Here is a 57,176-nt window from a genome sequence, read left to right on the forward strand (position 1 = left end):
GGACGAAAATCCAGCATCTGGTGACGCCGGGAGGTATCGAGGCCTGGTTCGTTCAGGACGCCACCGTACCTCTGGTGGCAATGGAATATGCGTTCTCTGGCGGCTCGGCGCAGGACCCGCCCGACAAGCCGGGCGTCGGCCACATGGTTGCCAGCCTGCTCGACGAGGGCGCCGGGGATCTCCCCTCCAAGACCTTTCGTGAACAGCTCGATCGCCGCGCCATCGAGCTCAGCTTTACGATCCAGCGCGACGAGCTCCGCGGCTCATTGCGAATGCTCAAGGAACACAGTGGCGAAGCATTTGGCCTGCTGCGGCTCGCTTTAACCTCGCCGCGCTTTGACGCTGATGACGTCGAGCGCATCGGTGCGCAGGTTCTGTCCCACCTGCGCCACAACTCAACCAATCCGAATGCACTTGCCGGCCTCAACTTTTCCAAGCTCGCATTCGGCGGTCATCCCTACGGTCATCCCTCGCACGGTACGCTCGAAAGCATTCCAACGATCAAGACCGACGATCTCAGAAATTACGTGCGGCGGGTGCTGGCGAGAGACAAGCTGAAGATCGCGGTGGTGGGCGACATCGAGCCGGCGACTCTTGCAAAGATGCTGGATCAAACTTTCGGAGGTCTACCGGCGAAGGGCGATCTCACACCCGTTCCTGACATCCTCGCCGCAAAGCCGCCGCAAAGTGCATTCGTTCCGCTCGACGTACCGCAAACCGTGGTCATGTTCGGAGGCCCCGGCGTCAAGCGTGACGACCCCGATTTCATGGCAGCCTACATTGATAACCACATTCTCGGCGGCGGCTCGCTGTCGTCGCGGCTGTATCGCGAGGTGCGCGAAAAGCGCGGCCTCGCCTATTCCATCTCGGAATCTCTTTTGTGGATGGACCATTCAGCGCTGTTCGCGGGCACCACCGGGACCCGCGCGGACCGCGCCGGCGAGAGCATCGAGGCCGTTAATAAGGAAATCCAGCGCTTTGCCGACAACGGACCGACGCCGAAGGAGCTCGACGAAGCCAAATCCTATCTGAAAGGATCGCAGATGCTGGAGCTCGATACCTCTTCGAAGCTCGCTACGGGTCTGTTGCAATATCAGACGGATAAACTGCCGATCGACTACATTGAGAAGCGCAATTCCATCGTCGATGCCGTCACCCTCGACCAGGCGAGAGCAGTCGCGAAGAGGCTGTGGGGACAGGGGCTTCTCACCGTGATCGTGGGACGCTCACCTCAGACGGAAGCGCAACCCGCAGCGGCGCAGCCGACTGCAGCTCAGCCCGCGCCTCAACCTGCCGCGCATTGACGGCGCAGGCAGGCAACAAACGAGGTATGGTGCCGCTGCCTGATTCCTGCCGTCGGACAGGCGAATCCAGGTGAGTGCCATGCTGCGGATCACCCGCAATATCGCCATCGACGAAAACGACGTTGAGATCAGCTTCATTCGCGCTTCTGGCCCTGGCGGCCAAAACGTCAACAAGCTCTCGACTGCGGCGCAGTTGCGCTACGACACTCGCCGCTTGGCGCTCGACCCAGACATCGCCGCGCGGCTCGTCCGGCTCGCCGGGCAGCGTCTGACCAAGGATGGCGTGATCGTGATCCATGCCCAACGCTTTCGGACCCAGGAACGAAACCGCGCGGACGCCACCGACCGCCTGATCGAATTGCTGCGCGAGGCTGCGATTCGGCCGACCCCGCGCCGCGCTACCAAGCCGACTCTCGGCTCGAAGCAACGCCGGCTTGAGAGCAAGAAGCGCCGCGGCGATGTGAAGGCGAGACGTGGACGGACGTCTTCCGAGGACTAATCTCGCGCAGACGTGCCGCCGATCCCATGGGGCGAGAAGCGAAGCATCGCGCGTTGCACGCGACCGCCGCGCTCCGAACGCAGACCCTAAATCAACCCGGGACATCCGGATTTGCCCCCATGCAATCGGCGCGGCGAACGCCTAAACTCGCCCGCAGCCAGAACCGAGCCGCACCATGCCCGTCCGCCAGCTTCCCGAGACTGTCGTCAACCGCATCGCCGCAGGCGAAGTGGTCGAGCGTCCGGCTAGCGTCGTCAAGGAGCTGGTTGAGAACGCGATTGACGCCGGCGCGGCCCGCATCGACGTCTTCACCGACGGCGGCGGGAAGCGACGGATCGGCGTCACCGACGACGGCGCTGGCATGGCGAAGGGCGACCTCGCGCTGGCGGTCAATCGCCATGCCACCTCGAAACTGGAAGACGAGGATTTGCTGCGCATCCATACGCTGGGCTTTCGTGGCGAGGCGCTGCCGTCAATCGGAGCGGTAGCCAGGCTCTGCATCACCACACGCGACGCCCGCGAGCCGCATGCGTGGTCGCTCACCGTCGAAGGTGGACGAAAATCCGCGATCACGCCGGCCGCACTGACGCAAGGCACGCGCGTTGAAGTCGCCGATCTCTTTTATGCCACACCCGCGCGGCTTAAATTCCTCAAGACCGATCGGACGGAAGCCGAGGCGATCCGCGAGGTGGTGCGGCGGCTGGCAATGGCGCGGCCTGATATCGGTTTTACCCTCGCAGGCGAAGGGCGTGCGCCAGCGACCTGGACGGCGGCGCTGCCGGGAGCGGCGGGACGGTTGACGCGACTAGGCGACATTCTCGGCGGAGACTTCCGTTCCGCTGCCATCGCGGTGCGCGCCGAACGCGAGCGCGTAATCGTCGAGGGGTTCGCTGCCGCGCCGTCGCTGACCCGCGCGAATGCGCTCGGCCAGTATCTGTTCGTCAACGGCCGTCCGGTGCGTGACAAGCTGATTCTGGGCGCGGTGCGCGCGGCCTATTCCGATTACCTGCCGCGCGACCGTCATCCGGTGGTGGCGTTGTTTGTCACAACGGACCCGCAAGAGGTCGACGCCAATGTCCATCCCGCGAAGACGGAAGTGCGATTCCGAAATGCCGGACTGGTGCGCGCGCTGATCGTGCATGCGCTGAAGGAAGGTCTGGCGCGCGAAGGACGGCGCACGGCCGCGAACAGCGACGGCGCGGTACTCACGGCTTTTCGTCCCGCGACGTCCCCGCGCCCTGCCGATTGGGATTGGCGGCGATCGCCTGCCTCGCCTGCCGGAGCGCGGCCATGGATGGGCGGACCGCCTGCGACCGCCTTCGCCGAGGCTGGCCAAACCGCGTTTGATGTGGGCGCGCCCAGCGCGGACGTGCGCTTTGACGCTCATCTTCCGATGGATCTGATCGATCGGCCGCTCGGCGCGGCGCGCACCCAGATTCACGAAACTTATATCGTGTCGCAAACCCGCGACGGCCTGATCGTCGTGGACCAGCATGCCGCGCACGAACGCATCGTTTACGAGCGGCTGAAGGCAGCGCTGGAGCGGGACGGCGTGCAGCGACAGATCCTTCTCATTCCCGATATCATCGAACTGGATGAGGCGACCGTCGAAAAGCTTACCGACCGTGCAACTGAGCTGAAAAAATTCGGGCTCGCCATCGAGTCCTTCGGACCCGGCGCGGTTGCCGTGCGCGAGACGCCGTCGCTGCTCGGCAAGACCAAATGCGGCCGCGTTGCTGCGCGATCTCGCCGAACACATGGCGGAATGGGATGAGACGCTTCCACTTGAACGGCGGCTGATGCATGTCGCGGCCACGATGGCCTGTCACGGTTCGGTGCGCGCTGGACGAATCCTCAAGCCGGAAGAAATGAACGCGCTGCTGCGCGAGATGGAGGCCACGCCAAATTCAGGTCAGTGCAACCACGGCCGCCCGACCTATGTGGAGCTGAAGCTCGCCGATATCGAGAAGCTTTTCGGGCGGCGATAAGAATATAGCGATGCGGCGGGCGGACTGCACACTCAACCAAGCCTGCGCTTCGGGCAACAGTCATGTGCTCCGCAGGAACACGAACTCGGTGTCGTCATAGGCGCGCCGCTCGAGTTGCTCAAATCCCTCTGGCGCGGCGAAGCCCGCGGCCTTGGCCTCCTCGACAACGAGCAGCGCCTTGTCGGTCAGCCAGCCTCCATCGCGCAACGAGACGAGCGCCTTGTCGGCAAGCTGCATCCTGTACGGGGGATCGAGAAACACCAGCGAGAACGGTGTGAGGGGATGCGCAGGCCCGAGATTGGTCGCATCGCGGCGATAGACCTTCGTCACGCCACCGAGCCCGAGCGCCTCGACGTTGTTGCGGAGCAGCGCGCGCGCCTCGGCGCCGTTATCGACGAACAGCGTGAACTTCGCTCCTCGCGACGCCGCTTCGATGCCGATCGCACCGGTGCCCGCAAACAGATCAAGCACGCGCGCATCCGCGACCGGATCGTCATAGGCATGAACGAGGATGTTGAACAGCGACTCACGCAGCCGATCGGCCGTTGGCCGGATCTGTTGTGTTGATGGCGATGCGAGATTGCGGCCTTTCAGCCGCCCGCCGACGACGCGCATCGATCAGTCCCGCGGCGTCAGATCGCGCTTGCCGTGATAGCCGCGCTTCGGCCGGCGAGGCGGACCGTAGCCATTGGCCTCAGATTCGTTGCGCGCCCGCGCCTCATCGCTGCCGGTCCGCTGCACCACGACGCTGCGGCCCTTGCGATCCGCGATCACCGCGCGCTTGGTTCTTGCCTTGTTGTCTTTCTTGCTGCGCAACGGTGTACCGTCGCGGCCGAGCTTTGGTTCGGTGTCGGCTTCGGCGGCCGCGCCTGCGAAATTCGCGTTGGCGAGCGCGGCAATCTTCTCACCAAGCTGTTCACGCAGCACGCGGGTCTTGACCTCCTCCACCTCACCTTCCGCGATCTCGGCAAGCTGGAACGGCCCGTAGGAGATGCGGATCAGCCGGTTCACTTCAAGCCCGAGATGCGCCATCACATTGCGCACTTCACGATTCTTGCCCTCGCGGATCGCAAAAGTCAGCCACACGTTGGCGCCCTGATCGCGTTCCAGCGTGGCGTCGATCGAACCATACTTGACGCCATCGACCTCGACGCCGTTTTTCAACTGATCAAGCTGAGCCTGCGTCACCTCACCATGGGCGCGAACACGATAGCGCCGCAGCCAGCCAGTGTCGGGCAGTTCCAACGCGCGTGCCAGGCCGCCGTCGTTTGTCAGCAGTAGCAGTCCTTCGGTGTTGAAATCGAGCCGGCCAACACTGATCAGACGCGGCAAACCTTCGGGCAGGTTGTCGAATACGGTCGGCCGACCTTCGGGATCGGCGTGGGTCGTCATTAGTCCGCGCGGCTTGTGATACAAGAACAGCCGCGTGCGCTCGCGCTCCGGCAACGGCTGGCCATCAACCGTGATGACGTCGCGCGAGGTCACATCAAGCGCTGGCGAATTGATGACGCGGCCGTTGACGGCGACGCGACCTTGCGTGACCCATTCCTCAGCGTCGCGGCGCGAGGCGAGGCCCGCGCGCGAGATCACTTTGGCGATGCGTTCGCCGGCTTTCTTTGGCTTTGGCTCGGGCCGTGTACCGCGCCGGTCGTCGTCAGGCTTGCGTTCACGATAGGCGCCGCGTCCCCCGAACGCCGGACGTTTTGCGAAAACCTTGCTGTCGTCCTCATTGTCACGACGCGGGCGATCGTCGCGATCACTGCGACGGGGACGATCCTCGCCATCGTCGCGGCGTGGCCGCTCCTGCCAGGCATTGCGGGCACCACGAGGACGGTCGCCGTCGGGACGATCCTGTCGCGGGCGATCGAAGCGCGGACGATCATCGGAGTAGCGATCATAACGCGGACGATCGCCTTGAGGACGGTCAAACTTGCGAGGACCGCGATCGGCACCCGCAGCGCGCTCAGGGCGATCCTCGCGTGGTTTCGAAAATCGTGGACGCCCTGCGCCGCCGCGATCATCGCGCGGGCCGGCGTCGCGCTTCTGCCACGGCTTTTCGTCACCCCTGTCGCGGCCCTCACGGTCACCAAACTCTTTGCGCGGTCCACGCGAGCCGCGGTCGGGTGTCCCGCGTGAAAACTTCTTGTCGCCGAAGGGGCGATCTCCGCGCGGCGTATACGGACGTTTCTCGCCGCCACCCTCGCGCGGCGGACGCGCGCTATAAGGCCGATCACCTTGCGGCCGCGCACGCTGCGGACGGTCGCCGTCTTTCCGAAAACCCTCGCCGCGTGGGGTGTAGGGACGCTTCTCGCCAAATTTCTTATCGGCAAAACGGCCTGCAGGACGTGTGTCGCCACTGTCACGCGCGCGATCGTCACGTTTGAAGGCTGAGCGCTCGCCGCGAGGTGAATCCCCGCGCGGCGTGTAGGAACGCTTCGCGCCGCCGTCGTCGCGATTGAACCGAGGCCGCGCGGTCTCACCATCCTCACGCTTGCCCGCGCCCGCATACGGCTTCCTGGCATAGGACTTCTTGCCAGAAGGCTTCGCGCCATCGGATTTGCCGGCATAGGGCCGCTTGTCACCTTCGCCTCTGTCGGACTTGCCAGCCAAGCCGCGCTTGGCGAGCTTCTTTTCCGGACCGCGCGCCACGCCGGATCGGCTCTTGGGCTTGTCCTTGCCGCCGGAGGGCCGATCACGCCGGCCGCGCGGGCGCGCATTGTCTTTATCGTTATCGCGGGGCATGAATGATCTCGCTACGGGCACAAGGTCCGACTGAGTGAGAGCGCCTCTTAACAGGGTTCGCGGCGGGATACGAGGCATGACCGCACCATCTTTCATGGACATGGCGCTCGGAGCCGCCGAAAAGGCGGGCAAAGCAGGGGAAGTGCCGATCGGCTGCGTGATCGTGCGGGGAAATGAAGTCATTGCATCGGCAGGAAACCGCACCCTGATCGATCGCGACCCCACCGCCCATGCCGAAGTTCTGGCCCTCCGGGCCGCCGCGCGCATTCTCGGCAGCGAACGACTGACGGACTGCGATCTCTATGTGACGCTGGAACCCTGCACGATGTGCGCGGCGGCGATCTCGTTCGCGCGGATTCGGCGACTCTATTACGGCGCAGGAGACCCCAAAGGCGGCGCGGTGGAGTCCGGCGTGCGATTCTTTGCCGCGCCGACCTGCCATCATCGGCCGGAGGTGTATCCGTCCGTCGGCGAAAACCAGGCGGCGGCGCTGCTGCGGGATTTCTTCAAGGCGCGGCGGTAAAGATTCGCATCTATCAGCCCCTCTCCCGCGCCACCGCCCGAAGGCCGATGTCACGGCGGCAGAAACCCTCAGGCCATTTGATGCGATCGACCGCCTCATAAGCGTGGGCTTGCGCCTCCGCGACGGTCTTGCCTGACGCGCAGACGTTCAGGACGCGACCGCCACCCGCGAGAATCTGCCCGTCCTCTTCCCTGGTTCCTGCATGAAAAATCTCCACGCCCTCAACCTTGGCGGCATCGTCGAGTCCCTCAATGCGCGTCCCCTTCGCGTAATTGCCGGGATAACCCTTCGCCGCCATCACCACCGTCAATGCCGGATCGGGAAACCAGCGCAGATCGAAATGCTTCAACTGTCCGTCACAGACCGCGAATAGCGCCGGCACGATGTCCGACATCATCCGCAGCATCAGCACCTGGCATTCCGGATCGCCGAAACGGACGTTGTACTCGATCAGTTTCGGTCCCTGTTCCGTGATCATCAGGCCGGCAAACAGCACGCCCTTGAAAGGCGCGCCTTTTTCCCGCATGGCGCGCAATGTTGGAACGATGATCTCATCCATGGTGCGGCGGCACATCTCGGTGGTCATCACGGGCGCCGGCGAATAAGCGCCCATCCCGCCGGTGTTCGGCCCTTGGTCGCCATCGAACGCACGCTTGTGGTCCTGCGCCGTCGCCAGCGCCAGCGCGTGTTCGCCGTCGCACAGCGCGAAGAACGAAGCCTCCTCGCCACGCAGGAACTCCTCGACCACGATCTGAGCGCCGGCGGCGCCGAAGCCGCCCTCGAACATCATGTCGACCGCCGCCAGCGCCTCGTCCAGCGTCGTCGCGACCACGACACCCTTGCCGGCTGCAAGCCCGTCGGCCTTGATGACGACCGGTGCGCCCTGCGCGTGGATATAGCTCTTCGCCGCCGCGGCATCGTCGAAGCGTCCATAGGCCGCTGTCGGAATGCTGTTGGCGTTGCAGATATCCTTGGTGAAGCCCTTCGAGCTTTCGAGCTGCGCGGCGGCTTTGCAGGGGCCGAACCCCTTGATGCCCGCAGTCGCGAGATCGTCGACAATACCTGCGGCGAGTGGCGCTTCCGGACCGACCACCACCAGATCAACCTTGTTGGTCTTGCAGAACGCGATCACCGCGGCATGGTCCGCGATATCGAGCACCACGCATTCGGCCTCGCGCGCGATCCCGGCATTCCCCGGCGCGCACCAGAGTTTCGTCAGCAGCGGCGAACCGGCGATTTTCCAGGCCAGCGCATGTTCGCGGCCGCCGGAACCAAGCAGAAGAATGTTCATGAACGACCGCCGATCCAGCCTTTCGTGTGGTTTCCAAGCGGTTTAGCATGGTAATGCGGACGAGCAACAGAAGTGAGCCTGATGCCCGCAAACCCAGCACAGCTTTTGGCGAACTCGCCGGAATATACCGTCTCCGAGTTGTCCTCGGCGCTGAAACGCACCGTGGAGGACACTTACGGCCATGTGCGGGTTCGCGGTGAGATATCCGGCTTTCGCGGGCCGCACGCTTCGGGCCATTGCTATTTCGCGCTGAAGGACGAAAGCGCCAAGATCGAGGCGGTGATCTGGAAAGGTGTCCACGGCCGAATGCGGTTCAAGCCGCAGGAGGGTCTAGAAGTCATCGCCACCGGCAAGCTGACCACCTATCCGGGCTCGTCGAAATACCAGATCGTGATCGAGGCGATCGAGCCTGCCGGAATCGGCGCGCTGATGGCGCTGATGGAGGAGCGCAAGAAGAAGCTCGCGGCGGAAGGACTATTCGATGAAGCCCGCAAGCAGTTGCTTCCCTGGCTGCCTGAGGTCATTGGGGTGGTGACCTCCCCGACCGGCGCAGTGATCCGCGACATCCTGCATCGACTGGAGGATCGTTTTCCTCGCCGGGTGCTGGTATGGCCGGTGCGGGTGCAGGGCGAAGGCTCGGCGGAACAGATTGCCGCCGCCATCGACGGATTCAATGCGCTGCCGGACGGCGGACACATTCCGCGCCCCGATCTCCTGATCGTCGCGCGCGGCGGCGGCTCGCTCGAAGACCTCTGGTCGTTCAACGAGGAAATCGTGGTCCGCGCCGCAGCCGGCAGCATGATCCCGCTGATCTCGGCGGTGGGTCACGAGACCGACGTGACGCTGATCGACTTCGCCGCCGATCAGCGGGCGCCAACACCGACTGCGGCCGCCGAAATGGCAGTGCCGGTCCGGTCTGATCTGGTGGTCGAAGTCTCTAGCCTCGCGGCCCGCGCCCTCGTCGCGTGGAAACGAGGTCACGACGACCGGCGGACCGAATTGCGCTCCGCCGCCCGCGCGCTACCAGGGGCGAGCGAGCTGCTCGCCATTCCCCGCCAGAAGGTTGACAGCGCCGCGGCAGCGCTACCGCGCGCCTTGCGCGCAAGCACGAACGTGCATCATCGCCGCTTCACGCGGATTTCCGGCGGACTCACGCTGCGCGTGCTGCGCTCTCAGGTGGCCCACGCAAAACAATCCGTCGCCGCAACCAGCGCGAGGCTCTCACACTGCACGCAGGTCGGGCTGCGTCACCGCCGCGACCGCTTCGCGGGACTGGCCGTCCGGCTCAGGACGTCAAGATTCGCCAACGCCCAAGCGCAGCGCGATCGGATCACGCGCGACGACGAGCGCACCCAGCGGCTTTTCGAGCGCGCGCGACGAGCGCTCGTCACCTTGCTACAGCAGCATGAGACGCGCATGACGCATTCGGCCAAGTTGCTGGCGGCGGTCTCCTATCGGGGCGTGCTCGCGCGGGGCTTCGTGCTGGTTCGCGACGACGCCGGACGCGCCCTGCGGTCCGCAGCGGCGGTCGGTTCCGGCGCACGACTCACGCTGGAATTCGCTGACGGACAGGTGAACGCAACCTCCGACGTCAATCGAACCGCAGCGACATCATCCAGCCCAGGGTCGAGCCCCAAGAGCCAGCCCAGACCGGCATCCAGCAGGCGCGCAACCAAGCCTGCCGATCAAGGAAATCTTTTCTAAAAGGATCATTCGCCAAATTGAAGCGTGAGCGCCGGCAGCAGGCTGGTGTATGTTGCCGCATGGTCCAATATGCTACTGATGGGACCGAACTCCGAAAGGCGGCCGGATAGCAATGAAATATTGTGATCCTGGAGAGAAGCAGTGCTGAATAAATTTGGCCAATCCAGTCAGAGCGAAGCGCGTGTGCAGTATCTCGATGGCGATTTCCGGGTGATTTCGCCGGGAACCTACGTCCGTTGCGCTGTCACCGACGCTCGCATTCCACTCGACGAGCTAAAATACTGGAGTGTCGACCTGCAGGAAGCCTACGCTCTCCCGAGCGCAGTCTTGCAGCGCCATTACCCGGGCGCATTCAAGACGTCCTCATAACCATAGAACCCGCTTCTGATGGAATCAGTAGCGGACTCTATGATTTGCGTTCGACGCGTTTTCTTCACGCGAACCGGTATCCGCTTCGCTCGAAAACGCCCTATCGCCGCGCACGGTTGAGCCTGTCGGTCAGAAACGACCGCAACAACGGTTCATCGTCAAAGGCAAGCCTGACTGCGAAGGGTACGACGGTCTGCGCGAACGCGGCCAGACTTTCACTATTGCGCAGCCGCGCCAGATCTTTTTCCGTCGTCACCAACGTTAAACCATCCTGCTCGCCAGCGGCTTGTAGCTCGGCTACGTCGCGTTGCGAAAACGGATAATGATCCGCGAACGCACGCTCTGTCACCACATCGACGCCGCAGGCCCGCAGACTGCGGAAGAACCGCGAGGGATCGCCGATTCCAGCAAAGGCTAGGACACGTCTGCCGCGAAGGGCCGCAATCGAAGCGTCATCCGGAACAACCCGTGCCCGAAATACAGGTCCTCCCCGCACCTTCACACGTGCTGCAACTTCGTCCGCGGCGGCACCAATGCCGACGATCACCAGCGCATCGGTGCGGGCCAGTTGGGGCGGCAGCGGCGCCCGCAGCGGTCCGGCCGGAAAAACCTGGCCGTTACCGAGGCCGCGATCGCCATCGATCACGATCAGCGAGATATCCTTCGCGAGCGCCGGGTTCTGAAAGCCATCGTCCATCAAGATCACGCTGGCCGCCAACGCGCGGGCCGGCGCGACGCCCGCCCTCCGTTGCCGTGACACGATCACAGGGATCGTCCGTGCCATCATCAACGGCTCATCGCCGACATCGGCAGCCGCATGTCGGTGCGGATCGACGTGCACCGGGCCGTGCAGCCGTCCGCCATAGCCGCGGCTGAGCACCACCGGCGTTTCACCGAGCGAGCGGAGAATGCCAGCCAGCGCCATCACGGTCGGCGTCTTGCCCGCGCCGCCGACATGATAGTTTCCGACACAGATCACCGGCACCCCCGCGCGCAGACCCGTCCGTGTCAGCCGCCCCGCGGCGATCGCGCCGTAAAGCGCGCCAACAGGCATGAGCAACCGCGAAAGCAATGATGATTGCCTGTGCCAAAAGGCCGGCTCACGCATCGGCCGCCCGTCGTTCAAATTGCAACTGCAGAAGATATGGCTCGAGCGCGGTCAGCGTGCGATCCAGCGCCCCGCCGAGCCTTTCCACCACCTGAGTCGCGGCCGCCGCCGCGGCATCGCGGGCCGCGGAATCGTTGAGAAGGTAGCCAAACTGCTTCGTCAGCGCATCGCCGTCGTCAACCCGCCATGCGCCACCCGCGCGGTCGAGCGCGTAATAAACATCTGGGAAGTTGAAGACGTGCGGCCCATGCACAATGGATGCATTGAGCTTGACTGCCTCAATCGGATTCTGCCCGCCATGCGGCACCAGCGACCCCCCCATGAAAACGATTGGCGCCAGCCGGTAGAACAATCCCAGTTCGCCGATGGTATCGGCGATATAGATGTCCGTTCTCGCCGTCGGCAATTGTTCCAGCGAGCGCCGCGTCCCTTGCGCGCCGGACGCCACCACCATCCGGGCGATGGCCTCGCCCCGATCCGGGTGGCGTGGAACGATCACCGTCAGCAGCGATGGAAAATGATTGGCCAACGTTCGATGCGCGGTGAGCAGCATCTCTTCCTCGCCCGGATGGGTCGAGGCCGCCACCACCACCGGACGGCCGCGGGTGACGAACAGCAGTCGTTCCAGCTTGGCGTCGTCGGCCGGAGGCGCCTGTACGTCGAGCTTGAGATTGCCGGTGATGACGACGTTGCGCGCCCCGAGTGTTGTGAAACGCTCCGCGTCGATTTCGGACTGGACCAAGCAGATATCGAACCGGCTCAACAGCGCAGCGATTGTTCGGGACGCCCGCCGCCAGCGCGGGAACGAGCGGCGCGACATCCGCCCGTTGATCAGCACAATCGGTATATGGCGCCTAGCACCAGCCAGAATCAGATTGGGCCACAAGTCTGATTCGATAAAGAGCGCAAGGCCGGGTTGCCAATGATCGAGAAAACGCTCCACGAAGCGGGGCGAGTCGTAGGGGATATACTGGTGAATGATATCCGGCGGGAACCGCTTCGCGGCGACGGCCGCCGACGTGACCGTGCCCGACGTGACCAAAATGCCCATTCCGAGCGCGCGCAGCCGCTCAATCAACGCCGCTGCCGCCAGCACTTCGCCAACGCTGGCCCCGTGGATCCAGACCAGCGGGCCTCCGGGGCGGGGCTGTCGGGCGATGCCACGACGCTCATTGATGCGCGCCGGGTCTTCCTTGCCCTGTTTCAAACGCCGCTTCAGAAGAATGGGCGTCAGCGGCCCGGCAGCGGCGGACAGTCTGCGATAGAAGCGCAGCGTCGCCGGCAGGCTGGTACCCGCTTTCCGAAGTTCGTGAGACATCACAACACCCCCTTAACGAACCTCGGAAAGCAAAGGGTACCAGCAACTTTATGATTCTAGTACCGCTTTCGATTTGAAATTCCCGAAGATGACCCCGCTGCAAGGGGTGCAGGAATTTCAAATCGGCGGTACTAGATTCTGATTCAACTGTGTTGAACCAGAATCTAACCCTACCCCTTTGATTGAGCATGATCTCATCCGAAAACCGGATTCCACTTTTCGGGATCATGCTCTAGGCATGACCCGCCTCGTATTCGGGACCAGCCTCGAGTTCGGGCCGGCCGACTTTCGTGTAAGCGCGTCGCGTCGCATCGTTCAATGTCGCCTCCAGCCGCACCCTCAGCATCTCCATCATCTGCGCATCGGCGTCGGCAGGAACCGCAATCGGCTCCCCGCCAACCAAGGCGCCGCGTCCGAACGGCAGGTTAATCGTCGTGCGATCCCAGTTATTCAGGCGGATGAAGCGGCTCGTCGCCATTGCAAATGGCATGATGGTCCGCCCCGATTCACGCGCCAGCATGATAATGCCCAGACCGGCGATCCGCGAGCGCTTCGGCACATCGGCGGTCAGGGCCATGTTGTAGCCCTCCTCCAGTGCACGGACCATTTCCTTGAAGGCGCCGACGCCACCCTTGCGATTGAATGCGGAGCCGTGGTCGCCGGAGCCGCGAATGGTCTCAATCCCCAGCTTCTCCGCGGCGAGCGCGTTAAACTCGCCGTCGCGGTGACGCGAAATCAGAACTTTGCCGCGATGCTCCGCCCGCTTGATGAACGGCGTCATAAAATGCTGTCCATGCCAGAACGCGAGGATCACCGGCATCTGCGGCTCGACTATGTCGTAAACATCCTCGGGATCATAGCTGAACCTGTTGGTTCGCCAAACCAGCCATAAAAAGCCCGCGGCCAGAAGGCCTGCGAACTGCTGAAACCCGCGGGAGCGCAGCAAATTGCGAAGCAGTTTTCTCAATGGGCGGGCTTCGTATCTTGACCAGGATCGAGCAGCCGATGGAGGTGCACGATGAAATACCGCATGTGGGCGTTATCAACCGTCTGCTGCGCCTTCGCCTTCCAGACGGCATGGGCCGATGCGTAGTTCGGATAAAGGCCGACGATCTCGACCTCGTCGAGGTCCTTGAAGGTCGTATGCGCGAGATCGGTCAGTTCGCCTCCGATCACGAGATGGAGCAACTGCTGGGGCGGACTGTCTGGCTGCATTGCCCGTTGTCCTACTATGTCGCCGGCCGTCAGGCAAATACCATCAAAGTCAGCAGCCAACCTATGCCAGCGGACGATCCCGAACATGCGCGAGAATGCGCGCGTGGCGAGAATGGCCAGCCGCGACCAACACGCCGTGCGTCACCTCGGCACGATTATAGAGGATCGGCTCGCCCCCGAGCGAGGTCATTTTACCATTCGCCTCATTCACGATCAAATCGGCCGCGGCGAGATCCCAATCGTGGCTCTGGCCGCCGGCAAACGCCGCGTCGATTCTGCCGTTCGCCACGCGGCATAGTCGTAACGCCAGCGAACTGACCCTCGGACAAAGGGCGGCATCGTTCGGCCGCAGGTCCAGTTTTTCCAGAAGCGGCTTCGGCCCTGCGATTCTTGAAAAATCCAGATCGTCGCCGTGGGTCGCCCCGACCGGAAGACCGTTGCAGGTCGTGCCCTGCCCGCGCTCAGCAAGAAAAAACTCGTCCGTAGCCGGCGCGAACACAGCCGCGAGCAGCGGCGAGACATTCTCCACCAGAGCGACGCTGACGCACCATTCGTCATGGCCGGCGAGATAGCCGCGCGTGCCGTCGATCGGATCGACGATCCACACCCTCCTCTTGCCGAGCCGCAAGAGATCGTCGGCGCTTTCCTCGGACAACCAGCCGTAATCCGGAAGCGCGCGCAGCTTGCTGGCAATAAGATCATTAACGGCGATGTCCGCTTCCGAAACCGGGGACGACACTCCCTTGGTCCAGGTTCGCAGCTGGGTGCGGCGCATCGCAAGCGCCAGCAATCCCGCCTCGCGCACCGTTTCGATCAGTAAGGCGCGGTCCCGCGCTAAAATGTCGGCGCGGCCGTCGGCGCTAGTGGAGTGGATTTGACACTCGCTACTCACCTGAACCGCAATCTCCCGATACGAATGTCAAATTCAGAACCCTGCTCGAACCTTATAATTTCTAGCGGTTCTCTGACTCCAACATTCGCAAGAACGCTCACTGAAACGCGATGCGAATGTTTAGAATCGGACCCCTTAGAGCCCACCAACAGTCAACCCTTCGATGCGGACGGTCGGTGCGTTGGTGCCGTAGCGAAACGCGAGATCGTTGGCAGGTGTCAGCGATTTGAACATCTCGATCAGATGCCCGGCAATGGTGATCTCACTGACTGGATAGGTGATCTCGCCGTTCTCGATCCAGAATCCGGAAGCGCCGCGACTATAGTCGCCGGTCACGCCGTTGACGCCGGAGCCGATCAGGTCGGTAACGTAGAAACCCTGTTCGACGTCCGCGATCAATTCGCGCGGCGTCAGTTCTCCCGCCTCAAGATGCAGGTTATACGATCCCGGCGATGGCGACGATGAAACGCCACGGTGGGCGTGACCGGTCGTGGTTAGTCCAAGCTCCCGCGCGGTCGCTGAATCCAATAGCCATGACGTCAAAACGCCGTCGTCGATCACCGCGAGCTTCTTGGTCGCGACCCCTTCGGCGTCGAAGGATTGCGAGCGCAAACCACGCATCCGCAATGGATCGTCGACGATCCGGATTCCTTTCGCGAACAACTGCTGGCCAAGCCGATCTTTCAGGAAACTGGTCTTGCGCGCGATCGCCGCACCATTGGCAGCGCTCACGACATGGCCGACCAGCGAGCCCGCGACGCGAGGATCGAACACCACCGGCACCTTGCAGGTCGCAACCTTGCGCGGATTGGCGCGCGCTACCGCGCGTTCGCCCGCGCTGCGGCCGATGCTGGCCGGAGACATGAGATCAGATCCATGAAGTGCGGAACTGAAATCGTAATCGCGTTCCATGCCGGTGCCGTCGCCGACGATCGCCATCATCGAGATGCCCTGGCTCGAACGCAGATAGCTTCCGTGGAAACCGGTGCTCGTCACCAATACCATGCCGCTGATGCCGGTGGACGCCGACGCGCCGCCGGATTTGGTCACGCCCTTGACCGCAAGACCTGCCGCCTCAGCTTCGACCGCTCGGCGTTCGAGTTCCGCCGTCGACGGCATCACACGATCGAGCAGATCGAGATCGGGGAAATTTTGTGCCAGCAATGACGGGTCGGCGAGTCCGACATAGCGATCCTCGGGCGCGACGCGCGCCATCGCGACAGCGCGTTCGGCGAGCTTCGCAACATTATCGCCGCCGACATCGTTGGTCGAGACGGTGGCCTGCCGCCTGCCAACCAGCACACGCAGTCCAACGTCATCACCCTCCGACCGCTCCGATTCCTCGACGCGGCCGTCGCGAACCTCGACACCTTGTGAGACGCCCCGCACGGCAACCGCATCCGCATCATCAGCGCCTGCGCGCTTCGCCGCCTCGACCAGTCGCCCGGCGAGTTCACTGAGGGCGGATTGATCGAACAGCTCGGATACGACGGATTCCGTCGATGAATTTGGTGAAGATATCACGAATAAAATCCCGGGTCTTCGACAAGACCGGCGCGCAAGCGGGTCCGTCATGAGATGTGCTTATTCTACGCGGACTTCAAGCATTCAATGAAGCGGGTATTAAAGATTATCCGCGCCCCGGCAAGAACCCGTCAAGCATGTCGGCCAACGGTCTGTCAATCATGCGCGCGAATGGTAGGCGGGCTATTTTCGATTAACCAGCCTTTTTAAGCAAATCCGGACCGCGCTCTGGCAAGCTCTCGCCCATCGACCGGAAACATAATTCCGGCGGGGAGAGTGAAGCCGTGAGGCGTCAAACAGCAACAGGCGGGATCAATCCCGCTGGGTCGAGCCGTAGCCTGCGGCTCGACCCTCTTTCACTGCCTGTCAGTTTCGCCGCGCGCGACAGCCGAGCCGACGGCGGCATCCGGCAGATCGAACTTCATCGCGAGTGCGTGACGCTGCACCGCGCGGTGCGCGGCATGAAAATGACAATCAGCGTACGCGTCAGCGAATTCATCGGCGTCACCGTGCGCGAGACTGCCGACGGTCGAGCGCTCGTGCTGCTTCACCGCGATCCGTCGCTTGTCATTCCCCTTCTTGTGACCGAGGACGCCGATGAACGTGCCGTAGCGTGGCAAGCCTGGAGCGAGATCCTCGCGCTTCCTCAGCTTGCCGACGACAGGCGCGATCCTGCGCCACGTCGGCGACGGAGCAATACCATCAGCGGGCGACGCCCGACCTTCCTGATGCGGCGGCGCGGCGGTGATCTGCTCAACCCCGCAGCAATCTATCGGGGCGAACGCGAGATCATCGCGCGACACTAAACGTTCGAGAAAGCATCCTCGGCTGTTCGTTCTATTCGTTCACTGCAGGGCGTTAGAACCGCTTCGGGATCATGTCCCGGCTATAGCCACGCGCTGGCCAGCAACCCTGCAAACAACAACAGTCCTGCATCGCGGTTGGACTTGAAAATCCACAGGCAGAGCCGGGAGTCGCCGATCTCGATCCGGGCGATCTGCCAGGCGAGATGCGCGGCAAAGGCCGTAAGGCCGATCCATGCCGGCCACCGCGCGCCCCCGAGATGCACGGCAACGCCGATCAGGACGACGGCCAGCCCGTAGAAGATCGCCAGCGCTAAGCGCGTGCGCTCACCAAACAGCAGTGCGGTGGACTTGATACCTATGAACGCGTCGTCGTCTGCGTCCTGATGTGCATAGATCGTGTCATAGCCGATCACCCATGCGACCGTCCCCGCATACAGCGCCAGCGCGGCCGCATCGATGCGGCCCAGCACAACTGCGAATCCCATCAGTGCGCCCCAGGAGAACGCGAGGCCGAGTACGACCTGCGGCCAATAGGTAATGCGCTTCATGAAAGGATAGGCCGCAACAATGAGGAGCGAGGCAATTCCCGTTGCAATGGCAAAGTGGTTGAACTGCAGCAGCACCACCAGCCCGACCAGCGCCTGCACAACGAGAAACACGAGCGCCTGTGTCACCGTAACCTGTCCCGCCGGAATAGGGCGCGACTGCGTACGCTCCACGCGCGCATCGAGATCGCGGTCAGTAATATCGTTCCAGGTGCAGCCAGCGCCGCGCATCGCAAACGCGCCGATGAGAAACAGCGCGATCGTGAGAGGAAGCTGGCTCACATCACGGGCGAGGTGCGAAGCCAGCGCCGTCGACCATAGGCACGGTATCAACAGCAGCCACGACCCGATCGGACGGTCCAGCCGCGACAGCCTGAGATAGGGGCGCGCCCACAGCGGCGCGCGGCTATCGACCCAATTGCCGACCGAGTCCGCGACGCGCGCAGCCGCATCGCTCATCAAAATCCCGTCATCGTGTGAGAGCGTTGCCGCTCAAGGTATCGAACGTGCTGCCGCCCTTCTTCGGCGTGGTTGCCTCAGGCAATCCGCCGGATGCCGACCCCAGAGCCTCGCTGAGGCTCGGGCCGGCCGGGCCGCGCATCTGCGCCTGCTTCGCCACGTCGCAAACCTTCTGCTCCATCGTCTCGGTCGCCTTGTGGTTGTTGCGCATCTGCGTCCCGACATTATCGGGAATTCCACATCTCCGGGAATTCGTATCGATGAATTTGATCATCTTGGCTTCCGCCTGCGAATACTGCCCGATCAATTTGCAGGCTTCGTCGGGCGGCGCCTTACGGGCGCTGGCGGTCTGGATCAACTTGCCCCGTTTCTCAGCCGCCTCACGCAGCGGCATAAATTCCTTCATGCAATCTTCGCCACCGGGCGGGCCCGCCTGCTGGCGCGCAGGCGCTCCGAAACTACCCACCGGCGCTGCGCCTCCGGACGGAAATGAAGCGGGCGCGCCTGCCGTCGCAGAGGTTCCGTTGACGGGGGGAAACGGCGAGTCCTGAGGCGCAGCAGCGTTCTGCGTGGGCGCCCCGTTAACCGGCGGAAACGCCGGATCGTTGACCGTTCCGGTTGAGCTATTAGGCAATGGCGCCGGAAACGGTGTTTGACCGAGCGCGCCCGTGGTGCCGATAGCGAAAACCGCGAGCGTCAGCGGAACGATCATGCGCAGAATGATCACAGCATTCCTCCGGCAGGGTCAAACGCCCAAGCCAACCTTTACCAACAAACGACCTGCCTTGATGTCCGATTTGTACGATCGCGGCCGATTCCTAACAACCCGACGAATTGGGCGAGAGCGCGACGCTTGGTCGCGCCGCAATCAGCAACGTCCCCAATATCCCACATTTTCCATCGGAATGATGCCGCAGCCCGCATTGTTCAAGGCAAATTGTTCATCGGGTTTGATGGGAACGGAAATCGCTACGCAATTTTCCTCGCCCTGCTCTAGTAAAGTGCTCGCGCAGGATTCATTCATGCCTCATACCGACTTTCGCAGTCCCCGGCTCTATGTCGATGCACCGCTTGCGGCGGGCAACAGAATCCCGCTCAACCGCAATCAGGGTAACTATCTTGGTAACGTCCTGCGCCTTGGGACCGGGACAAACGTTCTGGTCTTCAACGGCCACGACGGCGAGTGGCGCGCAGAAATTTCAGGCCGCAAGCGTCCGGAAAATCTTGAAATCGTCGCCGTGACGAGGAAACAGGACCACCTGCCAGACGTGCGCTACGCGTTCGCGCCGCTGAAACATGCCCGGCTCGACTACATGGTTCAGAAAGCTGTGGAGATGGGGGTCTGCGCACTGCAGCCCCTCCTGACCCGCTTCACGCAGGTCGGGCGCGTCAACGGCGATCGGATGCGCGCCAATGTCATCGAAGCCGCCGAGCAATGCGGCATCCTCAGCCTGGCTGCGGTGGAGGAGCCGGTGTCCCTGGATGGTTGGCTCAGCCGGCGCGCGCCCGAACGCCTGCTGGTATTCTGCGACGAGGCCGCTCTGACGGCAAATCCGGCGCAGACACTGGAGCCGATGCGCGGCGGCGCGCAAGGCATCGACGTTCTGGTCGGTCCCGAAGGCGGCTTCGCTGAAGACGAGCGGGAAAGCCTGCTCAACCAACCCCATACCCTGCGGCTGTCGCTCGGACCGCGCATCCTGCGGGCGGATACCGCCGCGGTTGCCGTCCTCGCCCTTGTCCAGACCGTGCTGGGGGACTGGCAGCCGGAATAAAGGAAAGGGAGCACCGGGTCAGACTCGCGCGACAGATCATCTCAAAAGACAAAGTCAGATTGTTTCGGCCGCCGCCCGTAATGGTCGGCCTATTTCGGCTTTTCCGACTCGACAGTCCCGCCGATGGTCGGAGCAAGCCCCTGCCATGACGTATTCCTGCCTCTCTCGGCTTCCGACCATTTTTTCCACTTGCAAGTGAATTGCATCTGCATCTTATATGCAATTGCAAATTAATCGCAGGAAAAAGTAAAAGTATGCGTGGGGTAGTTTTGGGTGTGGTCGCGGGGATGGTGTGCCTGATCGGCTCCCCAACCATGGAGGCGCGGGCACAAGGGCAGCTGCTGCCCGGAATCACCGTCGACGCGCCGAAGCGCGCCAAACGCCGCGTCCGCGTCGCCGTTCGGCGCGTCACTCGAACGCGGACGCCAGTGCAGGCGCCGACGCCGCTCCCCGCCGTGCCGGAACAACCTCGCGCCGACGTGCCCCTCGCCTCAGCAAGCCTGCTCACGGCGAAGCAGGTGCTGGGGCGCGGCGCCGCTTCGCTCGGCGACACGCTCGGGACCACGCCCGGCGTCTCGGCAACGTCGTTCTCGCCGGTGGCGAGCCGCCCGGTGATCCGAGGCCTCGGCGGTTTCCGGGTGCGAACCCAGGAAAACGGCATCGGCTCCGGCGACATGGCCAATCTCGGGGAAGACCACGCCGTGACGATTGATCCGCTATCGGCACAGAACGTCGAGGTCATTCGCGGTCCCGGCACGTTGCGCTTTGGCTCGCAGGCGACAGGCGGCGTGGTCAGCGCCAGCAACAACCGCATCCCAACGACAATTCCGAAGAACGGCATCGCATTCGAGGCACGCGGCGGCCTCAACAGTGTCAGCACCGGCCGCGACGGCGCGGTACAACTCGATGCCGGCGGCAGCAACGTCGCGATCCATGCCGACGCATACGCCCGGCAGGCCAACGACTATCGTATCCCCGGCGGCATTCAGACCAATTCCAGCTATCGCTCCGATGGCCACGCGGTCGGCGGCTCCTACATTTTCGATCGCGGTTTTGTCGGCATGTCGTTTCAGGATACGGCGATGACCTACTTCATCCCCGGCATCGATTCCGCCAGGGTGAAAAACCACATCGACCTGCGCCAGCAGAAATGGGCGAGTCGCGGCGAGTGGCGCGTGGGAGAAAGCGGCATCGATACGGTGCGCTATTGGCTCGGCTACTCCGACTACAAGCACAACGAGATCAACGGCGTCGGCGCCGCCGCGCTGATCGGTTCGCGATTTAAGAACCAGGAGTTGGAATCCCGCGTCGAGGTCACGCAACTGCCGTTCGCCACCATGCTGGGCGAATTGCGTGGCTCCGGCGGCGTGCAATGGAGCCGGCGCAACTTATCGGTCGCCGGCGCGACCGATCCCCTGCTCGCTCCGGCGCAGAATGCCAATCTCGCCGCCTTCCTGTTCGAGGAATTGCAGGTCACGCGAAGTCTGCGAACGCAGGCAGCGTTGCGCATCGAGCAGACCGAGACCGACGGCACCGGCGCGCGGTTTCCTGCGACATTCCTGCCGCCGCCGAATCAACCCACGGTGTTTCCGGTTGATCGCCGCTTCGTGCCAATGAGCGCCAGCGCGGGGCTGCTCTATGATCTATCGCACGACATCGTCGCGCGCGCCACGTTGCAGCATGTCGAGCGCGCGCCCGATCCCATCGAGCTGTTCTACAAGGGACCGCACGATACGCCGCGCACGTTCGAGATCGGCGATCCGACCATGACGCTGGAAAAGGCGAACACCGTCGAACTCGGTTTCAAGCGCGCACGTGGCGACACCCGTTTCGAACTGTCGATCTATCACACCCGCTATCAGAACTTCATCTTCAAGAACTTCACCGGCGTCCGCTGTAGCGAGAGTTTCGCATCCTGCGGCACGCCGGGCGCGACCTACGACCAGATCATCTATTCGCAGCGCGACGCCCGCTTCACCGGCGGCGAAATCCAGATCGAGCATGACGTGGCGCGGGTGTGGAACGGCGTGTTCGGGGTCGAGGCGCAATACGACATCGTCCACGCGATATTCCTCGACGGCAGTTTCGTGCCGAAGATTCCGCCGCAGCGGCTCGGTGGCGGAGTCTATTATCGCGACGCAAGCTGGACGGCACGCGTCAACTTGCTGCACGCTTTCGCCCAAAAAAACCTCGGCGCGTTTGAAACGCCGACGCCGGGCTATAACCTTCTGAACGCCGAAATCAATCACACGACGACGTTGCCGAACGGCGACTGGCCGGTGACGCTCACCGTCGGCCTAAAGGGCGAGAACCTGCTCAACGACGATATCCGCTTCCACCAGTCCTACAAAAAGGACGAGGTGTTGCAGCCCGGCCGCAACGTACGCCTATTCGCGTCGATGAAATTCTGACGCAAGGCGCCGTCCGTCGCCGTCAACCTTCTCGGCAAATAGCCGGCGGAACGAGGTCGAAACTCACCGCCCGCCGTGCTATGGGCTGCCGCAATGATGTTGACCGGCGGCGCGGCGCCCTTCGCCATGCCATCGATATACGTCGAATTTCAATATGTTAGGCAGGAGGCGCGACACCCGTGGGCGGCGCGCAAGCTTGGACGATGCCGATGACCGACACGCACGCCTTTGGGGCGACCCGAACCGCCTCCCGGGCAGCGGCCCTGCTGTCGTCGTTCATGCAGGCCGGCTATATCAAGGCGGAACCAGCCATCCTTCAACCGGCCGAGCCGTTTTTGGACCTCTCGGGCGAGGATATCCGCAAGAGCCTTTACCTCACGTCCGACTCGGGAGGCGAGGAATTGTGCCTGCGTCCCGACCTCACCATCCCGGTCGCGCGCGACTATCTCGCGTCCAGCAAGGCCGGCAAGCCGGCCGGCTTCTGCTATCTCGGACCCGTGTTTCGCTATCGTGGCGGCCGCTCAAGCGAATTCCCGCAGGCCGGCATCGAATCATTCGGCCGCCAAGACCGCGCCGCCGCCGACGCCGAAATGCTCGCGCTCGGTCTGGAAGCCGTTGCCGCTTTCGGCATCGCCGACGTCGACATCCGTACAGGCGACGTTGCGCTGTTCACCGCGTTAATCGATTCGCTCGACCTTTATCCGGTATGGCGGCGTCGGCTGATGAAGGATTTCAACCGCAAGGTCAGCCTCGCGCTGGATATTGAACGACTGACGCTGGCGTCCGGACCGGGGCACAAGGAATACGAAGGCGTGCTGGCGGCTCTCGCAGGCTCCGATCGCAAGGCGGCCTTAGCGCTGGTGACCGACATGATGTCGATCGCAGGCGCGACCATTGTCGGCGGCCGTTCTTTGGATGAGATCGCCGACCGCTTCCTCGAACAATCCACCCTGAAGAGCGGCGCGCTGCCGCACGAGGCGTTGACGATCATCAAGCGGTTTCTTGCGATATCGGGCGATCCGGATGACGCGCTCGGCCAATTGCGCGCACTCGCCTCAGACGCCGGGCTCGATATTCACCGTGCGATCGATCAAGTCGAAAGCCGTACGGGCTTCATGGCCGCGCGAGGCGTAGAAACTGATAGTATCAGCTTCGCTACCGCCTTCGGCCGCGGCGTCGACTACTACACCGGTTTTGAATTCGAACTGCAGCGCAAGGACCAGGACGACGAGCCACTGGTTGCGGGCGGGCGCTACGACGACCTTATGACGCGACTTGGGGCAGCCGCACCGATCCCGGCGGTCGGCTTCGCGGTCTGGATCGAGGCGTTGACGCGGTCCGCAGACGTATCTTCCGCGAGCCGGATCGGCGGGAGCGCGCAATGACCACGCCACTCGTTCTAGCCGTGCCTTCGAAAGGCCGTTTGCAGGAAAATGCCGAAGCGTTTTTCGCCCGCGCCGGGCTGACGCTCTCGAAACCGCGGGGCGTACGTGACTATCGCGGCACTATCGCCGAGCTCGATAACGTCGAGATCGCCTATCTCTCTGCGAGCGAAATCGCGTCACAACTCGCGCGCGGCCTGGTGCATCTCGGCGTCACCGGCGAAGATCTGATCCGCGAAAGCATCGTCGACGCCGACAAACGCGTGGCGCTGATCAACGGCCTCGGGTTCGGCAGCGCCAACGTGGTTGTCGCCGTGCCGCAGTCCTGGATCGATGTGCGTACCATGGCCGACCTCGACGACGTGACGACCGGGTTTCGCGCCCAGCACAACCGAAGGATGCGGATCGCAACCAAATATATCAACCTGACCCGCGCCTTCTTCGCTTCGCACGGCGTGGTCGATTACCGCATCGTCGAGAGCGCGGGCGCCACCGAAGGCGCGCCCGCGGTCGGCACCGCCGAGATGATCGTCGATATCACGACGACCGGGGCAACGCTCACCGCCAACGGCCTCAGGGTGCTGGACGACGGCGTGATCCTGCGCAGCCAGGCCAATCTGGTCGCGTCACGCGACGCGGACTGGTCCAGCGGTGCACGCGAAACGACGCGGATCATTCTCGACCACATCGCCGCCCGCGCCCGCGCGAGCCAATACCGCGAGGTGCGAACCCGCTTCACCGGCTGCGATACTGCACTCTTCACAGAGGCACATGATCGCTTCGGCGTAGTCTCCCCGTTCGGAGGACCAACATCCTCCGGGATGGTTACGCTGCATTGCCCGCCGGACCGGCTTTACGCGCTCGCCGGTTTTCTAAGGCAACATGGTGCTGAAACGGTGTCGATCGCCTCGCTTGACTATGTGTTCGATCGCGAGAACCCGCTTTTCGCGAAGCTGGAAGCGTTCCTGCGGACGTAGAATCGTGCATTCCGCCCGTTGAAGCGCACGCTGTCACTTACTACCCTACAAACTGGAATGAATTGACCCCGTCGGAACCGACCGATGACTCCAGCTACCAGCCTTCCAGGTCTGCCTGCAGATAAGGCCACCGCATCTGCGCAAGGTCTGTCGATCGTCGTCCCCGTTTACAACGAAGCCGCCGGGCTCCAGCAATTGCACGAACGTCTCAGCGCGCTTGCGGTAAAGCTAAGGCGGCGCTTCGGCCTCGCCTGCGAAGTCGTTTATGTCGATGACGGCAGCGCCGATGACACGCTCGACCTCGCCCGCGCGCTTCCTGCCACCGCGCTGGACGTGCAGGTGGTTTCGCTGTCGCGCAATTTCGGCAAGGAAGCCGCCTTGATGGCGGGCCTGGATCACGCGCAGCGCGGCGCGCTGCTGTTCATGGACGGCGACGGCCAGCATTCGCCCGATCTCGTGGAACGGCTGGTGGATCACTGGATCAACGACGGCTACGACGTCATCTACACCGCGAAGGCGCACCGGACGAACGAGTCGTTGCTGCGGCGGATCGGCGTGCACAGCTTTTATGCGATCATCAACTGGGGCGCGCGCCAGCGGATTCCCGAAGACGCCGGCGATTTTCGCCTGTTGTCGCCTCGTGCCGCTTCGGCGCTGCGCCGGATGCCGGAGCGAAACCGCTTCTTCAAGGGCCTCGCGAGCTGGATCGGTTTCCGTCAGTTCCGCGTCGACTACGAGCCCGACATTCGGACTCACGGCATGACCACCTTCAATGCCGCGCGGCTGCTCGGTCTGTCGATCGAGGGGCTAACATCATTTTCGGTGGCGCCGCTGCGGCTGGCCAGCCTGCTCGGCCTGCTGCTGGCGCTCGCAGCCTTCCTGTTCGGTTTGTCTATCCTCTGGGAAACCTGGGTCGACGGCGAGTCGGTTCCCGGCTATCCGTCATTGTTTGTCGGCATGATGACGATCGGCGGCGTGCAGCTCCTGATGATCGGCATCGTCGGCGAATACATCGGCAAGATTCTCTCGGAACTGAAGGCACGGCCGATCTACGTCGTCGCCGAGCAAAGCATGAAGCAGGCCGAACCCGAGCCGGCCGACGGCGGCCCGCACCGGACCGTCGCCGAATGAGCGGCGATGAACCGCAACGCCGGATTCGGCTGTGCGCAGACGATTACGGAATCAGTCCGGGCGTCAACCGCGCGATCCGCGATCTCATCGAACGGGAGCGTATCAACGCGACGTCGGTGATGGTGGTCGGCACCGCCGCGGGACGCGATGAGGTGGAGGCGCTGAAGGTGGCGTGCGCGCGCCATCCGCATTGCGCGATCGGCCTGCACCTCACTTTAACCGCGCCGTTTCATCCGCTCACCCTGCATTACCGGCCTCTGGATGGCGGGTTGTTTCTCCCGCTCTCGAAGATGCTGCGCGCCAGCCTGTCGCGCCGGCTCGAGCCCGAGATGATTTTCGACGAGGTGACAGCGCAGATCGCGGCGTTTGTGGAACGATTCGGCCGCGCGCCCGAGTATGTCGACGGCCATCAGCATGTGCAGATTTTTCCTCAGGTGCGGGGCGCCTTCCTGACCGCCGTCAAGACCGCCGCACCCGACGCATGGGTGCGGCAGTGTGGCCGCAGCCGACACCCGCTGACGCAACAATTCGCCACGCCGAAGGCGTTGCTCCTGGATCTTTTAAGCGCCGGATTTCGTCGCCATGCCGCGCGTGCCGGCATCCGCTTCAATCCGGCCTTCGCCGGCGCCTATGACTTCGCGCAGTCTGACTTCGCCGCGCTGATGCAGGGATTTCTGAACGGTTTGCCGGATGGTGGTCTGATCATGTGCCACCCCGGCTTCGTCGATGAAATCTTGCTCGCGCTCGATCCCCTCACCGACCAGCGCGAGCGGGAATACGAATTCCTGGCCGGAGATAGCTTCGGGGACATGCTGGTTGCCAACCGGGTGACATTGGGCTGATCTGTCCGCCACGAAAATATTCTCCGGCGGCACTACTTGCGACACAGAATACCACTACATCCCAACAGCCATCTTTTTGGGAGAGCGCCATGACGCCGGAAGAACGACAGTTGGTTGACGACCTCTTCACCCGCCTCGCCAGCGTCGAAAACACGCCGCGCGATCCCGCCGCCGCGGCAGCTATCGCCGAGGGCCTGCGGCGCGCGCCTAACGCGCTTTACACGCTGGTGCAAACGGTTTTGGTGCAGGACGAAGCCCTGAAGCGCGCCGACGAGCGCATTCAGCAGCTTGAGGCCAGCGGAGCCGGCAATCAGGCTGTCTCGGGGGGCGGATTTCTCGACCAGATGCGCGAGACTTTATTCGGCGGCCCCGCGCCGCGCGGCTCGGTCCCGAATGTCCCCCCAGCGCCTTCTGGCCGCCCGGCCTGGAATACCGGTGAGGCGTTGCAGCAAACCGGACAAGCCGGACGCTTTGATCAGGGAGCCGGCCATTCGCCCTATGGCACGCCGCCTCCGCAAGCGGGCGGCGGCTCGTTTCTCGGAACGGCGGCGGCCGCCGCCGCGGGAGCCGTGGGCGGCGGTCTGCTTCTCAATAGCATCCGCTCCATGATGGGCGGCGGCGAAGCCCGTGCCAGCAGCTTCGGCGATTCCGGCAGCCTCGGCAGGTCGTCCAACCCGTCGGGCGGCGCCGGCGATCAATCAGGAAGCAATCTGGCACGCGATGCCGGTGTGAACGACCTCGGATCGCAACGGCACGGCAACCCATCGCAGACTGGCTCACTCGACCAAGACCATGACCATGATCATGATCAGGACGATATCGATGCCGAAGACTTCGACGATTTCGATGACTTCGACGAAGGAGAGGACACCTGACGTCTCCGGTCCTCAACAGCACAACGGCTGGAGCGTTTTCGAGCGAAGTGGATACCGGTTCGTGTGAAGAAAACGCGTCAGATCAAATCTGAGAGCCCCGCTTCTGATTCCGTCAGAAACGGGGCTCTAGGCGGCCGTTGTCATCTGGGAAGATGATCGGGCGTCAGATCACAACCACTCTGACGCCAATGCGAACCCGATCATAGAGATCGATGACGTCCTGGTTGCGCATCCGGATGCAGCCGGACGATACGTTGGTGCCGATTGTCCACGGCTCGTTGGAACCGTGGATGCGGTAGAGCGATGAGCCGAGATACATCGCGCGAGCGCCAAGCGGGTTCTGGGGGCCGCCCTCCATGTGGCGAGGAAGATCGGGGCGGCGCTTCAGCATCTCTGCAGGCGGGGTCCAGGCGGGCCATTCCTTCTTCGCTGATACCGTCTTGACGCCCGCCCACAGAAAACCGGGCTTGCCGACGCCAACTCCGTAGCGAAGCGCCGTGCCGCCGCCTTGCACGAGGTAAAGGAACTTGCTCGACGTATCGATGATGATGGTGCCGGCGGCTTCCTTGCCGTGATATTCGACGAGCTGCCTCTCGAATTTCGGATCGAATGCGGGATGAGCGGCCTCGCTCGCGTCCTGCTGCAGCATGATCTGCTGCGGTTGCGGCGCATAGAGCGGGCGCGAATCATAGCGCTGTTGCGGATAATGCGATCCCTGTTGCTGGACATCTCCAAACAGCGACTCGATGAAGCCGCCGCCCATGTTGGGCCGCTCGGCATATGCAAGGCGCTGCTCGGACGGCTGCGGCGTGGATTGATCGGCGTAGACGGCGGTCGGCTGGGTGAAGAACCTGGCCTGTGGGTCTCTTGCAAAAGCCTGCTGGATCCCGAGGCCGGCAAGCGACACGCCCGCAAGGAGCGCGAAGGATATGTGTCTGAACATCGACGTACTCTGCACTGTTTTGCCGTGGATGGTCGCTGGGAGTCACGTCAATGGCGCATCCCTCCCGCACAGCGATTAAGAATTAAAACCGCGTCGGTTTGGTAAACGGAACGGCGGCTTGATTCACCACGCCGTCGATATGACGGGGTTCTTTCCCGTAGCGTTTATTTTCCATGAACGAAAACGCTCTGCGCGCTGCGGATTCGTGCGGATTCGTCGCGAACAGTTCCCGCATGAACCGGGCGTTAAAACACGCCGGTGTAAAAGGCAATCGAGTCCAAAAGCCGGGGAATATGATGGCTGTTCAACGCAAGCGCTTCCGCGTCGAGGAAATCCTGAACGGCGGCACGCCGGTTATTACAGCCGTCGTCGACGATGCGCCAATGCCGGTGCATCGTGAAATCATGGCGGAGTTGCGGGCGATCCGCCAACAGATGGGAGCTCCGAGCCTCGACGGCCCGGACGAAGCGGCCGGAGCGGCCAATGACGGGACCACCAGCCGCGAGGTCGCCGAAGCACAAATGCTGCTGCAAACCTATCGCGCACAAATCGAGCAATGCGAAAAGCTCAAGACCGAACTTGATCTGATCTACGACGCCATCAGCCGCACCAAGCAGGAAATCGCGGTTCTACATGGCAAGAGTTTCAGCGGCGACGAGATGGCGAAGGTGACCGACGAGCTTGGCGCCGTGGTAGGAGGTACCGAGCAAGCGACCCAACACATCCTGGAGGCGGCTGAAGCGATCGATCAGTCGGCCAGCGCGCTGTCGAAGGCGGCGTCGCCGGAGCAGGCTCGGTTGCTGAGCGAGGAAATCCAGGAGCGCGTGATCTCGATTTTCGAGGCATGCAATTTCCAGGATCTCACCGGCCAGCGCATTGCCAAGGTGATGAGCACGATGAAGTTCATCGAGCATCATATCAATGTCATGATGGATATCTGGGGCGGTGTGGACGCCATCCGTGCCCATGCTCCACCGATCGTCGACGATCGCGTCGGCGATGCGAAGCTGCTGAACGGTCCGAAGCTCGAAGGCGACGAGGGACACGCTTCCCAGGACGACATCGACGCGCTGTTCGGTTAGCCTCAGGAAGCGTCACATCCCTCATTGAGAATGCCCGGCCGTCGCGCCGGGCATTTGGTTTGAATCGATCGCGCGTAGCCCGGCTAATGGGCCTGTGGCTTTGCCGCCGTGTGGCGGGGGGCCGACGCGGCCGCAGGCGTACAGCGGATATAAACCATGTTGCCGTAGCGGGTCGCCGCATCCGGGTCGATGAAGCGCGTGATGAGCACGTGGCCGTCGAAGGAGACGATCTCGCGATCTTTTGGACCGCCGGGGGGGCCTTCCGGCCCGATGTAGTTCTTGCCACTCTGGCTACCCTTAAGCCGCAACTCCTGCGGCGTCGCCTCGTCGGCAAGATGCATGATGACGCCGCCATTGCCGCCTGCGCTGATCACGTAAGGATTTTTGCACTGCGCCCTGGCCGCGGCCTCGGTCCGAGACCGGTCGTTCGGATTTTGATAGGACGCAAGACCCCACCGTCCGACCAGTTCCTCGGCACGGACCGTGGCCGGGATCTCGGGCTCGACGGGCGGCGGGGGCGCCGGCTGCGGCGACAGTCCGATCGAGCCGAACGACCCGCATCCGCCGAGAAACACCGCCAGGGCCGCGGCCGCCCCAAGGTTCAAAGCCGCGCGTCCGCCGTCTGATTTGACCATTGTAAATACCCCGACCGAATTTCCGACCGCTGTGCCCCCAGCAGCCGGACCTAAAAAATGAGATCGCAGCACCCGCACTCGCCAAGGCGGAGAAGCTACGACATGCTTGCGTCTATCCTACACGCCCTCACCAACGGCTTAAGAGGCTTGCTTGACAGCATGGCTGCCAAGCCATATCCCCGCCCACGAATAGCACTCTCGGAATATGATTGCCAAAAAGATACGAATCGCTCGGCCGTCGTGAATCAGAGCGCATGCATCCATCGATGGCAATTCAGAGTCCTGCGAACCCCCCGGAGGAGCGTTATGGCTAAGACCAAATTTCGTCCGCTGCATGACCGTGTTGTGGTCAAACGGATTGATGCCGAGGAAAAGACTAAAGGCGGCATCATCATTCCCGACACGGCAAAGGAAAAGCCCTCCCAGGGCGAGGTCGTGGCCGTTGGTCCCGGCGGACGCGACGAAACCGGAAAGCTCACGCCGATCGATGTCAAGGTCGGCGACAAGGTGCTGTTCGGCAAGTGGTCGGGCACCGAGATCAAGCTCGACGGCCAGGACCTCCTCGTCATGAAGGAATCCGACCTCATGGGCATCGTCGGCTAGCGTCCCTCCGCAATCAACCGCTTCGATTGAAGCGTCATGTCCGGACATGATCCGGGCATCCATCTTTCAAAACGATGGATGCCGGCATAGGTGCGAAGCGACGCCGTTCTTCGAACGGCTATGCTCGGCAAAGACGCCCAAGGGAAGCGGCACACAACAAACCAGGAGTAACATTCAATGGCCGCCAAAGACGTCAAGTTTTCCGGCGACGCGCGCCAACGCATGCTGCGCGGCGTCGATATCCTCGCCGACGCTGTGAAGGTGACCCTCGGCCCGAAAGGCCGCAATGTCGTGATCGAAAAGAGCTTCGGCGCGCCCCGCATTACCAAAGACGGCGTCACCGTTGCCAAGGAGATCGAACTCGAGGACAAGTTCGAGAACATGGGCGCCCAGATGGTGCGCGAGGTCGCCTCCAAGACCAACGATCTCGCCGGCGACGGCACCACGACCGCCACGGTGCTGGCACAGGCCATCGTCCGCGAGGGCGCGAAGGCAGTTGCCGCCGGCATGAATCCCATGGATCTCAAGCGCGGCATCGACATCGCCGTCGCCGCCGTGGTGAAGGACATCGGGAAGCGCGCGAAGGCGGTGGCGTCCTCGGCCGAAGTCGCTCAGGTCGGCACCATCTCGTCCAATGGCGACGCCTCGATCGGCAAGATGATCGCGCAGGCGATGCAGAAGGTCGGCAATGATGGCGTCATCACCGTCGAGGAGAACAAGTCGCTCGAAACCGACGTCGATATCGTGGAGGGCATGAAGTTCGACCGCGGCTATCTTAGCCCTTACTTCATCACCAATGCGGAGAAAATGGCGGCCGAGCTCAACGACGCCTACATCCTGCTACACGAGAAAAAGCTGACCGGCCTCCAAACTTTGCTGCCGGTGCTCGAGGCGGTTGTGAAATCCGGCAAGCCGCTGCTGATCGTCGCGGAAGATGTCGAAGGCGAAGCGCTGGCCGCGCTGGTGGTCAATCGGCTTCGTGGCGGCCTGAAAGTGGCCGCAGTGAAGGCACCCGGCTTCGGTGATCGCCGCAAGGCCATGCTGGAGGACATCGCCATCCTGACCAACAGCCAGCTCATTTCCGACGAGCTCGGCATGAAACTCGAGAACGTCACCGTTAATATGCTGGGCCGCGCCAAGAAAGTGCTGATCGACAAAGAGAACACCACCATCGTCAACGGCGCCGGCAAGAAAAAGGACATCGAGGCACGGGTCGGACAAATCAAGGCGCAGATAGAGGAGACCACCTCCGACTATGACCGCGAGAAGCTGCAAGAACGTCTGGCCAAGCTCGCCGGCGGCGTTGCGGTAATCCGTGTCGGAGGCGCGACCGAGGTCGAGGTCAAGGAAAAGAAGGATCGCGTCGAGGATGCGCTCAACGCCACGCGCGCCGCTGTGGAGGAAGGCATCGTGCCCGGCGGGGGCACGGCGCTGCTGCGGGCCAAGAAGGCGGTCGGCCGCATCAACAACGACAACCCGGACGTGCAGGCCGGCATCAACATCGTACTGAAGGCGCTGGAAGCGCCGATCCGTCAGATCGCGGAAAATGCCGGCGTCGAGGGCTCCATCGTGGTGGGCAAGGTTCTCGAAAACAAGACCGAGACCTTCGGCTTCGACGCCCAAAAGGAAGAATATGTCGACATGATCGCCAAGGGCATCGTCGATCCCGCCAAGGTCGTGCGCACCGCCTTGCAGGATGCCTCGTCGATCGCAGGGCTGCTCGTGACCACCGAAGCCATGGTCGCCGAACTGCCCAAGGAAGAGCCTCCGGCTATGCCGCCGGGCGGCGGCGGAATGGGTGGTATGGGCGGCATGGGCTTTTGAACTCCTTCAACGGCACGACTTCGTCAGAAGGCCGCCTCCGGGCGGCCTTCTTTTTTCGCGAAGTGGGTTTTAGGGTAAGGGCCGATTCGACAAGCGGGGATTCTCCATGCGCGCGCTGCGGCTGTGCCTGATCAGTCTAACGATGGCTTTACCGGGACCTCTGCGGGCGCAAGACCGGCCGCTTCCCAAAGCTACGCCCGGCGCGGAGGTGAGATACTTCACCTCCATCGACGGACTGATGGAGGGCAATGCGGACGTTATCCTTAAAGAGACCCGCCAGGGCAAGACGGTCACGGGCGCCGTTCTCGATGTGTGTTACCCTGCGGAGAAAGGCTCGAGCCGCAAGGACCGCTTCGTCGCCAACCTCGCGGTGAACGGTTCGACCCTGACCGGCAGCACACAAAGCATCGCCGACAAGCTGCCGGTCACGGTGAAGCTCACACGCAAGCCCACAGGCGATACCTTCGAGTTCGGGGGCAGGATCAGCGTCGGCCAAAAAGTTACCGACGTGACCTCGACAGACAATTCCGACCTCAGCGAGGCTGAGTTCAACGATGCCCGGATGACCGATGACGGCATCAGCGCATCGCCGAAGGATTTCACCGAGGTATCTCCCGAAGCAATCGCCGTGAAAGTGAAGATCGACGCAGCGATCGACCTGCTCAAAAGTTTGAGAGAACAAAATGTCGAGGTGCTGCTGAACAGCCTCGAGGTGACTTGCGAGGCGCTGCGGGCGGGAGCGCAGGTCATCGACATCAACGTCGATCCTGAGCGCTCCCCCTCCCTTCTCGCTCGGTTGAAAGCAACGCCCGGCGTGGTCGCCGCGGGCTGGAGCGCCGGGATGTTCGATATGGAGCGCACCATCCGGTTTCCGGCCGCAGAATGGCGTGACAAGGGCAAACTCAATCGCGACAAGCTTGCGACCGCTATCTCCGGTGTGCTGGAAAAAGCTTTGAATGCAAAGCCGGCGTCAGCAAAATGGAGTGACAACACCGGCAAACTGACGTTGACGTTCAAACGCCCCAGCGTGCTGGTTCCGGCGCTCGGGTTGACCGACACCATCAAAGTGACAGCATTGCCAGGCCCTGACAGGCCCGATGAATCCGATCACATCATGCTTTGGTTCGGCGCTCCCTCGACTAGCACTGCGGACGAAACCGATGGGCCGAGGCTCGGTCTTACCGACGATCTGTCAGCGGACGACGGCGAGAGTAACGAGACCAATGACAGCGGCACGCTGGATGCGCTGGCGAAACAGTTCAAAGCCCAGCGCTGGGACGTCGACAAATCGGCCTGGAAATAGCGGGTATCCGGTCTTCGCGGCAAAGGAATCGCGATCCGTACACGCACGGCATAACTCACAATCTAGAGTGCTCCACCGCTTCACGGAAACGGTGCAAGGACTCTACCTTTGTGACGCGTTTTCTTCACGCGAACCGGATCCGCTTCGCTTGAAACGCTCTAATTTGTATTAAGATGAAAGCGCAGCGTGGTCGGTCCGACAAACGAGATCTCATCGTCCTGTCGCTCCCAGGTCACGGCAGCGGAAAGCGCCGCAGCCAGATCGTCATCGGCCTGAGCTTTCTCCGGCGGACAGGAGCGATCCTCCAACGGACCGGCCGCGAAGATGACGGTGTTGCCGGCAACCGAAAACTGGCCTCTTCCGCCTTTGCACCACAATTCGAGTTTGACCCCGCCACTGTCGTCAATGTCCAGCGATGGCACCCGCTTCGAACCGGGCTGCGGCGATGCATCCAGCGTCATCTCGAAACCGAACGGAAATCCATCCTGCGCCGACGCCGGCCACGCGCCGGCGGCTCCCAGCGCGACCAGGACCACACCCAACACGAACCCAAACCTTGCAGCCATCTGCCCTCATTGAACGAGCTGAGACTGAAAGAACCAGTCGCCGTTCTACAAGTTGAACGGACTGGAATCAGCCTCTCGTCATCTTTGGGATCGAGCGCGATCTTCTCGAAACCGATTTCCACTTTGCTCGGCTCTTCGGGTTGGGATCATGCTAAGAGCTTTTTGACGCGTTTTCTTCACACGAGCCGGCATCCACTTCGCTCGAAAATGCTATAGTGCGTTGATCAACGTCATTGCGAGCCGGCCGATGGCGACGTGTGGCGGCATCCCAACGCCAACGAAGCAACCCAGCTTTTTCTTCAACCTCTGGATTGTCTCGTTTCACGCGCAAACCGGCGCAAACCAATTAATCGGTCCCCGGCTCGCAATGACGAGGCGGTCGGTTCAACCAACCTCATCTGCTTTAAGTGCCGTCCTCTCCCGACCCGGGGGTTTGATCCGTATGGCCATAGGACGGAGCCGCAGGCTCAGCCATCGCCCAACTCGTGTCCGGCACAGGGGTGGGCTTTGGCGCGGCGCGCTTGGCCACTGCCTTTTTCGTCGAGGCCCTGCGCTTCGCCGCCGGCTTCCTTGCGGATTTACCGGTGGATCTCTTGGCTGACTTCTTGGCGGATTTTTTGGTGGATTTCCCTGGAGATTTTCTGGCGGATTTTTTCGCTGATTTCTTTGCCGACTTCTTCTTCACGGCCTTCTTTTTTGAAGCCGTCTTCGCCGCCTTCTTGCCAGACTTCTTTGCGGACTTCTTCGTGGATTTCTTGTTCGCCGCTACGGCCTTCTTCTTGCTCTTCTTGGCCTTAACGCCCTTCGCCTTGCTGGATTTCTTAGCTTTCTTAGCCATCGTGATCCTCCTGTTGCCGCCGATCAATTCAGTCCTGGCCGAGGGCCGCCCGTCGCCCAATCGAGAAGTTCAATCGTGTGAACAACAGGGACCGACGTTCCGCCGGCAATCTGAATCATGCACCCGATGTTTCCGGCGGCAATCATGTCCGGCTTGACGCTTGCGATGTTGGCGACCTTTCGGTCGCGCAGTCGGCCCGCAATGTCAGGCTGGAGAATGTTGTATGTCCCCGCCGAACCGCAACACAAATGACCCTCGGGTATATCTTTCACTACGAATCCATTCTTGAAAAGCAAATCTTTCGGAAGCTGCGTGATTTTCTGGCCATGCTGAAGCGAACAGGCGGAGTGATAGGCGATGACAAGCTCGCTGCGGCTCGGCGGCGGCGGCAGGTCGAGGCTGGCGACATACTCCGTGATATCCTTGGCCAAGCCTGAGACCTTCGCGGCAGGTCCGGCGAAGTCGCGGTCCTCCCGCAGCAGGTAACCGTAATCCTTGATGACGGTGCCGCAGCCAGAGGTCGTGACCAGGATGGCATCGAGACCATCCCGTTCCGCTTCGCGGGTCCAGGCTCTGATGTTGGCCCGCGCACGCGCCAGGGCGTCCCGATCGTCGCCCATGTGATGTGTCAGCGCGCCACAACACTGCTCGTCCGCCACCAGCACCACTTCGACGCCGTGACGGGTTAACAGGCGGATCGCGGCCTCGTTGATACGCGGCGCCAGCACCTGCTGGGCGCAGCCTTGCAGCAGAGCGACGCGGCCACGCCTCATACCCGTCGCTGGAAACACACTTCCCGCAGCCGCTCCGGGAGAGGGCAGCGACGCGGGCGCGAGCGCCAACATCGCCTTGATCCTGTGCAGCAACGTCGGCGTCACGCCCCCCTTCGAGCCCGGCAGCAGGGCTGCGAATGGCCGCCCGAAGCGCGCAAGGGTCATGCTGACCCGAAAGATTCTCGGCCGCGGCAGCACGAAAGCGAGAACGGCTCGAAGCAGCCGTTCGGAAACCGGGCGCGCATACTCCTTCTCGATTTTGACACGCGCCTGATCCACCAGGTGCATGTAATTGACCCCGGAGGGGCAGGTCGTCATGCAGGCAAGACACGACAGACAGCGATCGATGTGTTTGACGACCTCAGCCGTTGGTGGCTCGTTCTTTTCGAGCATCTGCTTGATCAGGTAAATCCGGCCGCGCGGGCTATCGAGTTCGTCGCCGAGCAACACATAGGTCGGGCACGTCGCCGTGCAGAATCCGCAATGGACGCACTTACGGAGGATCTTGTCCGCCTCGGCAATGTCAGAATCGCTCAGTTGAGCGGGCGTGAATTCGGTTTTCATCAGATCGGCATCCGGGTCAGCCTGCCGCGATTAAAAATGCTTTTGGGGTCGAAGCTCTGCCGCACCCGCTCGGCCAGCGCTGCGACGCCTTTTGCCTGCGGATGAAACACATCGACAGTTCGGCGCAATCCCTCGTCGGCCCGCAGCAGGGTCGCGTGCCCGCCGAGCGGAGCGAGCCGACGACGCAGCGATGCGGCATGTGCATCGACCGACGGCGGCAGCGCCGCCCAGAGCAATCCGCCAGCCCAGTCGTAGATCACCTCGCCGCCGGTCTCACGCGTCAGCGTCTGTCCGAAGACTCCCCCGGATGCCGGAGGACAGACGATCCTCCACACCGGCCAAGCGCCCAGTGGGCCATCAGCCGCGAAGGGCGCAACGTCCCGAATCTCGCGCCACAGCGCCGCCGATTCAGCGTTCTCAACAAATTCGGCCGCGCCGAAAGACGCAAGGTCAGCTGCAAGCGCCGCTCCGCGATGAACGACGGAGGCGGCGATACCCTCCAGCCGCAACAGCGTCGCAGTCTGTCCCATGGATGCGAGACCAGCCAGCGCGCCTCGCGCCGCCTTGAGAGCTGAGTGCGGCGTGTGCGCCGCCCCCGAAACGTCGTAGGGAGAACCCAGCGCGGCCGTCATTGCTCGGTTGGCGGCGAGGTCATCGAGCCCGCGCAACACCAACGTGCGCTCGGCCTCCGCCTTCGGCATCACCTTGAGCGTCACCTCGGTCATGATCGCCAGCGTGCCCCACGATCCGGCCAGCAACTTGCAGAGATCATAGCCGGTGACGTTCTTCACCACCCTGCCCCCGGCCTTGAAACTGTCGCCGAAGCCGGAAACCGCGTGAGCGCCGAGCAGATGGTCCCGCACGCCACCGGCCTTGATACGGCGCGGTCCGGCTAACCCGGCGCCAATCATGCCGCCGATGGTCCCTCGTCCAGACCGGGAGTCTAACAACACGGCAGGATTCATCGGCTCAAACGAAAACTCCTGATTCTTGGAATCGAGCAGCGACAGCACCTCATCCAACGGTGCGCCGGCCTGCACCGTGATGATGAGTTCGCTCGGCTCGTAGCAGGTCACCGCGTTCAGCGCCGACACATCGAGCACCGCGTTGGTCATCATCACATGGCCGATCGACCGCTTCGATCCGTGCCCGATGATCTCAAGCGGCTGTTCGCCCGCAATGGCGGTGCGCACCGCGGCCTCAACGTCGGCGGCATCGCGTATGTGCAGGATGTTCACGGCTGCCTCAATGCGGCGGAGCTGTCATGGCCGGCATGCCCGGGCTCCTCCCGGCCATCCCCGTCTTGGTCCGCAGTAAAACGTGGATGCCCGGCGCAATGGGCCTGTACTCGGGCCGGCGAAGCAAAACCCGAGTACCGGGCATGACGGAGCATGCGGATAGGACGTCGCCTTATCATCAAAATCTCGGCAGATCCGGAAACGGCAGCTTGCCGCCGTGCACATGAACGCGGCCGAGTTCGGCGCAGCGGTGCAGCGTCGGAAACACCTTGCCTGGATTGAGAAGACCCCGGGCGTCGAACGCGCATTTCAGCCGCTGCTGCTGGTTGAGATCGACTTCGCTGAACATGTGCGGCATCAGGTCTCGCTTCTCGATGCCGACGCCATGCTCGCCGGTCAGAACGCCGCCGAGTTCGACGCAGCAGCGCAGAATGTCTGCGCCGAACGCCTCCGCCTTGTCCATCTCACCGGGTTTGTTGGCATCGTACAGGATGAGCGGATGAAGATTGCCGTCGCCAGCATGGAAAACGTTGGCGACGCCGAGGCCGTACTTCTCGCCGAGATCGCGAATGAGCGCCAGCGCCCGCGGCAGCGCGCCGCGCGGAATGGTGCCGTCCATGCAGAGATAGTCGGGCGAGATGCGGCCTACTGCCGGAAACGCCGCCTTGCGGCCGGCCCAGAACAGGTCGCGCTCCGCTTCCGAACCGGAAATCCGGCAGGTCGTCGATCCGCAGCCGAGCGCGATGGCCTCAACGCGCCTGATGAGTTCGTCAACCTCGATTGAAGAACCGTCAAGCTCGATGATCAGCAGCGCCTCGACGTCGAGCGGATAGCCGGCGTTGACGAAGGCTTCGGCGGCGTGGATCGCCGGCCTGTCCATCATCTCCATGCCGCCGGGAATGATGCCGGCGCCGATGATCCGCGCCACGCATTCACCCGCCGCTTCCACCTGCGAGAATCCGACCATCAGCGCCCGCGCGGTTTCCGGCTTCCGCAGAATGCGGACGGTGACCTCGGTGACGACGCCGAGCAAACCTTCGGACCCCGTGATGATGCCCATCAGGTCATAACCCGCCTGCTCGGGCGTCTTGCCGCCGATGCGCAGGACTTCGCCGGACATCAGCACAAGCTCGCAGCCGAGCACGTTGTTGGTTGTCATGCCGTACTTCAGACAGTGAACACCGCCGGAATTTTCCGCGATGTTGCCACCGATCGAGCAGGCGATCTGCGACGAAGGATCCGGCGCGTAGTAGAACCCGGCATGGGCTACAGCTTGGCTGATCGCGAGGTTGGTGACGCCGGGCTCGGTGACGACAACGCGGTTGTCGAAATCGATCTCACGGATGCGCTTAAACTTGCTGAGGCCGAGGAGCACCGCGTCGGCCAACGGCAACGCTCCACCCGACAGCGAGGTGCCGGAGCCGCGCGGCACCACCTTGATGCCGTGATCGAAGCAGTATTTCAGAACGCGCGACACCTGCGCGGTGGTTTCCGGCAATACCACCACCATCGGCGGCTGACGATAAGCGGTCAAAGCATCCGATTCATACGGCAACATTTCCGCTGCGCTGGAAATGACCCCCTCGCCCGGCACGATTTCACGGAAATCCCGGACAATGGCGTCGCGGCGATCGAGCACCATCTGATCCGGGGCGGGCATCATGATGGTCATCGGCAGGCGCTCCGCTATCGCGCGACCGGGCTGCGCCGATCGCCACAAGACCTTCTAAATCAACCATATTTTGCCCGTGTTGTGTAGGCTAACTCAAACCCGGACCTGAAGCAGATGGTACCATCGTATTGTAGGCAGGCTGTAGCATGCGAAGCCCGTTTGGAACCAAATCATACTCGAATCGTTCTAAGATCGGTGTTATCGTCCGATTCTGCGGCTCGTAATCATAGATTTAATGATCTGCGAGGCCACGGAGCCACAAGCACCCCTTCCCTTTCGGGGAGGCGGCCAATCCCCATCAGCTTCAGCCTGAAGCCCCCCACAAGGACTCAAGAGGTCTCCATGAAAACCTTCGCCATCTCCGCACTGACTGTTCTCGGCATTACGCTTGCAAGCGTGGGCACCTCGTCCGCTGGAGACGTGGAAGCCGGAAAGGCAGCCTTCAACAAGTGCATGGCATGTCATGCCATTGGCGAAGGTGCAAAGAACAAGGTCGGTCCGGAACTCAACGGCCTGGACGGGCGCCATTCCGGCTCCGTTGAAGGCTATGCCTATTCGGATGCCAACAAGAATTCTGGCATCACTTGGAATGAGGCGCAGTTCAAGGAGTACATCAAGGACCCGAAGGCCAAGGTTCCGGGCACCAAGATGACGTTTGCCGGCATCAAGAAGGAAAGCGAACTCGACAACCTCTGGGCCTACGTGTCGCAGTTCGACAAGGATGGCAAGGTCAAGGCGAAGTAACGCAGACTTCAGTCCGCCTTACTCCCCTGCCGGCATTCTTGCCGGCAGGGCCGCCTGCACCACAAGACCCCGCGCGCGCGCATCCGTCACGCCAACCGCACGCAACGCCAGCAAAGTCGCGGTCTGCACCACATCACGCAGCGTCGCCTGATCATCGAAGTTATCCGGCGCGAGCGGCCCCACCAGGGCTTCATGCAGCGCGCCAAGCAGCGCGGTCGCCGCGAGCGACGTGTCCTGCTGCGGCAGATGTCCGGCACTCACCGCAGCTATGATGCGCGCTTCAATCTCGCCAGCGATTTCGCGGCGGCTAACCAACTGGGTCGCGGATACATCTACATCGACCGGTTCAGCCAGAATGCCCCAGGCGAGCTTCCTGTGTGAGACCATATGCACGGCGACGGTGGCGATGGCAGCCGCAAGCGCCGAGGATGGCCCCGGCGCGGCATCAGCGGCACCGCGTATTGCCGTCAGCTCATCCTGCGCTATCTCCACGATCAGTTCGGAAATCAGATCGGCCTTCGACGGAAAGTAACGATAGACCGTCCCGGCGGCGACATCGGCACGCAGCGCGACCGGCGCGATCTGCACCGCCGCCATTCCCCCAGTGCTGGCTATATCCCGCGCGGCCGTCAGAATAGCGCGGCGGCGCGCCGCGAGACGCTTCATGACCTGCTGAGTCCGCCGATACACCATGCGGGTTCCAAGTCCCCTCGCCCCGCAATCAAGAGCGGCGCGAGATCAGCATCTTCAAACCGCTACGAAGTCCGCGAACATGCTCGCTGAAAAACTGAACACCCATTCAGAAGGCAAGGCAAGCGGCTTTGTACGATAAGCCCTTCGGGAGCGCCGTGATCGCTTTGGGCTCTGTTCGGCGATACAGAGAGCGTGCTGGCTCTGCGGCGCGCCGCATCAATTGGCATCCGTACAGCCTCCCCTCAAAGCCTTTCACCTTCGCAGCCGGCCGACCTCAACGTCGCTGACGTGGCGACGATTGCACCGCAGCGAAGAGCATCAATCGGGTGGGTGTTCGAAGAAGTTAGAAATGCAGCATCTTGAACACGCCGAGGCCGGAAAGGCCGACGAAGATGAGATAGATGGCAACGAGCAGATTGAGAAAACGCGGCATCAGCAGGATCAAGACGCCCGCGACCAACGCCACGATAGGCTGGATATGCGCTGCCGTGATGACCATTAAGAAACCTCCACCGATGCTGTTTGCGAATCGCAGAAACTCTATCCGCCGCTGGCGCTTCTTGACAGCATGGTCTGAGATTCGGGCGAGTTTCACCTCACTTTCATCTTTTGCCGCGCCACAAGCCCGCCCCCGAAATGCCAAACTTGCGCGCGGAACGATCGCTGGCGAACTGAATTGGCATGACGTCGAACGGACGGCGTAAAAAAAGCGCGTCCGACCTCAATGGAGGCTACCATGCGGAATACCGCTCTGGCTTTTGCCACGCTGATAACTGCGCTCGGCGCGGGATACAGCGCTCATGCGCAAAGCACCACGATCGGCGCGGCACCCTCGACTGATGTGGTCGTCACCCAGCCGGTCGAAGTGAGCGCCGACGGGGGAATTACAATCGAGCAACGCCCGGCGTTTCGCGAATACGTCGTAACCGAGCGCGTGCCATCTTATACCGTTTCCCAACGCATCGCAGTCGGCACGGTCCTGGCCGAAGAAGGCGTGACCCTTTACGACGTACCGCAGCGTTTCGGCGCAACGCCTTATCGCTACACCGTGGTGAATGGCGAAACCGTGCTGATCGAGCCGCGCACGCGGCGCATCATGCAGGTGATCGATTAATCCGCTAAGCAGATAACGAAAAGTGCGTCGCGCGGGTATCGGTCCGCGCGACAACGACGATGTCGAGGTCACGCGGTCGAAGGCCCGTCCGGTACCCTGGGACGGGCCTTCGGTTTATCGTGACGGCCGAATGCTGCGCGTCAATCCTGTATCTTCGAGAAATCCGCGACCGTGCGCGTGGCCGCGCGAATCTCGTTGAGCAGCTTGAGGCGGTTCTCACGGATCTTCGCGTCGTCGTCGTTGACCTTCACCTTCTCGAAGAAGGCATCGACCGCGGGCCGCAGTTTCGCCATCGCGGACATGGCGGCGGCAAAGTCTTCGTTCGCAACAGCAGCGCTCGCCTCACGTTTCACATCGTTGATGGCCGCGGCAAGCGCCTTCTCTTCGTCCAACTTGTAGAGCGAGGCATCCGGCGCGCCGTCGAAGCTGCGCTTGTCCTTCTTTTCCTCGATGGAAAGAATGTTCGACGCGCGTTTGGTGCCAGCGAGCAGGTTCTTGCCGTCGTCGGTGTCGAGAAACTTTCCGAGCGCCTCGACGCGGCGGACGACCATCAGAAGATCATCCTGTCCTTCCAGAGCAAACACCGCGTCAACCAGATCGTGCCGCGCACCCTGTTCGCGGAGTTGTACTTTCAGGCGGTCTGCAAAGAAGGAGAGGAGGTTTGGAATATCAGCTGCTGCTTTTGCTCGCAGACGCTCTTTCGCTCCTTCTTCATAGCCAGCCTCGTATGCCTCAGCAATCGGCTTTACGATGGAAATACGCTTCCCGGCCTCTTCTAACGCGGCAGCAAAATTCTGACGCTCCCTTAAAATTAGTCCATAAGACAGGAAGCCGTGGGCGCCGACAAATATCAGTTCGAGACCTAGCCGCAGATTGTTTTCCAACACTAATCTGATCACCCCCAGCGCCGCACGTCGCAACGCATAAGGATCCTTGCTTCCCGTTGGCTTCTCATCAATCGCCCAGAAACCGACCAGCGTGTCGATCTTGTCGGCCAGCGCCACAGCAACACTCACGGGATCGCTCGGCACGCGATCGTTCGGACCCTGCGGCTTGTAGTGCTCCTCACACGCGGCGGCGACCGAAGCATCCTCGCCAGCGGCCTGCGCGTAGTATTTCCCCATCAGGCCCTGCAGCTCGGGAAATTCGCCGACGACCTCGGTGAGCAAATCGGCCTTGCACAATCGCGCGGCGCGCTTCGCCTTCGCAACATCCGCACCGACCAGCGGCGCGATTTTAGAGGCAAGCCACTCGATGCGCGCGATGCGCTCCGCCTGCGTGCCGAGCTTTTCGTGAAACACAATCTGATCGAACTTCGGCAGCCGGTCTTCGAGTTTGGTTTTCAGATCGGTCTCGTAGAAGAACTTTGCATCCGCCAGCCGCGCACGGATCACGCGCTCGTTGCCGGCGACGATGGCCTTGCCGCCGTCCGATGCCTCGATGTTGGCGACGAGAATGAACTTGTTGGCGAGCTTTCCCGTTTTGGGATCGTTGACGACAAAGCACTTCTGGTTGTTGCGGATAGTGGCGCGGATCACTTCGCCCGGTATCGACAGAAATTCCTTATCGAACGAGCCCATCAGCACCACAGGCCATTCGACAAGGCCGGACACCTCATCGAGCAACACCTGATCCTCGACCAGCTCATAGCCTTGCGCGAACGCCAGTTCTTTCGCGTCGGCGAGGATAATGTCCTTGCGGCGCTGCGGATCGAGCACGACCTTCGCATCGTGCAGCTTCGCTTCGTAATCCTCGAAGCGGCGCACGCTGAATTCGTCCGGCGCCATGAATCTGTGACCGCGCGTGGTCTGTCCAGCTTCGATGCCGGCCACGTCGAACCGCACGATGTCGGGCTCTTCGGTCTCCATGCCGAAGGTCGCGATGATGGAATGCAGCGGCCGCACCCAGGTCAGCGCGCCGGGTTTCGCCGAACGCTCGCCCCAGCGCATCTGCTTCGGCCACGGGAAGGTGCGCACGATCACGGGCAGGAATTCCGCCAGCACATCGATCGCAGGCCGTCCCGGCTTTTCGATCAGCGCGACGTAGAAATCGCCCTTCTTCGGATCGCGCTGGATTTTGGCTTCCTCGAGCGATTTCAGCCCAGCGGCTTTCAGAAATCCCTGCACGGCGGCGTCGGGCGCACCGACCTTCGGCCCCTTGCGCTCGTCCTTAAGATCGGGCTGGCGCGCCGGAATGCCGTGCACGGTGAGTGCGAGGCGACGCGGCGTGACGAAGGCTTTCGCGCCCTCATAGACGAGGCCCTCGGCCACGAGCTTGTCGGTGACCATCCTGCGCAGATCGTCCGCCGCCTTCGCCTGCATGCGCGCGGGAATTTCCTCGGAGAAAAGTTCGAGCAGAAGATCAGGCATTGTTCAGACGCCGCCAGCTTCGGTATGCAGCCACGCCTCGCCGCAGGCTTTCGCCAGTTCGCGCACACGCAGGATATAGCTTTGCCGCTCGGTCACCGAGATCACGCCGCGCGCGTCGAGCAGGTTGAAGACGTGGCTCGCCTTGATGCACTGGTCATAGGCGGGCAGCGCCATCAGATGCGCCTCGCGCTTGCCGGGCTGCTTTGGATCATCCCGCCAGCCCGCGTCGAGATATTTCTTGCAAGCCTCTTCCGCCATCGAGAATTGCTTGAACAACATCTCGGCATCGGAATGCTCGAAATTGTGCCGCGAATATTCCTGCTCGGCCTGAAGGAACACATCGCCGTAAGTGACTTTCTCCGCGCCCTCGCGGCCATTGAAATTGAGATCGTAGACGCGGTCGACGCCTTGCACGTACATCGCCAGCCGTTCAAGCCCGTAGGTGAGTTCGCCTGCCACCGGCGCGCATTCGACGCCGGCCACCTGCTGGAAATAGGTGAACTGACTGACTTCCATGCCGTCGCACCAGCACTCCCAACCGAGCCCCCACGCCCCCAGCGTCGGGCTTTCCCAGTCGTCCTCGACAAAGCGGATGTCGTGCAGCGCGCTGTCGACACCGATCGCGGCGAGCGATTTCAGGTAGAGGTCCTGGATGTCAGACGGCGACGGCTTGAGGATGACCTGAAACTGATAATAGTGCTGCAGGCGGTTGGGATTCTCGCCGTAGCGGCCGTCCTTGGGGCGGCGCGATGGCTGCACATAGGCCGCGTTCCAGCGCTTCGGACCCAGCGCGCGAAGCGTGGTCGCCGGATGAAAGGTGCCCGCCCCCACTTCCATGTCGTAGGGCTGCAGGATGACGCAACCGTGGTCCGCCCAATAGCGTTGCAAGGTCAGGATCAGGCCCTGGAACGAGCGTTCCGGGCGCATATGCGGAGGCAAGGAGTCCATCGTCTTTTTGGGAATTCGCGAAATGGGTCGACGCGACGCGACCGTATCGGCGCGCGTTCCTCAAATCAAGGCGACGACGAGCACTTACCGCTGAGGGTTAACGGGATCCACCCGCGACCGGCACGAGTCCGGCGACCTCCAGGCGGGTCGCACAATCCTAATCAGGCCGATAGGCGCCAGTGTGATCGCGCCGCAGCGTCGGGATATCGCGGCGCACGGGCTCGGCCACGCGAGTCATCCGTGCTTCCTCGAGCTCCTGATTGATCCGCTTGGCGGTGTTGTAGAACCAGCGGACCACAACTAGTCCACCCAGAGTAGCTGCAAGTGCAATCAGCGGCGGCATCGGTCGATCCTCTTCCTTCGTTGTCGGCCCCCAATTGCCCATATTCTTGCGCAACCTGATCGTTCCCGCAATCGATGTTTTCAAATTGATGACACCGGAATTCGGCATGCCCTCCGGCGGCCTAAAATCCGAACCTGGCCCAGATTGCCCGGGTCTCGAGGGCGGAAATCAACCCGTCCGGCAGCCCCGCGATGCCATCAAACGAGGTCATCGTTCCAGCTCCCGCCTTGCGGCCAAACAGCCCCGATAGCAGACCGGTCGAAGGCGCTATCAGCGGCGTGCTGACCTTATCGCCGAACCGATCCCGCAGCGTCGAGCGGAGATCGCCGACCGCATCCGCAAGGCCGAGCGCGACCGATCGCTCGCCGGCCCAGTATTCTCCGGTGAACAAAAGGTCGTCCGTTCCCTTCAGCCGCTCCCCGCGGCTTGCCTTCACCAGTTCGATGAAGGTCGCGTGGATCTCGCGCTGGATCGCCTTCAGCCGCCCCACGTCGTCGGGGTTTTCCGGAAGAAAGGGATCGAGCGTCGCCTTGTGTTCGCCTGCCGTATACAGCCTTCGCTCGACCCCGATTTTCCTGATCAGTTCGGTGAAGCCGAAGCTGCTGCCGACCACACCGATCGAACCCAGGATCGAAGAGGGATCGCAAAAAATCTCGTCCCCCGCACAGGCGATCATGTAACCGCCCGAGGCGGCGACGTCCTCGACGAAGACCAGCACCGGAAGCTCTTTCTCCTGCGCGAGCTGCCGGATACGCAGGTAAATCTGGCGCGACTGAACCGGCGAACCGCCCGGCGAATTGACCACCAGCGCCACCGCTTTGGCGTTGTCCACCGCAAACGCCCGCTCCAGCGTTTTGGCGACGCCGGCGAGCGTCATGCCAGGCTTGAGCGGCGTGACCGCGCCGATCACGCCGGACAACCGCACCACCGGCACCACCGCCCCGCGCTGCCATCGCTTGGGAACCAGTTTTATCAGCGCTGCTTTTATCCGTCCGCTCATGGCGTTTCCCTCGGCAATTCGTCATCATCCAATCGCCTGATTAAGATGAAGATAGCATCTATCTACCCGAGGCACTCACCGGTAGCCTTCTTGCGACAATTCGCGTCAAGTCCGCGCGAGGCAGCCAGCGCTCCTCTGCAATGGACGGGCGGAGGGACACCGCGCCTTCGGCACCGCCGTTTCACCGGAGCCCCGTGGGCGCAAGAGCCTGACCGCCTACGAGAACAACCTGAGCCTCTCTGGTGGGACGGCCCATCTCATCGCTGAGCATCAAATCCGGGCAAAGTCTGAGCGGCGCCCGGCTCCCCTTGACCGCGCGAACCAGAACGCGGATCGCGGGCTTGCGGGGGTCCGGATGCACGGGCCGGATCGCGATATCGCCGAAGCCGCGATCAAGCGCGCTAAGCACCTCGGCCAGACCGTCGCTGCGCCAGATCAGGCTGAGCACGCCCCCGGATTTCAGCATACGCCGCGCGGCGTGAGTCCAGATGCCCAGACCCGACGGTTCCGCGACATGTGCCGCGCGACGACCCTGGTCCGGCGACGGCCGGTGCCGTACGGCATCGTTGAAGGGAGGATTCATCAATACCACATCGGCGGTGTCGGGACCAAGACCGACACGTGCGAACGTCTCCGCCTCTGCTGCGATATCGAGGATGCAGACCCGCGCCGCGAGACTGTTGAGAACCGCGTTTCGGCGCGCCAGAACGGCAAGGGTTTCGTCGCGCTCAACCAGCACCAGATCGACGTTGTCGATCCGCGTTGCCACCGCGAGCCCGGCAGCACCCACGCCCGCTCCGAAATCGACGATACGATCGCCGGGCCTGCCCGGCGTGGCGGCGGCGAGCAGCATGGCGTCGTGGCCGGCGCGATGGCCGGACGAAGGCTGATACAACCGCAGCCGTCCGCCGAGAAACGCATCCTCTCCGACGTCAGGTCGATTGTCGGTCATCGGGGCGTAACTCGTGAGCAAGCCCGGCCTCGGTGAGAAGCTGTCGCGCCGCGCGATTGTCATCCTCATTCACCAGAATGCGGCGGGGCAGCACCCCGAGCGACCCCTCGATCACGCTCATGTTCTGATCCAGCACCAGGTGAAAAATCCCGGCACCGTCCAGCAACGCGCCGATCGCCGACACCAACACCAGATCGTTGGTTCGAACCAATTCCCGCAACGTCACGTTCTCCGGCGTAACCAGCTTCACGCCCCTGTGGCCCATGTCAACACCTCCATGTCAACCACTACCTGCGCTTGCCGGGTCGACCGGCACTTTCTATGGTGCAGCGGTTGGAATGAGACGAATTTCGCAAACCGGAGATCCATGCTTGGCGGTCATCGTCCCCTTCGAAAGTCACTCGACAGGCTCCATTGACCAACTCGTCGAACTCGTCGCCGCCGACATGGAGCGCGTCAACGCCACCATCCTGTCGCGGACCGGGTCCGAAGTCACGATGATCCCCGATGTCGCCACCCACCTGATCTCGTCTGGCGGCAAGCGGCTGCGCCCGATGCTAACGCTGGCGATGGCCAATCTCGCCGGTTATTCCGGTGAAGGTCACGTCAAGCTCGCGGCTTCGGTGGAATTCATGCACACCGCGACACTGCTGCACGACGACGTGGTCGACGAAAGCGAGCTGCGCCGCGGCAAGCTCTCGGCCCGCATGGTGTGGGGCAACGAGGCCAGCGTTCTCGTCGGCGATTTCCTGCTTGGGCAGGCGTTCCGAATGATGGTCGAGGTCGGCTCGCTACGCGCGCTCGACATCCTGTCTTCGGCGGCGGCCACCATCGCCGAGGGAGAAGTCATGCAGCTTGCGGCGGCGAAGAATACCGCCACAACGGAGGACGAATACCTCGCGGTCATCCGCGGCAAGACAGCCGAGCTATTCGCCGCCGCCTGCGAGGTCGGTCCGGTGCTCGGCGGCCGTCCAAAGGCTGAGGAAACGGCGGCTGCAAGCTTCGGCATGAACCTCGGGATCGCCTTCCAGCTTGTCGATGACGTGCTTGATTACGGAGGGAAGTCGGCGAAGCTCGGCAAGAATGTCGGCGATGATTTCCGCGAAGGCAAGATCACCTTGCCGGTCGTGCTGGCGTTCCGGCGCGGCAACGATGTCGAGCGCGAATTCTGGGTGCGGGCGCTCGAGGAAGGCAAGATCGGCGACTCCGACCTCAATTACGCCATCGGGCTGATGACCAAGCATCGCGCGCTGGAGGATACCCTCAATCGCGCTCAGCACTACGGCGCGATGGCGGTCGATGCGCTAGCGCTGTTTCCGCCATCGCCGATGAAGAGCGCGCTGGAACAAGTCGTCGCGTTCTGCCTGGCACGGTCGCACTGACGATCCGGAGCGATGATGTCCGCCCGTGCCGCGGAATGAGAACCGTCAAGCTCCGTCACGAGCCGCCGCCCAGCATCCCCACATGAACCCACCATTGCGGGCGATCGAGCCGGATCGTCTGCGCGGCGTGATGTGCATCCGCCTCGTCGCTGAAGATCGCAAAGCACGTCGCGCCCGAGCCCGACATCCGTGACAGCCGCGCGCCGGTTGCCCGCAACCTCGCCAGCACCTCACCGATCACCGGCTGAATGCGGATCGCCGGTGCTTCGAGATCATTGGTACCGTCCGACAGCATAGTGAGCCAATCGTCCATCGGAGCACCGGCCTTTGGCCACACGATAGCCTCGATCACATCGTTGACGCCGACATTCAGTTCACCTTTGCGAAGGCCGAGTGCGGCGAAGATCTCCTTTGTGGCGACGGGAACGCGGGGGTTGACCAGGACAGCGGGCATCGCCGGCAGATCCAGCGGCAACAACGATTCGCCAACGCCCGTCATGACGCAGCTTGCCGAGCGGACACAAACCGGCACGTCGGCGCCGGTCAGTCGCGCCGTCTCCAGCAATCGCGGATCGCCCATCGCAATGCCGTTGACCCTCGCCAGAAGCCGCAACGCCGCAGCCGCATCAGCTGATCCGCCGCCGATGCCGGCTGCGACCGGCAAATGCTTGTCCAGCGCGAAGGCGCCTACCTTCAGATTCGCGACCCGTTCGCTGAATAGCCGCGCCGCCTTAAGAATGAGATTATCGGCTGTCTGGCCGCACTCCTGCGCCCGCGGGCCGCCAGCAACCAGCGATAGATCCGCGCCCTGTGTCAGCGTGAGACGATCGACGCAGTCGGCAAATGCCACCACGCTTTCGAGATCGTGAAAACCGTCGGCGCGCCGGCCTACGACCCGCAGCGTCAGATTGACCTTGGCGCGCGCCGTCTCGCTCAGCGCCGGTGTGGCCGTTTCCAGATCCGTAGCGCCGGTGACGATCATAGCGGATGTCAAATCCAAAAACGGCACATGAATCAAATGATTTTTGCGATTGCGGCGGGCGTAGTTCGCGACGGAGGTGTAACTTTCGCAAGCGACGCCGCCACGACGGCCGGGGTGGCCACCGCCCTCCTTAGCCGCCCTTGCCGTCATCCTTCTTTTTGTCCGCCGAGGCGGCTGACGGAGTTTCGTCCGCCGGCAAGCCTTTTTCGATCTTCGCCTCGATTTTCGGTAACTCTTCGGCTTCCGGCTTCAGGTCGCGCGCGTGCGCCCACTGAAATCTTGCTTCCAGCGTCCGGCCGACGCGCCAGTAAGCGTCGCCAAGGTGATCGTTCACCGTCGGATCCTCGGGCTTGAGGTTGATGGCGCGCTCCAGCGTCTTGACCGCCTCGTCGTAATTGCCGATGCGGTAATAGGCCCAGCCGAGGCTGTCGACGATATAGCCGTCGTCCGGCCGCTGATCGACGGCGTGCTTGATCATCTTCATGGCTTCATCGAGATTGAGGCCGCGGTCGATCCAGGAGTAACCGAGATAATTCAGCACATGTGGCTGCTCGGGCTGAATTTCGAGCGCCTTCTTCATGTCGGCTTCCGCCTTGCCCCAGTTCTTTGACCGTTCTTCGCAGATACCGCGGAAATAGTAGTAGACCCAATTCGGCTTGCCCTTAGTCTCGGCGATGACGTCGATGCCTTTGCCGTAGGTCTTTGCGCAATCGGCAAACTTCTTGCGGCCCCGCTCGACGTTGCCGAGCGCCATGATGGCTTCCAGGTCGCTCGAATCCTGCTCCGTGACACCCCTGAGAATTTTGATCGCCTCGTCGCTGCGATCAACGGCATCGAGATTGGTAGCAAGTTGAATCTGGGCATTGCGCTTCAGCGGGGAATCGACCGGTACACGCTGATAGACGCCGATCGCCATCTCCGGCTTCTTCACTGATTCATAGAGATCGGCGAGTGACAACAGCGCCATTGAATGATCGGGCGAGAGATAAAGTGCGAGCTGCAAATAGACCAGAGCCAGGTCCTCGCCGCCGCGCCGGGTCAAGGATGCGCCGATGCCGTAAAGGGCTTCGGCGGCGCCGGTTTGCGGCGAGCTGACGAGTTGCGGCAGCTTCTTGCCAGCCTTGATCTCTTTGATGCCTTCCTGAATCAACGGATGCCGCGCCAGCTTTTTGTCGAACGCCTCATACACGGCCAACGCCGCAGCGCCGTCCTTGTTGCGCGACAGCCACCGCGCATAGGCATCGGCCACGCGGAGCGCCGAATCGTCGAGTTTGTAAGCGCGCTCGAGACGAGCGCCGGCTTCTTTGTTCCGGCCCGCAAGATCGAGCAACATCCCCGAATGCAGATCCTTGAAGATCGGGTACCATTCCGGACCGGTCAGCGCGTCAATGTTGGCGACGGCCTGTTTAGTGTCGTCCGCGCCATAGTCGGCCCAGCCCGCCAGCAGAGTCGCCACGAGATCGGTGATCGGTCCTCGGATGGACTGTTTGATATTTTTTTGGGCGACCGCGTACTTCTTCAACTTCAGATTATGGACGCCGACAACCAGCCGCGCGACCCGGTTGGATTTATCGATAGCGAGAATGCGGTCGGCCAGCTTCACGGCGATGGCGATATCGCCTTCGGCCAGCGACGAAATGAACGCGCGATCCAGAAGCTCGTTGTTTTTTGGATCGGTACGCAACGCCGAACGATAGAACGTCGCCGCAGACATGGCGTCGCGCTCAACGCTGGCATGGCGCGCAGCGAGATAGCTGCCCGACGTCGTCATGGTGCGCAGATCCTTGGCACTCGGAAATTGCGCGGTTTCGGTCGGATGGTCCGGCGTCTGAGCCGCTACCGGACCGGACGGAGCCAACAATGTCGCAGCAGCGACAATCATCGCCAGGCGATTGAGACGAATGGACAACATCGGGATTCGCGTAGCTCCAGATTTCACGGCACGAACATCAGGGTTTTCAATATGCAACCCGGCCGGCACCATTGCATGATCCGCTTCTAACATTTGCGCCGCGTTTCAGCGAGTGTCTTTGCAAATGCGAATCAAGGAACGCTCGCAAGCCCGGATCGGGGCTGGATTGACATTTGTTGTCTGGTATTCACCACTGACCTCAACCAGCCGCGCGACAATGGCGCGTTTGACCTCCCGCGGCAAGGATCGGCGGCGACCCAACTGCTTGCATCGCCAAGTATGGCGTTATCAGGGCCGCGCTCATAATCGCAGGCATCCGCAGATCACATCGCCTCGTAGTTGGGTCCACCGCCCCCTTCGGGCGGCACCCAGGTGATGTTGCCATTTGGGTCTTTCACATCACAGGTCTTGCAGTGGACGCAGTTCTGCGCGTTGATCTGATAACGCACGGTCGAGCCTTCCTCCACCCATTCATAAACGCCGGCAGGACAATAACGGCTCGACGGACCGGCATACACGTCGTGTTCCGAGGTCTTCTGCAGGGTCATATCGGCGACCTTCAAATGAACCGGCTGATCCTCCTCGTGATTGGTGTTGGAGAGGAACACCGACGAAAGTTTGTCGAAGGTCAGTTTGCCGTCCGGCTTCGGATAGACGATCCGCACATGGGCTCTGGCTGGGTCGAGCGTCTGACCGTCCGGCTTTGCGTGCGGCCAAGTTCCCAACAACGAGAAACCGAACAAAGTGTTGGTCCACATGTCAAGGCCGCCCAACGCCACCCCGGCGAGGGTGCCGAACTTCGACCATAACGGCTTGACGTTACGGACCTTGAATAGATCCCTGCCGACCGCGGAACCGCGCCAGGCATTCTCATATTCGGCGATCTCGTCGTTGGCGCGCCCGCTGCCGAGCGCCGCAGCGACGTGCTCCGCAGCCAGCATTCCGCTGCCCATTGCGTTGTGAACGCCCTTGATGCGCGGAACGTTAACGAATCCCGCCGCGCAGCCGATCAGCGCGCCGCCCGGAAAGGTTAGGCGCGGCACCGACTGGTAGCCGCCCTCGGTGATGGCGCGCGCACCGTAGGCGAGCCGTTTGCCGCCTTCGAACACGCTCCGGATCGCGGGATGGGTCTTGAACTGCTGGAACTCATCGAACGGTGACAGGTACGGATCGTCATAGTTGAGGTGAACCACGAATCCGACGGCGACGCGATCGTCGTCATAGTGATAGAGAAACGAGCCGCCGCCGGTGGAATTGTTCAGCGGCCAACCGAATGAGTGCTGGATCAGCCCGTTGCGATGCCGGGCGGGGTCGACCTGCCAGACCTCCTTGAAGCCGATACCGAATTCTGGCGGTTCACTGGTCTTGTCGAGCGCAAATCTCGCATTCAACTGCTTCGACAAGCTGCCCCGGGCGCCTTCCGCGAACAGCGTATACTTGCCGAGCAGTTCCATGCCGCGTGTGTAGGAACTCTTTCGCGAGCCGTCCCGTGCGACGCCCATGTCGCCGGTCGCAATGCCGCGCACCGCGCCATCGTCGTTGTAGAGCACTTCCGTTGCCGCGAAGCCGGGATAGATTTCGATACCGAGCGCTTCCGCTTTCCGCGCAAGCCAGCGGCAGACGTTGCCGAGCGAGCCGATGTAGCAGTGATGATTGTTCATCAGCGGCGGCATGAGGAAGCCGGGAAGCCGGATCGCGCTACCCCGCGTCATCCAATAGAACCGGTCGTCTTTGACCTGCGTCTTGAGGGGGCAATCGAGATCGTTCCGCCAGTCCGGCACCAGCTTGTCGAGCCCGGCAGGATCGATCACCGCGCCGGACAGGATATGGGCGCCGACCTCCGACCCTTTTTCAACGATGACGATACTAAGATCGGAATCGAGCTGCTTGAGCCGGATCGCCGCCGACAGGCCGGATGGTCCCGCGCCAACGATAACGACATCGAAATCCATCGACTCGCGCGGTGGCAATTCGTCGCTGCTCATGTTCTGCTTCCGCAACCGGCGACCTTCGCGTTTGTAATGCTTCTGCGGCTTGTTGTTTCCGATTTTTTACTCGAGAACAACCAGGGAAAGCACCCGTCCTGCGTTCCACGCAGACCCCCTTGCAGGTTCGTGTCCGGCAAATCGTGGATCCCACATGACATCAGATCAAGCGACCACTGTGCGGGAACTCCTGACCTTCTATCTCGAAGCGGGGGTCGACTGTGCGCTGGGGGATGAACCGATCGACCGCCTCTCCACGCCTGATCTGACACCTCCCGACCGGCCAGCCGCCGCTGAGGCGGGAACCGCTCCCGTCGCGGCACGGCAGCCGCCTCGCCAGACCGCCACGGCAGCACCTCGCGCCGGAATTGCCCCGCCGCCAGACATTGCGATCGAATCCGCGCGCGAGGCCGCCCGCACCGCCCCCTCACTCGACGCTCTGCGCGCCCTGCTCGAGAGCTTCGAGGGCTGCGCGCTGAAATTCACCGCTTCGCGACTGGTCTTCGCCGACGGCAACCCGCAGGCGCGGCTGATGTTCGTCGGCGAGGCGCCGGGGCGCGACGAGGACATCGAGGGCTTGCCGTTCGTCGGCCGTTCAGGGCAACTTCTCAACCGGATGATAGGGGCGATAGGCCTCAAGCGCAGCGACGTCTACATCGCCAACGTCATTCCATGGCGCCCGCCCGGCAACCGGACGCCGACGCCGCAGGAAACTCAGATTTGCCTGCCGTTCATCCGACGCCAGATCGAACTGGTGAACCCTGACGTTCTGGTCACCCTCGGCAATCCCTCAACGCAGACGCTCCTGCAAACCCGTGAGGGAATCATGAGAACCCGCGGCAAATGGTTCGACTACGACACCGGTATGCGAACAATCCGTGCGATGGCGACGTTCCATCCGGCATACCTCCTGCGCTCACCGTCCTACAAGCGGATGGCGTGGCTGGACTTACGCGCCGTCGCCAGGGCACTGGAAGATAAGACGCCGGAGCAATCGGCATCCACCTGAAGGAAGGCGTCACAGCGCTTTCGGCCGGACGATGGCCCAACCGATCCGCAATAAAGGCAGCCGGCCGTTGACGAGACGCCCAAACGTGCGCGGAATCTCCGGCACAATGCCCGGAAACCGCTTGGCAATGGCTTCGGGCGGCGTACCCGCGGTGTCGGACGCTCGCCAGACCACGACCCCGCCGAGTTCGGTGAACTTTGCCGACGTTATCCACGGCGTGCGCTCGGGACTCGCATCGAGCAGGAGATGGGGTCGCGAGGGACCGAGCGCGACGAGGGCCGCAAGCAGCGGATCGCCCGCGACAGCCGGCAGCGGGCGATTGGTGCGACGCTCGAAATTCTCGCCAAAGAAAGTGCCGATGGCAGATGCCGGGATAGATGTCGCAACCTCGGTGTTGGCGAACCACGGCTGAACAATGACAGTCGCAATCACAGCCAGCGCCGGAGCCACGACGGCGGCGAGCCACGCCACGCGAAGTACACGCAGACGGCGTAGATGGATGAGATCGCCGGAAAGCAGGACAACCGCCAGACCAGACATCGACAGCGCAATCGGTGCGCCTCCGATGACGTGATCGACCCCGAACAGGGCCGCCACCAGACTTCCGCCGAGGGCCGGCGCGAGGGCGAAGGCATAGACGAATGTCTGCGCCAACGGATCCACTGGCGGCCGCACGATCACCGGCGCGTCCTCAGGCTTCCGATTGACGAAACTGGAATTGAGGACAACCAGCAGCAAAAGGCCAGCCGTCGCGAACACGAGCGCGAGGAGCAGTTCGCTCCAGCGCAACAGCCGCAAATGCAGTTCGAAAATATCGGGCCAAGGCGGCGCGCCGAGTGCATCCGCGCGCACCAGCCAGATCAGGTAGGGCAACGCGAGCACCGCGATCACCAGCAGCGCAAACAGCGGATCGACCGAACCCAGGGCATTTCGGCCCCGCTCCGTCGCCAAGGCGAACACGGTGAGGGCCAGCAACAATCCGGCGGCAGCCGGCGTGGTCAGCAGCAGCAGACCGGCTTCGATCGATAGCGCGAACCATGCATTGCGGCCCTGCCCGACAATCCGCCACCCATGCAGCAACAACAGCGACCACAGCGGCAGAGCGAGCACCGACGGACCGAACGTCAGGCCGGGCGCCCCGTACGCGGTGACCGTCACAGTCAGCAAAACCGCCAGAACAGCCTGCTGGCTACCGACGATAGTCCGGGCCAGTTCGAACAGAACCCGGAATGCAACGATGAAGCAAAGCTGCGACAACAAGTAGACGCCGAAAATGTGGTTGCCGGCTGCGCGATAGGCGATGTCCGCGAGCCAGAACGCGAGAGGCGGTCCGAGATCCGTTCCGACCAGATATTCCCGGCCAAACGCCAGCGCAGTCGCAAGATCACCTGGCGGAGCCGGATACAGCAGCAAGGGCACCAACAGCCACATCGCTGCCTGAAACAGCACCACGATCCAGAATACCAAAAGCGGTCTGGCGCGGATCAGTTCGACGACCAGCGATGTGAAGCGCATGAAGGACCTGATGGCGGCGGGTCTTGCGGAGTTCTTAGAGCATGATCCCGAAAAGTGGAAACCGGTTTTCGGATAAGATCATGCTCGATCAAAAAGTTAAGGCCAGAGTCCGATTCAACACAGTTGAACCGGGCTCCGAAGTGCGCGGGAGGGAGGCGGCTGCGAGTGATACGGCGCATGAACCGGCGAAGCAACCAGCCTGCCAGGTCAGATCTTACCAGGTCAGATTGCCGCCTCGACCGCTCCTCGGGTCGACGTTTCGCTCGCGGAGACGCTTTCCCCGGTGGGCGAAGCACGGTGACGTTCGCGCGCCGCAGCAACCGGCGCAAAGAAGCTGCGATGATGAGGGCTTGGCCCGAGACGGCCGAGCGCTTCGAGATGCCCGGGGACCGCGTAACCCTTATGTGTCTCGAAGCCGTAGCCGGGGCAGTCCTGCGCCAGCTTGCACATCAGCCGGTCGCGCGTGACCTTGGCAACGATCGAGGCGGCGGCAATCGACAGCACGAGCCC

Annotated in this window: 53 protein-coding genes and 1 pseudogene (2 of these 54 running past the window's edge); 22 read left to right on the forward strand and 32 right to left on the reverse strand. The window is 62.5% G+C overall.

The window, feature by feature from the left end:
- The 3 genes and pseudogenes from AC1RT6_RS11595 to mutL all read left to right on the forward strand — a co-directional run.
- Positions 1–1,304: the 3' portion of a M16 family metallopeptidase gene (locus tag AC1RT6_RS11595; RefSeq protein WP_493029502.1), read on the forward strand. Its footprint begins 58 nt before the window's first position; 1,304 of the gene's 1,362 nt are visible here — the last part of the coding sequence; its start codon lies off the left edge, out of view; the stop codon is at positions 1,302–1,304.
- A 79-nt stretch (positions 1,305–1,383) separates the two neighbouring features.
- Entirely contained in the window at positions 1,384–1,803 is a 420-nt protein-coding gene (gene arfB, locus AC1RT6_RS11600) for an alternative ribosome rescue aminoacyl-tRNA hydrolase ArfB (protein ID WP_079447571.1), read from the forward strand.
- A 175-nt stretch (positions 1,804–1,978) separates the two neighbouring features.
- A pseudogene (gene mutL, locus AC1RT6_RS11605) lies at positions 1,979–3,791 on the forward strand (DNA mismatch repair endonuclease MutL).
- 60 nt (positions 3,792–3,851) lie between these two features.
- Here mutL and rsmD read toward each other — a convergent pair.
- Together rsmD and AC1RT6_RS11615 are read right to left on the reverse strand one after the other, a co-directional pair.
- On the reverse strand, positions 3,852–4,406 hold the full coding sequence (gene rsmD / locus AC1RT6_RS11610; protein WP_079447573.1) for a 16S rRNA (guanine(966)-N(2))-methyltransferase RsmD: 555 nt from the start codon (positions 4,404–4,406) through the stop codon (positions 3,852–3,854).
- Between the two features lie 3 nt (positions 4,407–4,409).
- Positions 4,410–6,533: a pseudouridine synthase gene (locus AC1RT6_RS11615; protein WP_079447574.1), complete on the reverse strand. Its 2,124-nt coding sequence runs from the start codon at positions 6,531–6,533 to the stop codon at positions 4,410–4,412.
- Positions 6,534–6,609: 76 nt separating this feature from the next.
- Here AC1RT6_RS11615 and AC1RT6_RS11620 point away from each other — a divergent pair, with 76 nt between their 5' ends.
- Entirely contained in the window at positions 6,610–7,056 is a 447-nt protein-coding gene (locus tag AC1RT6_RS11620; protein WP_079447575.1) for a nucleoside deaminase, read from the forward strand.
- A 13-nt stretch (positions 7,057–7,069) separates the two neighbouring features.
- Here the strand turns inward: AC1RT6_RS11620 and purD are convergent, their stop codons facing one another.
- Entirely contained in the window at positions 7,070–8,347 is a 1,278-nt protein-coding gene (gene purD / locus AC1RT6_RS11625) for a phosphoribosylamine--glycine ligase (protein WP_079447576.1), read from the reverse strand.
- An 81-nt stretch (positions 8,348–8,428) separates the two neighbouring features.
- Here purD and xseA point away from each other — a divergent pair, with 81 nt between their 5' ends.
- Both xseA and AC1RT6_RS11635 read left to right on the forward strand, forming a co-directional pair.
- Complete coding sequence (xseA, locus tag AC1RT6_RS11630; RefSeq protein WP_079447693.1) at positions 8,429–10,051, forward strand: exodeoxyribonuclease VII large subunit; 1,623 nt, start codon at positions 8,429–8,431, stop codon at positions 10,049–10,051.
- A gap of 141 nt (positions 10,052–10,192) precedes the next feature.
- Complete coding sequence (locus AC1RT6_RS11635; RefSeq protein WP_079447577.1) at positions 10,193–10,420, forward strand: DUF2093 domain-containing protein; 228 nt, start codon at positions 10,193–10,195, stop codon at positions 10,418–10,420.
- A 100-nt stretch (positions 10,421–10,520) separates the two neighbouring features.
- Here the strand turns inward: AC1RT6_RS11635 and lpxK are convergent, their stop codons facing one another.
- The 6 genes from lpxK to AC1RT6_RS11665 form a co-directional block, all read right to left on the reverse strand.
- On the reverse strand, positions 10,521–11,528 hold the full coding sequence (gene lpxK, locus AC1RT6_RS11640) for a tetraacyldisaccharide 4'-kinase (protein WP_079447578.1): 1,008 nt from the start codon (positions 11,526–11,528) through the stop codon (positions 10,521–10,523).
- Entirely contained in the window at positions 11,521–12,846 is a 1,326-nt protein-coding gene (locus AC1RT6_RS11645) for a 3-deoxy-D-manno-octulosonic acid transferase (protein WP_079447579.1), read from the reverse strand. The genes lpxK and AC1RT6_RS11645 overlap by 8 nt, the downstream gene beginning before the upstream one ends.
- 232 nt (positions 12,847–13,078) lie before the next feature.
- Positions 13,079–13,813 (reverse strand): lysophospholipid acyltransferase family protein, encoded by a 735-nt coding sequence (locus AC1RT6_RS11650; protein WP_079447580.1) that lies wholly within the window; start codon positions 13,811–13,813, stop codon positions 13,079–13,081.
- On the reverse strand, positions 13,810–14,061 hold the full coding sequence (locus tag AC1RT6_RS11655; RefSeq protein WP_079447581.1) for a DUF4170 domain-containing protein: 252 nt from the start codon (positions 14,059–14,061) through the stop codon (positions 13,810–13,812). The genes AC1RT6_RS11650 and AC1RT6_RS11655 overlap by 4 nt, the downstream gene beginning before the upstream one ends.
- Before the next feature lie 61 nt (positions 14,062–14,122).
- Positions 14,123–14,953 carry a 3'(2'),5'-bisphosphate nucleotidase CysQ gene (locus tag AC1RT6_RS11660; RefSeq protein WP_244553518.1) on the reverse strand — a complete coding sequence of 277 codons (831 nt, stop codon included), beginning with the start codon at positions 14,951–14,953 and terminating at the stop codon, positions 14,123–14,125.
- A gap of 135 nt (positions 14,954–15,088) precedes the next feature.
- Positions 15,089–16,477, reverse strand: coding sequence for a TldD/PmbA family protein (locus AC1RT6_RS11665; protein WP_079447582.1), 1,389 nt, complete (start codon positions 16,475–16,477; stop codon positions 15,089–15,091).
- Positions 16,478–16,761: 284 nt separating this feature from the next.
- On the opposite strand from AC1RT6_RS11665, the gene AC1RT6_RS11670 reads away from it, so the two are divergent.
- Entirely contained in the window at positions 16,762–17,283 is a 522-nt protein-coding gene (locus AC1RT6_RS11670; protein ID WP_079447583.1) for a DUF6101 family protein, read from the forward strand.
- An 80-nt stretch (positions 17,284–17,363) separates the two neighbouring features.
- Here the strand turns inward: AC1RT6_RS11670 and ubiA are convergent, their stop codons facing one another.
- The 3 genes from ubiA to AC1RT6_RS11685 form a co-directional block, all read right to left on the reverse strand.
- Positions 17,364–18,287 carry a 4-hydroxybenzoate octaprenyltransferase gene (ubiA, locus tag AC1RT6_RS11675; RefSeq protein WP_079447584.1) on the reverse strand — a complete coding sequence of 308 codons (924 nt, stop codon included), beginning with the start codon at positions 18,285–18,287 and terminating at the stop codon, positions 17,364–17,366.
- A 10-nt stretch (positions 18,288–18,297) separates the two neighbouring features.
- Positions 18,298–19,011, reverse strand: coding sequence for a hypothetical protein (locus AC1RT6_RS11680; protein WP_079447695.1), 714 nt, complete (start codon positions 19,009–19,011; stop codon positions 18,298–18,300).
- 144 nt (positions 19,012–19,155) lie between these two features.
- On the reverse strand, positions 19,156–19,311 hold the full coding sequence (locus tag AC1RT6_RS11685; RefSeq protein WP_158081542.1) for a hypothetical protein: 156 nt from the start codon (positions 19,309–19,311) through the stop codon (positions 19,156–19,158).
- On the opposite strand from AC1RT6_RS11685, the gene AC1RT6_RS11690 reads away from it, so the two are divergent.
- From AC1RT6_RS11690 to AC1RT6_RS11720, 7 genes are all read left to right on the forward strand, one after another.
- Positions 19,310–20,059 (forward strand): 16S rRNA (uracil(1498)-N(3))-methyltransferase, encoded by a 750-nt coding sequence (locus AC1RT6_RS11690; RefSeq protein WP_079447696.1) that lies wholly within the window; start codon positions 19,310–19,312, stop codon positions 20,057–20,059. The genes AC1RT6_RS11685 and AC1RT6_RS11690 overlap by 2 nt on opposite strands.
- Before the next feature lie 254 nt (positions 20,060–20,313).
- Entirely contained in the window at positions 20,314–22,470 is a 2,157-nt protein-coding gene (locus AC1RT6_RS11695; RefSeq protein ID WP_079447585.1) for a TonB-dependent receptor, read from the forward strand.
- 209 nt (positions 22,471–22,679) lie between these two features.
- Complete coding sequence (locus AC1RT6_RS11700; protein WP_079447697.1) at positions 22,680–23,855, forward strand: ATP phosphoribosyltransferase regulatory subunit; 1,176 nt, start codon at positions 22,680–22,682, stop codon at positions 23,853–23,855.
- A complete protein-coding gene (gene hisG / locus AC1RT6_RS11705; RefSeq protein WP_079447586.1) occupies positions 23,852–24,829 on the forward strand; it encodes an ATP phosphoribosyltransferase in 978 nt (325 codons plus the stop codon). Before AC1RT6_RS11700 ends, hisG begins: the two co-directional genes overlap by 4 nt.
- 84 nt (positions 24,830–24,913) lie before the next feature.
- Positions 24,914–25,960, forward strand: a complete 1,047-nt coding sequence (locus tag AC1RT6_RS11710) for a glycosyltransferase family 2 protein (RefSeq protein ID WP_079447587.1) — start codon at positions 24,914–24,916, stop codon at positions 25,958–25,960.
- Complete coding sequence (locus AC1RT6_RS11715) at positions 25,957–26,802, forward strand: ChbG/HpnK family deacetylase (protein ID WP_079447588.1); 846 nt, start codon at positions 25,957–25,959, stop codon at positions 26,800–26,802. The genes AC1RT6_RS11710 and AC1RT6_RS11715 overlap by 4 nt, the downstream gene beginning before the upstream one ends.
- Before the next feature lie 89 nt (positions 26,803–26,891).
- Positions 26,892–27,677, forward strand: a complete 786-nt coding sequence (locus AC1RT6_RS11720) for a DUF2076 domain-containing protein (protein WP_079447589.1) — start codon at positions 26,892–26,894, stop codon at positions 27,675–27,677.
- 163 nt (positions 27,678–27,840) lie between these two features.
- Here the strand turns inward: AC1RT6_RS11720 and AC1RT6_RS11725 are convergent, their stop codons facing one another.
- Positions 27,841–28,620: a L,D-transpeptidase gene (locus tag AC1RT6_RS11725; RefSeq protein WP_079447590.1), complete on the reverse strand. Its 780-nt coding sequence runs from the start codon at positions 28,618–28,620 to the stop codon at positions 27,841–27,843.
- 296 nt (positions 28,621–28,916) lie between these two features.
- Between AC1RT6_RS11725 and AC1RT6_RS11730 the strand changes: the two genes are divergently transcribed.
- Positions 28,917–29,702: a protein phosphatase CheZ gene (locus AC1RT6_RS11730; RefSeq protein WP_079447698.1), complete on the forward strand. Its 786-nt coding sequence runs from the start codon at positions 28,917–28,919 to the stop codon at positions 29,700–29,702.
- An 83-nt stretch (positions 29,703–29,785) separates the two neighbouring features.
- Here AC1RT6_RS11730 and AC1RT6_RS11735 read toward each other — a convergent pair whose 3' ends face one another.
- On the reverse strand, positions 29,786–30,337 hold the full coding sequence (locus AC1RT6_RS11735; protein WP_079447591.1) for a hypothetical protein: 552 nt from the start codon (positions 30,335–30,337) through the stop codon (positions 29,786–29,788).
- Between the two features lie 306 nt (positions 30,338–30,643).
- Between AC1RT6_RS11735 and groES the strand changes: the two genes are divergently transcribed.
- From groES to AC1RT6_RS11750, 3 genes are all read left to right on the forward strand, one after another.
- On the forward strand, positions 30,644–30,940 hold the full coding sequence (groES, locus tag AC1RT6_RS11740; protein ID WP_079447592.1) for a co-chaperone GroES: 297 nt from the start codon (positions 30,644–30,646) through the stop codon (positions 30,938–30,940).
- A gap of 177 nt (positions 30,941–31,117) precedes the next feature.
- The gene (gene groL, locus AC1RT6_RS11745) at positions 31,118–32,764 is read left to right on the forward strand and encodes a chaperonin GroEL (protein WP_079447593.1); all 1,647 of its coding nucleotides are present in this window, start codon (positions 31,118–31,120) and stop codon (positions 32,762–32,764) included.
- A gap of 106 nt (positions 32,765–32,870) precedes the next feature.
- Complete coding sequence (locus AC1RT6_RS11750; protein WP_079447594.1) at positions 32,871–34,067, forward strand: hypothetical protein; 1,197 nt, start codon at positions 32,871–32,873, stop codon at positions 34,065–34,067.
- A gap of 158 nt (positions 34,068–34,225) precedes the next feature.
- Here AC1RT6_RS11750 and AC1RT6_RS11755 read toward each other — a convergent pair whose 3' ends face one another.
- From AC1RT6_RS11755 to AC1RT6_RS11775, 5 genes are all read right to left on the reverse strand, one after another.
- Entirely contained in the window at positions 34,226–34,633 is a 408-nt protein-coding gene (locus AC1RT6_RS11755; RefSeq protein ID WP_079447595.1) for an META domain-containing protein, read from the reverse strand.
- 403 nt (positions 34,634–35,036) lie between these two features.
- Entirely contained in the window at positions 35,037–35,471 is a 435-nt protein-coding gene (locus AC1RT6_RS11760) for a hypothetical protein (RefSeq protein WP_079447699.1), read from the reverse strand.
- A gap of 23 nt (positions 35,472–35,494) precedes the next feature.
- Positions 35,495–36,808 carry a glycolate oxidase subunit GlcF gene (gene glcF, locus AC1RT6_RS11765; RefSeq protein WP_079447596.1) on the reverse strand — a complete coding sequence of 438 codons (1,314 nt, stop codon included), beginning with the start codon at positions 36,806–36,808 and terminating at the stop codon, positions 35,495–35,497.
- Positions 36,808–38,046 carry an FAD-binding protein gene (locus tag AC1RT6_RS11770; RefSeq protein ID WP_079447597.1) on the reverse strand — a complete coding sequence of 413 codons (1,239 nt, stop codon included), beginning with the start codon at positions 38,044–38,046 and terminating at the stop codon, positions 36,808–36,810. Before AC1RT6_RS11770 ends, glcF begins: the two co-directional genes overlap by 1 nt.
- 178 nt (positions 38,047–38,224) lie before the next feature.
- Positions 38,225–39,718, reverse strand: coding sequence for an FAD-linked oxidase C-terminal domain-containing protein (locus tag AC1RT6_RS11775; protein ID WP_079447700.1), 1,494 nt, complete (start codon positions 39,716–39,718; stop codon positions 38,225–38,227).
- 342 nt (positions 39,719–40,060) lie between these two features.
- Here AC1RT6_RS11775 and cycA point away from each other — a divergent pair, with 342 nt between their 5' ends.
- The gene (gene cycA / locus AC1RT6_RS11780; protein WP_079447598.1) at positions 40,061–40,462 is read left to right on the forward strand and encodes a cytochrome c-550 CycA; all 402 of its coding nucleotides are present in this window, start codon (positions 40,061–40,063) and stop codon (positions 40,460–40,462) included.
- Positions 40,463–40,480: 18 nt separating this feature from the next.
- On the opposite strand, the gene AC1RT6_RS11785 is transcribed toward cycA, so the two are convergent.
- Complete coding sequence (locus tag AC1RT6_RS11785) at positions 40,481–41,155, reverse strand: TetR/AcrR family transcriptional regulator (protein ID WP_079447599.1); 675 nt, start codon at positions 41,153–41,155, stop codon at positions 40,481–40,483.
- 343 nt (positions 41,156–41,498) lie between these two features.
- Positions 41,499–41,654: a DUF3096 domain-containing protein gene (locus AC1RT6_RS11790; protein ID WP_079447701.1), complete on the reverse strand. Its 156-nt coding sequence runs from the start codon at positions 41,652–41,654 to the stop codon at positions 41,499–41,501.
- Positions 41,655–41,891: 237 nt separating this feature from the next.
- On the opposite strand from AC1RT6_RS11790, the gene AC1RT6_RS11795 reads away from it, so the two are divergent.
- Entirely contained in the window at positions 41,892–42,269 is a 378-nt protein-coding gene (locus tag AC1RT6_RS11795; protein WP_079447702.1) for a DUF1236 domain-containing protein, read from the forward strand.
- 140 nt (positions 42,270–42,409) lie between these two features.
- On the opposite strand, the gene glyS is transcribed toward AC1RT6_RS11795, so the two are convergent.
- The 6 genes from glyS to AC1RT6_RS11825 form a co-directional block, all read right to left on the reverse strand.
- A complete protein-coding gene (gene glyS / locus AC1RT6_RS11800) occupies positions 42,410–44,638 on the reverse strand; it encodes a glycine--tRNA ligase subunit beta (RefSeq protein WP_079447600.1) in 2,229 nt (742 codons plus the stop codon).
- A gap of 3 nt (positions 44,639–44,641) precedes the next feature.
- Positions 44,642–45,586, reverse strand: coding sequence for a glycine--tRNA ligase subunit alpha (locus tag AC1RT6_RS11805; RefSeq protein ID WP_079447601.1), 945 nt, complete (start codon positions 45,584–45,586; stop codon positions 44,642–44,644).
- Positions 45,587–45,743: 157 nt separating this feature from the next.
- Positions 45,744–45,929, reverse strand: a complete 186-nt coding sequence (locus AC1RT6_RS11810; protein ID WP_079447703.1) for a hypothetical protein — start codon at positions 45,927–45,929, stop codon at positions 45,744–45,746.
- A gap of 121 nt (positions 45,930–46,050) precedes the next feature.
- On the reverse strand, positions 46,051–46,929 hold the full coding sequence (locus AC1RT6_RS11815) for a S49 family peptidase (RefSeq protein WP_079447602.1): 879 nt from the start codon (positions 46,927–46,929) through the stop codon (positions 46,051–46,053).
- A 181-nt stretch (positions 46,930–47,110) separates the two neighbouring features.
- Positions 47,111–47,881, reverse strand: coding sequence for a tRNA1(Val) (adenine(37)-N6)-methyltransferase (locus AC1RT6_RS11820; protein ID WP_079447603.1), 771 nt, complete (start codon positions 47,879–47,881; stop codon positions 47,111–47,113).
- Positions 47,862–48,101, reverse strand: a complete 240-nt coding sequence (locus AC1RT6_RS11825; protein WP_079447704.1) for a putative signal transducing protein — start codon at positions 48,099–48,101, stop codon at positions 47,862–47,864. Before AC1RT6_RS11825 ends, AC1RT6_RS11820 begins: the two co-directional genes overlap by 20 nt.
- A gap of 151 nt (positions 48,102–48,252) precedes the next feature.
- Between AC1RT6_RS11825 and AC1RT6_RS11830 the strand changes: the two genes are divergently transcribed.
- Positions 48,253–49,263, forward strand: coding sequence for a polyprenyl synthetase family protein (locus tag AC1RT6_RS11830; RefSeq protein ID WP_079447604.1), 1,011 nt, complete (start codon positions 48,253–48,255; stop codon positions 49,261–49,263).
- Positions 49,264–49,318: 55 nt separating this feature from the next.
- Here AC1RT6_RS11830 and AC1RT6_RS11835 read toward each other — a convergent pair whose 3' ends face one another.
- The 3 genes from AC1RT6_RS11835 to AC1RT6_RS11845 all read right to left on the reverse strand — a co-directional run bounded on the left by AC1RT6_RS11835 (position 49,319) and on the right by AC1RT6_RS11845 (position 54,142).
- Positions 49,319–50,245, reverse strand: a complete 927-nt coding sequence (locus tag AC1RT6_RS11835) for a 4-(cytidine 5'-diphospho)-2-C-methyl-D-erythritol kinase (RefSeq protein WP_079447705.1) — start codon at positions 50,243–50,245, stop codon at positions 49,319–49,321.
- Between the two features lie 130 nt (positions 50,246–50,375).
- Positions 50,376–52,157 carry a tetratricopeptide repeat protein gene (locus AC1RT6_RS11840; RefSeq protein ID WP_079447706.1) on the reverse strand — a complete coding sequence of 594 codons (1,782 nt, stop codon included), beginning with the start codon at positions 52,155–52,157 and terminating at the stop codon, positions 50,376–50,378.
- A 323-nt stretch (positions 52,158–52,480) separates the two neighbouring features.
- The gene (locus AC1RT6_RS11845; RefSeq protein WP_079447605.1) at positions 52,481–54,142 is read right to left on the reverse strand and encodes an electron transfer flavoprotein-ubiquinone oxidoreductase; all 1,662 of its coding nucleotides are present in this window, start codon (positions 54,140–54,142) and stop codon (positions 52,481–52,483) included.
- A gap of 154 nt (positions 54,143–54,296) precedes the next feature.
- Between AC1RT6_RS11845 and AC1RT6_RS11850 the strand changes: the two genes are divergently transcribed.
- A complete protein-coding gene (locus tag AC1RT6_RS11850; protein WP_079447606.1) occupies positions 54,297–55,151 on the forward strand; it encodes a uracil-DNA glycosylase in 855 nt (284 codons plus the stop codon).
- Positions 55,152–55,160: 9 nt separating this feature from the next.
- Here AC1RT6_RS11850 and AC1RT6_RS11855 read toward each other — a convergent pair whose 3' ends face one another.
- On the reverse strand, positions 55,161–56,666 hold the full coding sequence (locus AC1RT6_RS11855; RefSeq protein WP_079447607.1) for a glycosyltransferase family 39 protein: 1,506 nt from the start codon (positions 56,664–56,666) through the stop codon (positions 55,161–55,163).
- 222 nt (positions 56,667–56,888) lie between these two features.
- A protein-coding gene (rnhB, locus tag AC1RT6_RS11860; protein WP_079447608.1) for a ribonuclease HII crosses the window boundary here: on the reverse strand, positions 56,889–57,176 show its final stretch. The gene runs 444 nt beyond the window's last position; the window shows 288 of its 732 coding nt (coding positions 445–732); its start codon lies off the right edge, out of view; its stop codon occupies positions 56,889–56,891.

The organism is Nitrobacter sp. MLSD-S21 (assembly GCF_058809865.1).

Coding starts and splice junctions, on each gene's coding strand:
- arfB (WP_079447571.1), top strand. CDS start 1,384: ATGCTGCGGATCACCCGCAATATCGCCATCGACGAAAACGACGTTGAG.
- rsmD (WP_079447573.1), bottom strand. CDS start 4,406: ATGCGCGTCGTCGGCGGGCGGCTGAAAGGCCGCAATCTCGCATCGCCA.
- AC1RT6_RS11615 (WP_079447574.1), bottom strand. CDS start 6,533: ATGCCCCGCGATAACGATAAAGACAATGCGCGCCCGCGCGGCCGGCGT.
- AC1RT6_RS11620 (WP_079447575.1), top strand. CDS start 6,610: ATGACCGCACCATCTTTCATGGACATGGCGCTCGGAGCCGCCGAAAAG.
- purD (WP_079447576.1), bottom strand. CDS start 8,347: ATGAACATTCTTCTGCTTGGTTCCGGCGGCCGCGAACATGCGCTGGCC.
- xseA (WP_079447693.1), top strand. CDS start 8,429: ATGCCCGCAAACCCAGCACAGCTTTTGGCGAACTCGCCGGAATATACC.
- lpxK (WP_079447578.1), bottom strand. CDS start 11,528: ATGCGTGAGCCGGCCTTTTGGCACAGGCAATCATCATTGCTTTCGCGG.
- AC1RT6_RS11645 (WP_079447579.1), bottom strand. CDS start 12,846: ATGTCTCACGAACTTCGGAAAGCGGGTACCAGCCTGCCGGCGACGCTG.
- AC1RT6_RS11655 (WP_079447581.1), bottom strand. CDS start 14,061: ATGCAGCCAGACAGTCCGCCCCAGCAGTTGCTCCATCTCGTGATCGGA.
- ubiA (WP_079447584.1), bottom strand. CDS start 18,287: ATGAGCGATGCGGCTGCGCGCGTCGCGGACTCGGTCGGCAATTGGGTC.
- AC1RT6_RS11690 (WP_079447696.1), top strand. CDS start 19,310: ATGCCTCATACCGACTTTCGCAGTCCCCGGCTCTATGTCGATGCACCG.
- AC1RT6_RS11685 (WP_158081542.1), bottom strand. CDS start 19,311: ATGAATGAATCCTGCGCGAGCACTTTACTAGAGCAGGGCGAGGAAAAT.
- AC1RT6_RS11695 (WP_079447585.1), top strand. CDS start 20,314: ATGCGTGGGGTAGTTTTGGGTGTGGTCGCGGGGATGGTGTGCCTGATC.
- AC1RT6_RS11700 (WP_079447697.1), top strand. CDS start 22,680: ATGACCGACACGCACGCCTTTGGGGCGACCCGAACCGCCTCCCGGGCA.
- hisG (WP_079447586.1), top strand. CDS start 23,852: ATGACCACGCCACTCGTTCTAGCCGTGCCTTCGAAAGGCCGTTTGCAG.
- AC1RT6_RS11710 (WP_079447587.1), top strand. CDS start 24,914: ATGACTCCAGCTACCAGCCTTCCAGGTCTGCCTGCAGATAAGGCCACC.
- AC1RT6_RS11715 (WP_079447588.1), top strand. CDS start 25,957: ATGAGCGGCGATGAACCGCAACGCCGGATTCGGCTGTGCGCAGACGAT.
- AC1RT6_RS11720 (WP_079447589.1), top strand. CDS start 26,892: ATGACGCCGGAAGAACGACAGTTGGTTGACGACCTCTTCACCCGCCTC.
- AC1RT6_RS11725 (WP_079447590.1), bottom strand. CDS start 28,620: ATGTTCAGACACATATCCTTCGCGCTCCTTGCGGGCGTGTCGCTTGCC.
- AC1RT6_RS11730 (WP_079447698.1), top strand. CDS start 28,917: ATGGCTGTTCAACGCAAGCGCTTCCGCGTCGAGGAAATCCTGAACGGC.
- AC1RT6_RS11735 (WP_079447591.1), bottom strand. CDS start 30,337: ATGGTCAAATCAGACGGCGGACGCGCGGCTTTGAACCTTGGGGCGGCC.
- groES (WP_079447592.1), top strand. CDS start 30,644: ATGGCTAAGACCAAATTTCGTCCGCTGCATGACCGTGTTGTGGTCAAA.
- groL (WP_079447593.1), top strand. CDS start 31,118: ATGGCCGCCAAAGACGTCAAGTTTTCCGGCGACGCGCGCCAACGCATG.
- AC1RT6_RS11750 (WP_079447594.1), top strand. CDS start 32,871: ATGCGCGCGCTGCGGCTGTGCCTGATCAGTCTAACGATGGCTTTACCG.
- AC1RT6_RS11755 (WP_079447595.1), bottom strand. CDS start 34,633: ATGGCTGCAAGGTTTGGGTTCGTGTTGGGTGTGGTCCTGGTCGCGCTG.
- AC1RT6_RS11760 (WP_079447699.1), bottom strand. CDS start 35,471: ATGGCTAAGAAAGCTAAGAAATCCAGCAAGGCGAAGGGCGTTAAGGCC.
- glcF (WP_079447596.1), bottom strand. CDS start 36,808: ATGAAAACCGAATTCACGCCCGCTCAACTGAGCGATTCTGACATTGCC.
- AC1RT6_RS11775 (WP_079447700.1), bottom strand. CDS start 39,718: ATGACCATCATGATGCCCGCCCCGGATCAGATGGTGCTCGATCGCCGC.
- cycA (WP_079447598.1), top strand. CDS start 40,061: ATGAAAACCTTCGCCATCTCCGCACTGACTGTTCTCGGCATTACGCTT.
- AC1RT6_RS11785 (WP_079447599.1), bottom strand. CDS start 41,155: ATGGTGTATCGGCGGACTCAGCAGGTCATGAAGCGTCTCGCGGCGCGC.
- AC1RT6_RS11790 (WP_079447701.1), bottom strand. CDS start 41,654: ATGGTCATCACGGCAGCGCATATCCAGCCTATCGTGGCGTTGGTCGCG.
- AC1RT6_RS11795 (WP_079447702.1), top strand. CDS start 41,892: ATGCGGAATACCGCTCTGGCTTTTGCCACGCTGATAACTGCGCTCGGC.
- glyS (WP_079447600.1), bottom strand. CDS start 44,638: ATGCCTGATCTTCTGCTCGAACTTTTCTCCGAGGAAATTCCCGCGCGC.
- AC1RT6_RS11805 (WP_079447601.1), bottom strand. CDS start 45,586: ATGGACTCCTTGCCTCCGCATATGCGCCCGGAACGCTCGTTCCAGGGC.
- AC1RT6_RS11810 (WP_079447703.1), bottom strand. CDS start 45,929: ATGCCGCCGCTGATTGCACTTGCAGCTACTCTGGGTGGACTAGTTGTG.
- AC1RT6_RS11815 (WP_079447602.1), bottom strand. CDS start 46,929: ATGAGCGGACGGATAAAAGCAGCGCTGATAAAACTGGTTCCCAAGCGA.
- AC1RT6_RS11820 (WP_079447603.1), bottom strand. CDS start 47,881: ATGACCGACAATCGACCTGACGTCGGAGAGGATGCGTTTCTCGGCGGA.
- AC1RT6_RS11835 (WP_079447705.1), bottom strand. CDS start 50,245: ATGATCGTCACCGGCGCTACGGATCTGGAAACGGCCACACCGGCGCTG.
- AC1RT6_RS11840 (WP_079447706.1), bottom strand. CDS start 52,157: ATGTTGTCCATTCGTCTCAATCGCCTGGCGATGATTGTCGCTGCTGCG.
- AC1RT6_RS11845 (WP_079447605.1), bottom strand. CDS start 54,142: ATGAGCAGCGACGAATTGCCACCGCGCGAGTCGATGGATTTCGATGTC.
- AC1RT6_RS11850 (WP_079447606.1), top strand. CDS start 54,297: ATGACATCAGATCAAGCGACCACTGTGCGGGAACTCCTGACCTTCTAT.
- AC1RT6_RS11855 (WP_079447607.1), bottom strand. CDS start 56,666: ATGCGCTTCACATCGCTGGTCGTCGAACTGATCCGCGCCAGACCGCTT.